This is a genomic window from Acetobacter sicerae (assembly GCF_011516765.1).
Classification (GTDB): Bacteria; Pseudomonadota; Alphaproteobacteria; order Acetobacterales; family Acetobacteraceae; genus Acetobacter; species Acetobacter sicerae.
The window spans coordinates 345,424-401,502 of the sequence record NZ_JAAABN010000001.1 but is presented as its reverse complement, the minus strand read 5'-3'; the positions used below and the strand labels follow the sequence as shown (position 1 = coordinate 401,502).

53 protein-coding genes and 1 other RNA gene (2 of these 54 cut by a window edge) are annotated in these 56,079 nt (G+C 57.7%); 31 read left to right on the top strand and 23 right to left on the bottom strand.

What is annotated here, in order from left to right:
• On the bottom strand, positions 1-822 hold the 5' portion of the coding sequence (locus tag GVI59_RS01810) for an ATP-binding protein (RefSeq protein ID WP_173572575.1). It extends 39 nt beyond the left edge of the window; the window shows 822 of its 861 coding nt (coding positions 1-822); the start codon lies at positions 820-822; its stop codon lies off the left edge, out of view.
• Positions 823-959: 137 nt separating this feature from the next.
• On the opposite strand from GVI59_RS01810, the gene yajC reads away from it, so the two are divergent.
• Positions 960-1,331 carry a preprotein translocase subunit YajC gene (gene yajC, locus GVI59_RS01805; protein ID WP_173572574.1) on the top strand — a complete coding sequence of 124 codons (372 nt, stop codon included), beginning with the start codon at positions 960-962 and terminating at the stop codon, positions 1,329-1,331.
• Between the two features lie 69 nt (positions 1,332-1,400).
• Here the strand turns inward: yajC and GVI59_RS01800 are convergent, their stop codons facing one another.
• Genes GVI59_RS01800 through GVI59_RS01790 form a run of 3 tightly spaced genes read right to left on the bottom strand, consistent with a single transcriptional unit; the run spans position 1,401 to position 3,536 of the window.
• The gene (locus GVI59_RS01800) at positions 1,401-1,727 is read right to left on the bottom strand and encodes a hypothetical protein (RefSeq protein ID WP_173572573.1); all 327 of its coding nucleotides are present in this window, start codon (positions 1,725-1,727) and stop codon (positions 1,401-1,403) included.
• Positions 1,724-3,253 carry a PepSY-associated TM helix domain-containing protein gene (locus GVI59_RS01795; RefSeq protein WP_242012866.1) on the bottom strand — a complete coding sequence of 510 codons (1,530 nt, stop codon included), beginning with the start codon at positions 3,251-3,253 and terminating at the stop codon, positions 1,724-1,726. The genes GVI59_RS01800 and GVI59_RS01795 overlap by 4 nt, the downstream gene beginning before the upstream one ends.
• 4 nt (positions 3,254-3,257) lie before the next feature.
• Positions 3,258-3,536: a hypothetical protein gene (locus GVI59_RS01790; RefSeq protein ID WP_173572572.1), complete on the bottom strand. Its 279-nt coding sequence runs from the start codon at positions 3,534-3,536 to the stop codon at positions 3,258-3,260.
• Between the two features lie 206 nt (positions 3,537-3,742).
• On the opposite strand from GVI59_RS01790, the gene GVI59_RS01785 reads away from it, so the two are divergent.
• A complete protein-coding gene (locus tag GVI59_RS01785) occupies positions 3,743-4,441 on the top strand; it encodes a YfdX family protein (RefSeq protein WP_173572571.1) in 699 nt (232 codons plus the stop codon).
• Positions 4,442-4,553: 112 nt separating this feature from the next.
• Here GVI59_RS01785 and murJ read toward each other — a convergent pair whose 3' ends face one another.
• Positions 4,554-6,116 carry a murein biosynthesis integral membrane protein MurJ gene (gene murJ, locus GVI59_RS01780; protein ID WP_173572570.1) on the bottom strand — a complete coding sequence of 521 codons (1,563 nt, stop codon included), beginning with the start codon at positions 6,114-6,116 and terminating at the stop codon, positions 4,554-4,556.
• Between the two features lie 220 nt (positions 6,117-6,336).
• Here murJ and GVI59_RS01775 point away from each other — a divergent pair, with 220 nt between their 5' ends.
• Positions 6,337-6,540 (top strand): hypothetical protein, encoded by a 204-nt coding sequence (locus tag GVI59_RS01775; RefSeq protein ID WP_173572569.1) that lies wholly within the window; start codon positions 6,337-6,339, stop codon positions 6,538-6,540.
• Between the two features lie 54 nt (positions 6,541-6,594).
• Here GVI59_RS01775 and GVI59_RS01770 read toward each other — a convergent pair whose 3' ends face one another.
• Positions 6,595-7,110, bottom strand: coding sequence for a hypothetical protein (locus GVI59_RS01770; protein WP_173572568.1), 516 nt, complete (start codon positions 7,108-7,110; stop codon positions 6,595-6,597).
• 144 nt (positions 7,111-7,254) lie between these two features.
• Between GVI59_RS01770 and GVI59_RS01765 the strand changes: the two genes are divergently transcribed.
• Together GVI59_RS01765 and GVI59_RS01760 are read left to right on the top strand one after the other, a co-directional pair.
• A complete protein-coding gene (locus tag GVI59_RS01765; RefSeq protein WP_173572567.1) occupies positions 7,255-7,638 on the top strand; it encodes a glycerol dehydrogenase in 384 nt (127 codons plus the stop codon).
• The gene (locus GVI59_RS01760; protein ID WP_173572739.1) at positions 7,638-9,836 is read left to right on the top strand and encodes a pyrroloquinoline quinone-dependent dehydrogenase; all 2,199 of its coding nucleotides are present in this window, start codon (positions 7,638-7,640) and stop codon (positions 9,834-9,836) included. Before GVI59_RS01765 ends, GVI59_RS01760 begins: the two co-directional genes overlap by 1 nt.
• Positions 9,837-10,265: 429 nt before the next feature.
• Here GVI59_RS01760 and GVI59_RS01755 read toward each other — a convergent pair whose 3' ends face one another.
• Positions 10,266-11,012 carry a phosphohydrolase gene (locus GVI59_RS01755; protein ID WP_173572566.1) on the bottom strand — a complete coding sequence of 249 codons (747 nt, stop codon included), beginning with the start codon at positions 11,010-11,012 and terminating at the stop codon, positions 10,266-10,268.
• 148 nt (positions 11,013-11,160) lie between these two features.
• Here GVI59_RS01755 and GVI59_RS01750 point away from each other — a divergent pair, with 148 nt between their 5' ends.
• Positions 11,161-14,568 (top strand): transglutaminase family protein, encoded by a 3,408-nt coding sequence (locus GVI59_RS01750; RefSeq protein ID WP_173572565.1) that lies wholly within the window; start codon positions 11,161-11,163, stop codon positions 14,566-14,568.
• A 158-nt stretch (positions 14,569-14,726) separates the two neighbouring features.
• Here GVI59_RS01750 and GVI59_RS01745 read toward each other — a convergent pair whose 3' ends face one another.
• Positions 14,727-15,527, bottom strand: a complete 801-nt coding sequence (locus GVI59_RS01745; RefSeq protein WP_173572564.1) for a hypothetical protein — start codon at positions 15,525-15,527, stop codon at positions 14,727-14,729.
• Between the two features lie 180 nt (positions 15,528-15,707).
• Here GVI59_RS01745 and GVI59_RS01740 point away from each other — a divergent pair, with 180 nt between their 5' ends.
• The 3 genes from GVI59_RS01740 to GVI59_RS01730 all read left to right on the top strand — a co-directional run bounded on the left by GVI59_RS01740 (position 15,708) and on the right by GVI59_RS01730 (position 20,436).
• Positions 15,708-16,802 (top strand): zinc-binding metallopeptidase family protein, encoded by a 1,095-nt coding sequence (locus GVI59_RS01740; protein WP_173572563.1) that lies wholly within the window; start codon positions 15,708-15,710, stop codon positions 16,800-16,802.
• Between the two features lie 92 nt (positions 16,803-16,894).
• Positions 16,895-19,516 (top strand): circularly permuted type 2 ATP-grasp protein, encoded by a 2,622-nt coding sequence (locus tag GVI59_RS01735; RefSeq protein ID WP_173572562.1) that lies wholly within the window; start codon positions 16,895-16,897, stop codon positions 19,514-19,516.
• Positions 19,513-20,436 (top strand): transglutaminase family protein, encoded by a 924-nt coding sequence (locus GVI59_RS01730; protein ID WP_173572561.1) that lies wholly within the window; start codon positions 19,513-19,515, stop codon positions 20,434-20,436. Before GVI59_RS01735 ends, GVI59_RS01730 begins: the two co-directional genes overlap by 4 nt.
• Before the next feature lie 55 nt (positions 20,437-20,491).
• On the opposite strand, the gene GVI59_RS01725 is transcribed toward GVI59_RS01730, so the two are convergent.
• Complete coding sequence (locus tag GVI59_RS01725; RefSeq protein WP_242012902.1) at positions 20,492-21,262, bottom strand: endonuclease/exonuclease/phosphatase family protein; 771 nt, start codon at positions 21,260-21,262, stop codon at positions 20,492-20,494.
• Between the two features lie 144 nt (positions 21,263-21,406).
• The gene (locus GVI59_RS01720) at positions 21,407-22,093 is read right to left on the bottom strand and encodes a carbonic anhydrase (protein WP_173572559.1); all 687 of its coding nucleotides are present in this window, start codon (positions 22,091-22,093) and stop codon (positions 21,407-21,409) included.
• Between the two features lie 406 nt (positions 22,094-22,499).
• Here GVI59_RS01720 and GVI59_RS01715 point away from each other — a divergent pair, with 406 nt between their 5' ends.
• Together GVI59_RS01715 and GVI59_RS01710 are read left to right on the top strand one after the other, a co-directional pair.
• Entirely contained in the window at positions 22,500-23,462 is a 963-nt protein-coding gene (locus GVI59_RS01715) for an NrtR DNA-binding winged helix domain-containing protein (RefSeq protein ID WP_173572558.1), read from the top strand.
• A gap of 197 nt (positions 23,463-23,659) precedes the next feature.
• Positions 23,660-25,186, top strand: a complete 1,527-nt coding sequence (locus GVI59_RS01710) for an FAD-binding protein (protein ID WP_173572557.1) — start codon at positions 23,660-23,662, stop codon at positions 25,184-25,186.
• 12 nt (positions 25,187-25,198) lie between these two features.
• On the opposite strand, the gene GVI59_RS01705 is transcribed toward GVI59_RS01710, so the two are convergent.
• Complete coding sequence (locus tag GVI59_RS01705) at positions 25,199-25,870, bottom strand: thiamine phosphate synthase (protein ID WP_173572556.1); 672 nt, start codon at positions 25,868-25,870, stop codon at positions 25,199-25,201.
• A 36-nt stretch (positions 25,871-25,906) separates the two neighbouring features.
• A complete protein-coding gene (locus GVI59_RS01700; RefSeq protein WP_173572555.1) occupies positions 25,907-26,359 on the bottom strand; it encodes a hypothetical protein in 453 nt (150 codons plus the stop codon).
• Between the two features lie 77 nt (positions 26,360-26,436).
• Here GVI59_RS01700 and GVI59_RS01695 point away from each other — a divergent pair, with 77 nt between their 5' ends.
• The 5 genes from GVI59_RS01695 to GVI59_RS01675 all read left to right on the top strand — a co-directional run bounded on the left by GVI59_RS01695 (position 26,437) and on the right by GVI59_RS01675 (position 28,819).
• Complete coding sequence (locus tag GVI59_RS01695) at positions 26,437-26,820, top strand: hypothetical protein (RefSeq protein WP_173572554.1); 384 nt, start codon at positions 26,437-26,439, stop codon at positions 26,818-26,820.
• Positions 26,821-26,823: 3 nt separating this feature from the next.
• Entirely contained in the window at positions 26,824-27,162 is a 339-nt protein-coding gene (locus GVI59_RS01690; protein WP_173572553.1) for a cell division protein ZapA, read from the top strand.
• Positions 27,163-27,171: 9 nt separating this feature from the next.
• Positions 27,172-27,328: non-coding RNA, 6S RNA (gene ssrS, locus GVI59_RS01685), on the top strand.
• Between the two features lie 16 nt (positions 27,329-27,344).
• The gene (locus GVI59_RS01680; protein ID WP_173572552.1) at positions 27,345-27,929 is read left to right on the top strand and encodes a 5-formyltetrahydrofolate cyclo-ligase; all 585 of its coding nucleotides are present in this window, start codon (positions 27,345-27,347) and stop codon (positions 27,927-27,929) included.
• A 74-nt stretch (positions 27,930-28,003) separates the two neighbouring features.
• Positions 28,004-28,819, top strand: a complete 816-nt coding sequence (locus GVI59_RS01675; protein ID WP_173572551.1) for a YmdB family metallophosphoesterase — start codon at positions 28,004-28,006, stop codon at positions 28,817-28,819.
• Between the two features lie 25 nt (positions 28,820-28,844).
• Here the strand turns inward: GVI59_RS01675 and GVI59_RS01670 are convergent, their stop codons facing one another.
• Positions 28,845-29,636, bottom strand: coding sequence for a hypothetical protein (locus GVI59_RS01670; RefSeq protein WP_173572550.1), 792 nt, complete (start codon positions 29,634-29,636; stop codon positions 28,845-28,847).
• Between the two features lie 502 nt (positions 29,637-30,138).
• Here GVI59_RS01670 and GVI59_RS01665 point away from each other — a divergent pair.
• Positions 30,139-31,407, top strand: coding sequence for an MFS transporter (locus tag GVI59_RS01665; RefSeq protein WP_173572549.1), 1,269 nt, complete (start codon positions 30,139-30,141; stop codon positions 31,405-31,407).
• A gap of 33 nt (positions 31,408-31,440) precedes the next feature.
• Here GVI59_RS01665 and GVI59_RS01660 read toward each other — a convergent pair whose 3' ends face one another.
• Positions 31,441-32,100 (bottom strand): HAD-IA family hydrolase, encoded by a 660-nt coding sequence (locus GVI59_RS01660; RefSeq protein WP_173572548.1) that lies wholly within the window; start codon positions 32,098-32,100, stop codon positions 31,441-31,443.
• Between the two features lie 114 nt (positions 32,101-32,214).
• Between GVI59_RS01660 and glmU the strand changes: the two genes are divergently transcribed.
• The 3 genes from glmU to GVI59_RS01645 all read left to right on the top strand — a co-directional run bounded on the left by glmU (position 32,215) and on the right by GVI59_RS01645 (position 36,711).
• Positions 32,215-33,570, top strand: coding sequence for a bifunctional UDP-N-acetylglucosamine diphosphorylase/glucosamine-1-phosphate N-acetyltransferase GlmU (gene glmU / locus GVI59_RS01655; protein WP_173572547.1), 1,356 nt, complete (start codon positions 32,215-32,217; stop codon positions 33,568-33,570).
• Entirely contained in the window at positions 33,570-35,396 is a 1,827-nt protein-coding gene (gene glmS / locus GVI59_RS01650; RefSeq protein WP_173572546.1) for a glutamine--fructose-6-phosphate transaminase (isomerizing), read from the top strand. The genes glmU and glmS overlap by 1 nt, the downstream gene beginning before the upstream one ends.
• Before the next feature lie 349 nt (positions 35,397-35,745).
• On the top strand, positions 35,746-36,711 hold the full coding sequence (locus tag GVI59_RS01645; RefSeq protein ID WP_232878840.1) for a DMT family transporter: 966 nt from the start codon (positions 35,746-35,748) through the stop codon (positions 36,709-36,711).
• 225 nt (positions 36,712-36,936) lie between these two features.
• On the opposite strand, the gene GVI59_RS01640 is transcribed toward GVI59_RS01645, so the two are convergent.
• Both GVI59_RS01640 and GVI59_RS01635 read right to left on the bottom strand, forming a co-directional pair.
• Positions 36,937-37,680 carry a YfdX family protein gene (locus GVI59_RS01640; protein ID WP_173572545.1) on the bottom strand — a complete coding sequence of 248 codons (744 nt, stop codon included), beginning with the start codon at positions 37,678-37,680 and terminating at the stop codon, positions 36,937-36,939.
• Between the two features lie 173 nt (positions 37,681-37,853).
• Positions 37,854-38,642 (bottom strand): inositol monophosphatase family protein, encoded by a 789-nt coding sequence (locus tag GVI59_RS01635; RefSeq protein ID WP_173572544.1) that lies wholly within the window; start codon positions 38,640-38,642, stop codon positions 37,854-37,856.
• A 191-nt stretch (positions 38,643-38,833) separates the two neighbouring features.
• On the opposite strand from GVI59_RS01635, the gene GVI59_RS01630 reads away from it, so the two are divergent.
• Positions 38,834-39,394 (top strand): VOC family protein, encoded by a 561-nt coding sequence (locus GVI59_RS01630; RefSeq protein WP_173572543.1) that lies wholly within the window; start codon positions 38,834-38,836, stop codon positions 39,392-39,394.
• On the top strand, positions 39,391-39,912 hold the full coding sequence (locus GVI59_RS01625) for a cupin domain-containing protein (RefSeq protein ID WP_173572542.1): 522 nt from the start codon (positions 39,391-39,393) through the stop codon (positions 39,910-39,912). Before GVI59_RS01630 ends, GVI59_RS01625 begins: the two co-directional genes overlap by 4 nt.
• Before the next feature lie 73 nt (positions 39,913-39,985).
• On the opposite strand, the gene GVI59_RS01620 is transcribed toward GVI59_RS01625, so the two are convergent.
• Complete coding sequence (locus tag GVI59_RS01620; protein ID WP_173572541.1) at positions 39,986-40,363, bottom strand: VOC family protein; 378 nt, start codon at positions 40,361-40,363, stop codon at positions 39,986-39,988.
• A gap of 182 nt (positions 40,364-40,545) precedes the next feature.
• Between GVI59_RS01620 and GVI59_RS01615 the strand changes: the two genes are divergently transcribed.
• The 4 genes from GVI59_RS01615 (at position 40,546) to radC (ending at position 44,225) form a co-directional block, all read left to right on the top strand.
• Positions 40,546-41,244 (top strand): HAD hydrolase-like protein, encoded by a 699-nt coding sequence (locus GVI59_RS01615; protein ID WP_173572540.1) that lies wholly within the window; start codon positions 40,546-40,548, stop codon positions 41,242-41,244.
• A gap of 172 nt (positions 41,245-41,416) precedes the next feature.
• Positions 41,417-42,514, top strand: coding sequence for a branched-chain amino acid aminotransferase (locus tag GVI59_RS01610; protein WP_173572539.1), 1,098 nt, complete (start codon positions 41,417-41,419; stop codon positions 42,512-42,514).
• 95 nt (positions 42,515-42,609) lie between these two features.
• A complete protein-coding gene (locus tag GVI59_RS01605; RefSeq protein ID WP_173572538.1) occupies positions 42,610-43,332 on the top strand; it encodes a Crp/Fnr family transcriptional regulator in 723 nt (240 codons plus the stop codon).
• A 140-nt stretch (positions 43,333-43,472) separates the two neighbouring features.
• Positions 43,473-44,225 carry a RadC family protein gene (gene radC / locus GVI59_RS01600; protein ID WP_338422047.1) on the top strand — a complete coding sequence of 251 codons (753 nt, stop codon included), beginning with the start codon at positions 43,473-43,475 and terminating at the stop codon, positions 44,223-44,225.
• 73 nt (positions 44,226-44,298) lie between these two features.
• Here radC and GVI59_RS01595 read toward each other — a convergent pair whose 3' ends face one another.
• Both GVI59_RS01595 and GVI59_RS01590 read right to left on the bottom strand, forming a co-directional pair.
• Positions 44,299-45,384: an alpha-E domain-containing protein gene (locus GVI59_RS01595; protein ID WP_173572537.1), complete on the bottom strand. Its 1,086-nt coding sequence runs from the start codon at positions 45,382-45,384 to the stop codon at positions 44,299-44,301.
• On the bottom strand, positions 45,366-46,874 hold the full coding sequence (locus GVI59_RS01590; RefSeq protein WP_242012865.1) for a circularly permuted type 2 ATP-grasp protein: 1,509 nt from the start codon (positions 46,872-46,874) through the stop codon (positions 45,366-45,368). The genes GVI59_RS01595 and GVI59_RS01590 overlap by 19 nt, the downstream gene beginning before the upstream one ends.
• 206 nt (positions 46,875-47,080) lie before the next feature.
• On the opposite strand from GVI59_RS01590, the gene GVI59_RS01585 reads away from it, so the two are divergent.
• Complete coding sequence (locus tag GVI59_RS01585) at positions 47,081-47,923, top strand: DUF1217 domain-containing protein (protein WP_173572536.1); 843 nt, start codon at positions 47,081-47,083, stop codon at positions 47,921-47,923.
• Positions 47,924-47,974: 51 nt separating this feature from the next.
• Here the strand turns inward: GVI59_RS01585 and GVI59_RS01580 are convergent, their stop codons facing one another.
• Entirely contained in the window at positions 47,975-48,760 is a 786-nt protein-coding gene (locus tag GVI59_RS01580; protein ID WP_173572535.1) for an alpha/beta fold hydrolase, read from the bottom strand.
• Positions 48,761-48,905: 145 nt separating this feature from the next.
• On the opposite strand from GVI59_RS01580, the gene GVI59_RS01575 reads away from it, so the two are divergent.
• Positions 48,906-50,375, top strand: coding sequence for a pyridoxal phosphate-dependent decarboxylase family protein (locus GVI59_RS01575; RefSeq protein WP_173572534.1), 1,470 nt, complete (start codon positions 48,906-48,908; stop codon positions 50,373-50,375).
• Here GVI59_RS01575 and cobT read toward each other — a convergent pair.
• Genes cobT through GVI59_RS01560 form a run of 3 tightly spaced genes read right to left on the bottom strand, consistent with a single transcriptional unit; the run spans position 50,367 to position 53,931 of the window.
• A complete protein-coding gene (gene cobT, locus GVI59_RS01570; protein ID WP_173572533.1) occupies positions 50,367-52,271 on the bottom strand; it encodes a cobaltochelatase subunit CobT in 1,905 nt (634 codons plus the stop codon). The genes GVI59_RS01575 and cobT overlap by 9 nt on opposite strands.
• 20 nt (positions 52,272-52,291) lie before the next feature.
• Positions 52,292-53,284: a cobaltochelatase subunit CobS gene (cobS, locus tag GVI59_RS01565; RefSeq protein WP_173572532.1), complete on the bottom strand. Its 993-nt coding sequence runs from the start codon at positions 53,282-53,284 to the stop codon at positions 52,292-52,294.
• 41 nt (positions 53,285-53,325) lie between these two features.
• Entirely contained in the window at positions 53,326-53,931 is a 606-nt protein-coding gene (locus GVI59_RS01560) for a J domain-containing protein (RefSeq protein ID WP_173572531.1), read from the bottom strand.
• An 85-nt stretch (positions 53,932-54,016) separates the two neighbouring features.
• Between GVI59_RS01560 and GVI59_RS01555 the strand changes: the two genes are divergently transcribed.
• From GVI59_RS01555 to GVI59_RS01545, 3 genes are all read left to right on the top strand, one after another.
• Complete coding sequence (locus tag GVI59_RS01555; RefSeq protein ID WP_173572530.1) at positions 54,017-54,325, top strand: BolA family protein; 309 nt, start codon at positions 54,017-54,019, stop codon at positions 54,323-54,325.
• Positions 54,322-54,882 carry a LolA family protein gene (locus GVI59_RS01550; protein ID WP_173572529.1) on the top strand — a complete coding sequence of 187 codons (561 nt, stop codon included), beginning with the start codon at positions 54,322-54,324 and terminating at the stop codon, positions 54,880-54,882. Before GVI59_RS01555 ends, GVI59_RS01550 begins: the two co-directional genes overlap by 4 nt.
• A gap of 85 nt (positions 54,883-54,967) precedes the next feature.
• A protein-coding gene (locus GVI59_RS01545; RefSeq protein WP_173572528.1) for a Tad domain-containing protein crosses the window boundary here: on the top strand, positions 54,968-56,079 show its 5' portion. 307 nt of this gene lie beyond the right edge of the window; only the first 1,112 of its 1,419 coding nucleotides appear in the window; it begins with the start codon at positions 54,968-54,970; its stop codon lies off the right edge, out of view.

Sequence of the window (56,079 nt, the reverse complement as noted above, 5' to 3'; positions counted from 1 at the left end):
CATGAACTGTGCTGCGACACGGCCGGACCGGTTGCCTCGCGTGACTGCCCATTCGTTGGCGCGTGCACAGAGATCCTCGTCCGAAATCTCCAGCTTGCGTTCTTTCGCGTAGGCTCTGACCATATCGAAATAAACGTCCTGCGCACAGACATGAAAGCCCAGCCAGAGACCAAAACGGTCCGACAGCGAGACTTTTTCTTCTGTCGCCTCGGACGGATTGATGGCTGTTGCCCGCTCGTTCTCGATCATGTCGCGAGGCATCAGATGACGACGGTTGGAGGTGGCGTAGAACAGCACATTTTCCGGCCGTCCGGCGATGCCGCCGTCGAGGACCGATTTGAGCGCCTTGTAATCCGCATCCTCGCGCTCGAAGGACAGATCGTCACAGAAAACGATGAAGCGGCGGCTGGATGTGCGGAGAAGATCCATCAGGTCGGGGAGGGTGCCAAGATCCTCACGTTCGATCTCGATAAGGATCAGGTGCTGGTCCTGGGGAAGCGTCGCATTGATCTCGGCGTGACAGGCTTTCACGAGGGAGGATTTCCCCGTGCCGCGGGAGCCCCACAGCATCGCGTTGTTGGCCGGAAGCCCCGCTGCGAAATGCGCCGTGTTGTTCAGAAGAAGCTGTTTCTGGGAATCGACTCCCTGAAGCAGCTTCAGGGCGACATGCGAGACGGTGCGCACAGGGGAAAGCCGGCCGCGCTGTGGCTGCCAGATGAAGGCGTCAGCAGCGTCGAGACCATCCAGCGAGGCCGTTGCCGGTGCAAGACGTTCCAGTGCGGAGGCGATACGTTCCAGAACGGGCATGATATCTGTTGTCATCTCGATTTCCGAAAAACAGTCCTGTTGCGGAAGATGGCGGCATAAAGCACAGTTGACGCATCGTCCCCAAAATCTATGGTCCCGGCCTATCAGTCAGCTATGGCTGACCGCAACCCGTCGGACGAAAAGTTACCATAATGAGTGATTTCCTTATTTCCCCTGCTTACGCTCAGGCTGCCGGCGGTGCCGGAGGCGGCATGAGTGGCTTGTATCAGTTGCTTCCTTATGCGCTGGTTTTTGTAATCTTCTATTTCATGATGATCCGCCCGCAGCAGCTGAAACAGAAGAAGCTGAAAGAGAGTCTGAAGAACATGCGCCGTGGCGACCGGATCGTCACAGCGGGAGGGATCATCGGTGTGGTGCGCAAGGCTACGCCGGAAATGGATGAAATCGACGTGGAAATTGCACCGAATGTTTCTGTGAAGGTTCTCCGTTCTACGATTTCAACCGTGCTGTCGAGCGTTGAGAAGCCCGCCAACGATACTGGCGCAAACGCCGGAAAAGCCTGATCTGACAAGGGGGAGAAGGTAAAACTGCTCCCCTCTCGGCCTGTCGGGGGCAATGAAAACCTGGAGCGCTCATCCCTGACCTGAAAGACGGCGTGAAGGGTGTCTGGTTTCTGCTCGCGGTGGCGCGCGCCATGCGTCCGTCACGGCAACCAGAACGCCGCCAAGCGAGGCGGACGCCACCCATCCGACAACGCCTTCTGATCCAGCCAGCAGAATGGACAGAATGAGGCCGGTCGCGGGCAGTAGCGCGCGGCCCGCCTGCATGCTCTGCTGCGCGGAGCGGGAAGGGAACCAGCTCCGACGCCTCTGCCAGCCGCTCTGCAGGCGGGCATGACAGGCGAGCGCAATGCTCCACAGAACAAGATTGAACAGCAGCGTCGCTGTCAGCATGGTCATGACACGATTTCTTTTGAGAAGGACGCTTCAGGCAGACTGGTGGTTGCATTGGTCCTGCGTCGCAGAACGACTGACAGTCGCAGCGCAATGAGACCCAGAACGACCGATGTCAGATCGACGGCGGCATAGACGGTCTGATCCTGTCCCGCGATCCATTTCCAGCGCGTGGCCAGATCAAGAACGGGAAGCAGGCAGAGGAGCAGGGACAGCAGACTGCTCTGCTCGATCCATCCCTTCATTACCCTGCGACCGAACGCCCGGCCAAGCGCATGGACAGTCAGCGCGCCCCACAGGACGAACAGTGTGGAACCCTCAACCGTGACGCGGGAGGGGAGATCAGCCGGAAGCAGCCGGTTCATCCAGAGAACGCCGGTGCAGGCCAGAGGCATGCCCAGCACGGTTCCAAGCGCAAGACCTTCCGCAATCTCCATAGGCAGGGAGTTCTTCTGTGTTGCCGTGCGACGACGCTTGATGAGGAACATCACCAGCCCTGTCGCGAACATCACGTAACCGGCGCAGCCCGAAATGAAATAGAACCAGCGGACCGGAACAGGAGCCCAGCGCGCCATATGCAGGCCGCCGAGAAACTGGGAGGTGCGGGCCGCCGGACTGTTCTTGCTGACCAGCCCGATGCGTTCGCCTGTCGTGCGATCATAATCAATATGATCCCGGCTGATGCCGATCCTGGAGTTGTCAGCCCGCACCACGGTCACTGTTTTCGGGGAAAACTGGATGAAGCCCAGCCTGTCCGCACCGAATGTTTCAGCCGCATCGGCCAGCAGAGGCGCCAGCGGCGGCAGGGGGGACGCGTGGTGATGACCATTCCGTCCCGGTCCGTCCCGGTTCGGACGCTCTATGGCGGTATTGGGGAAGAAGCGATTCGCATGGATCAGGACGCCTGTGTAGGCGATCATGAACATGAAGGGCAGGAACAGCACGGCGGCGATTACATGCGCATCAATCCAGGGGCGGGGGCTACTGGATTGCGGGCGGAAGGCCACGAGATTGGGCAGCAGGGCTTTCAGATGGATGATGACGCCAGAGCCGAGCGTAACCAGCATCCCGACGGCGAGCACCTGCACCAGAATCACGCCGAACATGCGGCCCATATAAAGAGTGTAATGGAAGGAGAAGAAAAACAGTCCGCCTGCCGTCTCTCTCAGGGGAACAGTCTGGCCGGTCTGCGGGTGAAAGTTCTCACTCCTGAAGACGTCATGATCCATATAGGTCACATGAAGCAGTGGATCGCGGTCTGAAGGCAGGCTGAGAAAGATGCGGTTTTTCTTGCCTTCCTGCTCAGTCACTGCGGCAGCGGCCCGATCAAGCGCTTCGGCGGAGGGAATGCCGGGCTGCGCGGACGGCGTCTCCGGCTGCATCCAGTGCGTGATCTCCGTGTCGAAGACCGACATGGTTCCGGTCACGAAAATACAGACCAGAAGCAGGCCTGCAATAAATCCAACCCATGCGTGAAGCCATCCCATGCGCATACGCAGGGAGGGCACGCTCTGCTTGTGCGTGGCTGTCATTGCGTCACTGAGGTCCGAAGGCAGCGAGCGGAAGCGCGATAAGCATGGTGGCGGCAATGACCGCGACGGCTGCCAGCAATCCTCCCAGGAGAGAGCGTGTCCCGAAGATGGTCAGAACCGTGGCGGGCACCACGATGACCGCTCCCACCTGAGCCACGAAAAAGGAATCCGGCCGGGGCATATGCAGCAGGTGAGGCAGGAACGTTGCGACGACCAGCCCTGCCGGATAGGCCAGAAGGGATGCAATCAGCAGGCGGGGCAGGTAGTAGGATGAGAAAGCCATGGTGGAGCCGGTTTCTGTAAATGATATTTATTCGCAATTGATAGGGGGTGTCTTCATGTCCTGTAAAGCGGATAATCTCGGGAAGCATCCCACGAAATTGTTGAAAATTGTTCCATGCCAAAATCTGTAGGCGGCATTGCATCTCTCCGCCTTTTATCTGAAGCCAGATGAGTCAATGTGTGGTGATCGTTTTCCTGGAGAAATTTATGACTATTCGCGCCTTTCTGACTTCAGCCCTCATGACTGCCGCAGTCTGTGCCCAGCCCGCTTTTGCGGCTCCTGTGACAGCCGGACAGGTTGATCAGGATTTCGGGCGTCTTTCGCAGGAGGGTCTGAGAGCTTTTGCCGATGTGGATGTGGCGCGGCGGGCGATTATCGGGAAAGATCAAAAGATCGCCACTGACGCGCTGGCTGACGCCAACCAGACACTGGCGCGGGCGTCGAAGGATAACCGCCAGTTTCTGAAGGCCGAGAACGAACTGCATCCGGCGCCTGCGGTTCCCGCCGGGCATCCGGGCAAGCTTCCTTCCTCAACGGCGGTTGCTGACCCTGTCCTGTGGCTGCCGGTCCTTGGGCAGTATGTCATTTCGTCTCAGGCGAAACAGTCTCCCGGACAGCAGCAGGCCATCGCTGAAGCCAATGACCTGATGAAGAAGGGGAACTCCGGGGCTGCGGCCGAAGGGCTTGAAAAGGCCGGTGTGGATGTTCAGTTCGTCCTCGCCATCGCGCCGCAGCAGGTTTTCACAGCAGACGTTTATCGCGCCTCTGTTCTTTTTGAGGGTGGAAAAACAGACGAAGCTGTCGCCGCGCTGACTGAGGCGCAGGAGTCGCTCCGTTTTGTCAGTGAAGACAATGTTCTGGGAACAGCGGCAAAGAAGCCGGCTTCCACTCAGCCGGCCCAGTAAAACGGGGCCTTTGTTTCCGTCCGGGAGCCAGACTTAAAGGCTCCCGGTCCGGGTAAATGCCATTGTCAGTCGGGATAGGCAGGCCATCTCGAAAGCTTGCCTTATGACGTTATCAGGCTTTCCCTCTTTTCCGATTCAGACGGCGTTTCAGGCCATCAAGGGCGCTGGCCAGATCCAGCACACCGAACAGGTGCAGGGACAGCAGATAAAGCAATCCCCCTATCGGCACTTCACAGGACAGCAGGATGGCCAGCCAGAATGTCACGTGTGACGCTGGCATTGTGAGCAGGCTGTTCAGCCCAAGCAAAGCCAGCGCCATGACGATGGACGCAAGGCTCATCAGCATAATCCGCCGAAGCATGGAAGCGTCAGGGCGAAGGGCATCCCGGCGAATGAGCAGAGCAGCAAGGACGCTGACATTCACGATCGCCGCGAGACTGCTGGCGAGGGGAGGCCCGATATGCGCGAGAGGTTTCATCAGCAGCAGGTTGAGGATCAGATTGATCGTCAGGGTAAAGAAACCGATTTTGACGGGTGTGGACGTATCGCCGCGCGCGAAGAACGCCGGAGCCAGCACTTTCGCCAGCACAAAGGCGGGCAGGCCAAGCGCATAGGCCCGGAGTGACTGGGCTGAAAGCGCTGCGTCCAGCAGGCTGAAAGAGCCGTGAGCAAACAGAACCTGCATGATGGGCGTGCCGAGAACGAGCAGTCCGGCCATGGCGGGCAGGGTGAGCATCAGCACGTAATCCATGGCCCGGTTCTGCGCCGCATGGGCGGCGTCGATGTCGTCTGAGGCCAGATGTCGGGTCAGGACCGGTAGAAGCGTCGTTCCGGCCGCGGCTCCAAGGACGCCAAGCGGCAACTGGTTCAGGCGATCGGCAAAATACATCAGCGAGACACTGCCTGCAGGAAGCAGGGTGGCGATGATCGTGTCGATGGTCAGATTGATCTGCGTGACGCCGCTGCCGATCAGGCCCGGCAGCATGCGACGCCCAAGCTGACGGATCTTGGGTGTGATGTGCGGCGGCAGTGGCGTGAGGTCAAAGCCTGCCTTGCGCGCCGCATACATCAGCAGCCCAAGCTGAACGAAGCCGGACGCCGTCACACCCCAGGCAGCCGCGTGAGCGACATCAGGAAAGAACGGCGTTGCAAAAAGAACGGCGGCGATGCCCACAACATTGAACGAGAGATAGGCCGCCGCGGCCATGCTGAAACGATGCAGCCCGTTCAGCACGCCGGACACGAGCGCCGCCGCGCAGATCAGCACCAGATAGGGGAACGTGATGCGGCTGAGGGAAACGGCCAGTTCATACTGTGAGCCGTTTTCGGCGAAACCCGGAGCGATCACCCGCAGAACGGCGGGCATGAAGATCTCTCCCAGCACACACAGGATCACCAGCCACGTCAGAAGAACGCCGAACACCCGTCGCGCCATGTTTCGGGCCGTGTCTTCTCCTTCCGTCGCCAGCTCTGCCGAAAAGAGCGGCACGAAGGCGGCGTTGAACGCGCCCTCGCCGAACAGACGCCGGAACATGTTGGGGAGGCGGAACGCCACCTGATAGGCGTCCTGCATCGGCCCGGCCCCCATGAAGGCGGCGAGAAGCTGATCGCGGACAAGGCCGAGGATGCGGCTGAGCATGGTCCAGCCGCCAACAGTGAGGAACCCTTTGAGCATGAACGCTTATAGGAGCGTCCAGCGGTTATCGGGAAGACGGCTTGTGGAGTGACGCGCAGAAAAATATGTACCGGGCGTGCGTAAAACCTACATCAGGCCGGTCTGCCCTTTTCTGCATGAGAGAGGACGTGAAGTCATGGGTTGTCCTGCCTCTGAGAGATGCTAGAGCTTGAGGCTGCTTCCTCACCAGTTGCCGGACAGGAGCGCACCCGGAGTCATCATGCGGCCGATCAGACGTTTTCCCATCAGTTCCACATCAATCGTAAGGATCGTGGCTTTTGTCGCTGGCGTATTGATGCTGGTGGCCGCGACACGGTTTGTGGCCGAACTGCCTTCCGTCATGCCCGGCAATGCTGCCGGAACGCTGGTCCTTGTCGCGCTGGGAACCATTTTCGTGCTGGCGGCCATCTGGCTCGGCGTCTGACTGCCTAGGCGTCTGCTTTTGGTGGGAAGCCGCGAGCAGACGATCGACGGGTTCTTAATGCCGGGCCTTGCGCCCGCTTTTTTCCGATGTGCCGAAATTATGTGTTTTCATGCAGGAAACAAATGAGTCGAGTGTCTGCGTGCTGCCTTCCAGAGGGATCGGGTCGCCATCGGCAGAGCCAATCCGGATCGTCAGGCTCGGCGCTTTTTTGAAAGCCTCCAGTGTGTTGCGCAGGACGTCAGCCTGAACATGTGCTGAGAGAACACCCGTTTCCGTTGAGGTCATGGGGAATGTTCTGGCGAAGGTTCCAGCGGTCAGCGTCACGGGCAGCGACTGTCCGGAAGAGGCGCTTTCGTCCGCCACCTGAATGGAAATCTCTTTTCCTGCCGCCCGAAACTGAAGCGTCGGTCCGCTGGCCTTGAGGATGCAGGCGTCCACATGCTCACCACCGTCGGAAGAGTGGTGCAGGGCTACCCACGGGCCATCCATTCTTTCCGGTGTGGTGATGGCTTCCTGTGCCTGGGCTGAAAAGCAGAACAGTAGTCCCGCAGCAATACTTGCTCGCCGCATTTCATTCTCCGCAAGAGTATTGGCTGGCTCTATCACCTGACTGCATCAGTCGGTAGTCACGATATGTCGTTTTTACAAAATGGAACGCATCGCACCGACCGGCGTTATTCCGCTTCAGCGTGTCAACGCAGTCGGAGATCTTTTATGGAAACTGTTCACCGTCCGAAAAGCGCGGCGGAGTGGGCCACATTCGCTGTGGCTGTTCTGATTGTCCTGCTTGGACTGCCTCTGCTCATCATGGGAGCGCAACTCGCGGTTCTGGGTGGGTCCTTATATTACGTGCTGTTCGGAGCGGCGATCATCACGGGTGGCATTCTGATGGCGTTCGGGCGTGTCGCCGGGGCGTTCCTCTATCTTGCCGCATGGCTTTGCACATGGCCCTGGGCTTTCTGGGAAGTCGGAATGGATGGCTGGGGACTTCTTCCCCGCCTGTTCGGACCCAGCCTTGTCGCTATTGCTGTCCTGCTCACCATTCCGGTTCTGCGTCGCACCCAGCGCGAGACATCTCTCAGAGGAAGTGCGGTATGATGCGTAAAACCACTCTGCTGGCGGCAACCATCATGTGCGGGCTGTCGTCTCTCCTTGTACCTGTGACGGCGTCATGGGCTCAGGTGCCATCCAAGAATGAAGATCCACCGGGCGAGGGGAACGGAACCAGCAAGGATGCTCTGCCCCATCCCGGAAGCTGGTATGGCGCACCGTCACCCAGCGCGCCTCAGGCGGGCGGCGTGAATGCGGGGAACATTCCCGATGGTCCTCCTGCTCCTCCCAGTGAAGTTACTCCCGCAGTAGCGCAGGAAAGCAGCAATCCGGCTCACGACGACTGGCCTGCTTATGGCCGGGACAGCAACGCCACACGCTATTCTCCGCTTGATCAGATCACGCCTGAAAATGTGGGACAACTGAAGCAGGCGTTCGTCTATCACACCGGCAGCAAGCCCGGTCCGGGGCAGGCCAACAAATGGGCCGCCGAAACCACACCGATCAAGGTCGGCGATGGGCTTTATATGTGTTCCGCCATGAACGACATGATGCGGATCGATCCTGCCACGGGCAAGGAAGTCTGGCACTTCAAGGCTGGCGTCAAATACGAGAGCATTCCCTATACGGCGGCCTGTAAAGGCGTGACGTACTACACGTCCTCGACCGTTCCTGAAGGGCAGCCCTGTCACAACCGTATTCTCGAAGGCACGCTGGACATGCGGCTGATCGAGGTCGATGCGGAGACCGGCCAGAAGTGCGAAGGCTTCGGCTATCATGGCGAAGTCAATCTCATGAAAGGCATGGGAGAGTCGGTTCCGGGGTTCGTCTCCATCACAGCCCCCGTGCCGGTTGTGAACGGCGCGGTTGTGACCAATCAGGAAGTGCTTGACGGGCAACGCCGCTGGGCGCCGTCCGGGGTGATCCGTGGTTACGACGCGGAAACGGGACGCTTCCTGTGGGCGTGGGATGTCAATCGTCCCAATGATCATGGCGAGCCGAAAGAAGGTGAGCATTACAGTCGCGGCACGCCAAATTCCTGGGCTGCGATGACCGGCGACAATGATCTTGGGCTGGTCTATGTGCCGACAGGCAACGCCGCGGCCGACTATTACAGCGCCATGCGTTCTCCCGAGGAAAACGCTGTTTCGTCTTCAATCGTCGCCATCGACGTCAGGACGGGCTCTCCTCGCTGGGTCTTCCAGACCGTGCACAAGGATGTCTGGGACTACGACATGGGCTCCCAGGCGACGATGATGGATCTGCCGACGGCTGATGGCACTGTTCCCGCACTGATCGTGCCGACAAAACGTGGTCAGACCTTCGTGCTGGATCGTCGTACCGGCAAGCCGGTTCTGCCGGTGGAAGAGCGTCCGGCTCCGACGGCGACAGATGTGCCGAACGACCCGCGTTCTCCCACTCAGCCCTGGTCGGTCGGTATGCCGCGTCTCGGTTTTCCTGATCTCAAGGAAAGCGACATGTGGGGCATGACGCCCATCGATCAGCTTTACTGCCGTATCCTGTTCCGCAAGTCGAAATATGAGGGTGAGTTCACAGCGCCTGAGATCAGCAAGCCGTGGATTGAATATCCGGGTTACAACGGCGGCAGTGACTGGGGCAGCATGGCGTATGACGCCAGAACCGGCATTCTGATCGCCAACTGGAACAATACCCCGATGCGGGACCAGCTTGTGGATCGCACCAAAGCCGATGAACTCGGCCTCCTGCCGATCGACAGCCCGCACTTTAACGCCAAGGCTGGTGGCGCCGAAGGAAACGGTGCGATGGCCGACACGCCTTATGGTATTGTCGTGACGCCGTTCTGGAACCGCTTCACCACCATGATGTGCAACAAGCCGCCGTACGGCATGATCACCGCGATCGACATGCACACCAAAAAAGTGCTGTGGCAGCATCCGCTGGGTAGCGCGCGCGCCAACGGTCCATGGGGGCTTCCAACCCATCTGCCGCTGACGATCGGCACGCCGAACAATGGTGGTCCGGTGATTACCGCCAGTGGACTGGTGTTTGTGGCCGCGACGACGGACAATCTCATCCATGCTTTCAACCTGAAAACAGGCAAGGAAGTCTGGAATGCAGTATTGCCGGGCGGCGGACAGGCGACGCCGATGACGTATGAGTACAAGGGCAGGCAGTATGTGGCGATCATGGCTGGAGGGCATCACTTCATGATGACGCCGGTTAGCGATGAGCTGGTTGTCTACGCTCTGCCTGATACGCACTGAGCAAGGAGACTGCCTCCCTTTTCCTCTGTCGCCAGACAGGGTGGAAGGGGAGGTCCCTGACGACGGTCCATTTCAGAAATGGATTTTGCAAATAGAAAACCCGCAGAGAGACTCTGCGGGTTTTCTGTTGTGATCAGATGTTGGAGCGCCTCGTTCCTATGAAGAAACGTCGCTGAAAAGAAAGAGTATCAGAAGGGCTTCTGCTGCGACTTGGCGGTGGCAGTCATCGGAATGCCGGCTTCATCCTTCGATGCCACCAGAACAGCAATCAGGCCATTCGAGACAAAACGGGCGATGCGGGTGACCATGGCACGGGCTCCTGTTTCGTTTGGGGCTTAATCCTGTGCCGAATCTAACATCGATAACCATTCTGGTAAACGAAAATCGTAATCCAGACATGAAAAAATAACATGACTGTAACAGAAGGTATCATGTCGTGTTCAGCAGGATCCCTGTTGTCGGTACAACGTCATTCCGCATGCGCCAGTTCCCGATCTGATCGTCAGAAATCACTGCCAGCTGGTCGTATTCCTTGTTGGCCCGTGACAGCCATTTCTCTCTCACTGCGGTAAAGGACAACGGTGTCATCAGCGGAATGCCGATATCGACAATGGCTGTTCTGGAATGAGTGACGGCAAGGCGAGGGGAGCCGACACTGACATCGTGCTGTGTGAGCCCCAGCTCTTCTTCGGCTTCTGCGAGAATCTGCTCAGTCAGGGAAAGGGACAGCCCGTCTCCCCGCATTTCAACAGTTCCTGCGGGTGGTGATTGCCAGAAACCCCCGAGATACAGGGACGAAGGGTTCCGCCTGCCCAGAACGATGCCGTCCGCACAGCGAAGCAGACCGCAAACGGCAAGCTGGTGTAGTGGCGTATCGCCGAAAATGGTCGGGTCCGCCATTTGCGCCAGCGCCCGGCGGTATTCCGTCCAGTATCCTTCGATACGTTCAGGCGTGATTGTCTCCATGCAGAAAATCCGCCCGTTAAAAAGCCTGGGGCGACTGGCGCAGGCATCGTCCCAGATGGCCTGAACACGTTGTTCAACATCCGGCGTCAGGACAGGTTCGGACACATTCACGATCAGACGGACATCAGGATGGAGCGTTTCGTGGCGCCAGTGTTGCAGAGTGTGAGCGAGCGTGTGGGGCGTTCCAGAACTGTCGGATGAGGCAGGCATTTCGACTCTTTGGGCAGGGATGTTCACGACAGAGTGTTGGTAAGTTCGGGAGGGATCATTAATTTTTTTTAGAATCGTAACGAAAAGGACTGTCGAAGCGACGAGAGCTGGGGTTTAATCCTTCAGGGACCGATCTGGAAAGATGACGATGACGCTGAACGTCGCGCTGACTCACAAGACAACGTATCATTATGACCGCCCCGTTATGATGGGGCCTCAGGTCATTCGCCTCAGACCGGCCGCGCATGCCAGGACAAATATTCTGTCCTATGCGCTGACCATTGAACCGAAACCTCATTTCATCAACTGGATGCAGGACCCGTCGGGCAACTGGCAGGCCCGCGTCGTGTTCCCTGAGCGTGTCACGCACTTTGATGTCACCGTCGATCTTGTCGCGGATATGGCGACCATCAATCCGTTCGACTTCTTTCTGGAGCCTGAGGCGGAAGAATGGCCGTTTACGTATGACCATGTTCTCGATCAGGAGCTCGCGCCCTACAGAAAGCTGGAACCGGCCGGCCCTCTGCTCAGGGCGCTGATCGCTGAAATTCCCAAGGAAAAACAGCGCACTGTCGATATGCTGGTGGCGCTCAATCAGGCGGTCCAGAAGCGTATCAGCTATATCGTCCGGATGGAGCCCGGCGTGTGGTCGCCGGAGAAGACGCTGGAAGAAGGCAAGGGCTCCTGCCGTGACAGCGCCTGGCTGCTTGTCCAGTTTCTCCGCAATCTGGGTTACGCCGCCCGCTTTGTTTCCGGATATCTTATCCAGCTCGTCGCGGATGAAAAGCCGCTTGAAGGACCCTCAGGCCCGACCGAGGATTTCACTGACCTGCATGCATGGGCCGAGGTGTATCTGCCCGGCGCGGGCTGGATTGGTCTGGACGCAACATCCGGCATGCTGACGGGCGAGGGGCATATTCCCCTCGCTGCGACGCCTGAACCCGGTTCAGCCGCGCCGATTTCCGGTGGCGTCGAGGTCTGCGAAACGGAATTCGGTTTCGACATGCAGGTGAAGCGTGTCGCTGAGACGCCCCGCACGACCAAACCATATGACGAGCAGACATGGGAAGCCATTCTCGCGGCAGGCGAGGTGGTCGACCGGCAGCTTGAGGCGAGTGATGTCCGCCTGACGATGGGTGGCGAGCCGACCTTTATCGCCGCCGATGACATGGACGCGCCGGAATGGAATATCGAGGCGCTTGGTCCGACCAAGCGGGCCTACGCCAACCGTCTGCTCCGGCGCCTGATGTCGATCTGGTCGCCCGGTTCGACCTATATGACCCTGTTCGGCAAGCATTATCCGGGCGAACAGCTTCCGCGATGGGCGCTGACGACGTACTGGCGGCGCGACGGAGAGCCGGTCTGGCTGAACCGTGGCCTGCTGGCGTCAGACGATGATACTGACAACGCCACTGAGCATGATGCCCGGCGTTTCGCCCAGTCTCTGGCGAGCAAATTGCAGGTCGATCCGGAACTCGTCACGCCTGCTTATGAAGATATCCATTATTATCTCTGGAAAGAGCATCGCCTGCCAGCCAACGTGCTGGCGGAAGGTTCAAAGCTGAACGATCCGCTTGAGCGGGATCGTCTGGCGCGGGTTTTTGGGCGTGGACTGTCGCGCGAATCCGGGTCAGTGCTGCCGCTGCGTGTCGTCGTGCAGGATGGCGTGCGGCGCTGGCAGTCGGGGCGCTGGTTCATGCGGGGCGATACGATCTTCCTTGTTCCCGGTGACTCGTCCATCGGGTTCCGCCTGCCATTGCAGAGCCTGCCATGGGCTGACGCAGACGATATTGATCAGGCGTTTCCAGTCGATCCGTTCGCACCGCATCCGCGTCTGCCACCCCATCCGGATTTCGCCCGCCGTTCGCCGCAGGCCTACCGGGCGACTGTGCCGGATCTCATCAGCCGGTCAGGGACGCCGCCTGAGCGTCCGATGGCGCAACTTTCCGATCTTTCGGCGCTGCCGCCCTATCCTGTGCGCAAGCCGTGGCGGATCAGCACTGAAAAGGCCCTCAGCGAGCATCTGCTGGAGATCAATCGTGAGGAACCGGATGTCGTCCGTACGGCGCTGACCGTAGAGTCCCGCGGCGGCATCCTGCATGTGTTCTTCCCACCGCTTTACGCCGTGGAGGACTGGCTTGATCTCTGCGCCGCCGTTGAGGCGACGGCTGCCGAGTTCGGGCGCAAGGTCGTGCTGGAAGGCTACGCGCCACCGCGTGATCCGCGTCTACTCTCTTTCTCGATCACGCCTGATCCGGGTGTGATCGAAGTCAACGTGCATCCTGCGTCGAGCTGGGACGAGCATGAGACCCGCAGTCGCCAGCTTTACGAGGAAGCCCGCACTGTCGGGCTGATTGCGGAAAAGTTCATGCTCGACGGACGGCACGTCGGCACGGGGGGCGGCAATCACGTGGTTATGGGCGCGGCCAATGCCGAGGATAGTCCCTTCCTGCGACGGCCCGATCTGCTCAAGTCGCTGGCCGGGTTCTGGCACAATCATCCGTCGCTGTCCTACCTGTTCAGTGGTCTGTTTATTGGCCCGAGTTCGCAGCATCCCCGTATCGACGAGGCCCGGCAGGACTCCCTTTACGAACTGGAGATAGCGTTCCGGCAGGTCAATCGGGAGGTGTTTACGCCACCCTGGCTGACGGATCGGCTGTTCCGCAATCTGTTTGCGGACATCACCGGCAATACGCACCGCACTGAATTCTGCATCGACAAGCTCTACGCGCCAGAAAGCAGTTCCGGGCGGCTCGGGCTGATGGAATATCGTGCGTTCGAAATGCCGCCTCATCACCGCATGTCGGCGGCGCAGGTGCTGCTCATGCGTGCGGCGATCGCGGCGTTCTGGGATAAACCGTATGAACGGCGTCTGGTGCGCTGGGGCACGCGTCTGCATGATGATTTCATGCTGCCGCATTATGTCAGGCAGGATTTTGGGGATGCCATCGACGAATTGCGGATGCTGGGTGCGCCTCTCGAAAAAGAATGGTTCGAGCCTCACTTCCAGTTCCGTTTCCCCGAAATCGGCTCCATCACCGAACTGGGCATGACGCTGGAACTCCGCACGGCGCTTGAGCCGTGGAACACGCTTGCGGAAGAGCCCGCAGCCGGCGGCACGGCGCGCTATGTCGACAGCTCTGTCGAGCGTGTGCAGGCTCTTGTTTCCGGCTGGGTGGATGAGCGGTACATTCTCGCCTGCAACGGGCGCGCCGTGCCGCTGACCGGCACGCAACGACAGGGTGAATATGTCGGCGGCGTGCGGTTCAAGGCGTGGAATCCGCCCAGTTCCCTGCATCCGACCATCGGGGTCGAATCGCCTCTGCTGTTCGATATCTATGACACATGGACGGGACGCAGCATTGGCGGCGTGACCTATCATGTGACCCACCCGGGTGGACGCAATTACGAGACCCGGCCCGTCAATGCCAATGAGGCAGAGGCGCGTCGTCGTATCCGTTTCTTCCCGTTTGGTCACACGCCGGGCGCAATGACGGAACCGCACGCGGAACGGTCGATGGAGCAGCCAAGAACACTTGATCTGAGACGATTCTGAAAAACCGTGACCGGCGGGACAGATTTCTAATGTCTCGCCGGTGTTTTGTGGAAAGGCTATGAAACTGCCTTTTTCAAAAAGGCAGTTTTGAAAATATCTGACCGGTTTCGTGGTGGCTGACGCAAACTTTCTTTTTATGAAGGCGGTCTGAACCGATTTTATGCGTTGGTCGAAAGGATCGAGTTGGACGTCGACGACGCATTTCCACTGTTCTTGTAAGTAGGAATCTCAAACAGTCTCAGCATGTCATTCTGACTGCTCCTGTTTTCGTTGAGGCGGGCGAGGGCCACTTCCGCCTGCGCGGTCTGTTTGGCGATTTCAGTGGCTGCGCCAGAACTGTCTGTCGTGGTGGTGCTTTCCGTGTCCGCACCCGGATGGCCGTAGGTCGATTTCAGGTAACCGGCGACATCGTTGATTATGGAAGACAGCATGGAATCATCACTGTCAGATGAGAACCAGCTTGCCATCTCGGAGGACATTGAATCCAGATTGACGGCCGTGACCGAGGTTGCCGTGTAAATATAGGCGTAATTATAATTCGTGACTTGAGCGCCCTTGATATCCTTCATGGCGACGCCGTCAAACAATGTATTACCGGTCCCAGAGACTGTTCCTGCGCTACCGGGTTCTTTTACCGTATACATAGACGAATTATCGATCTCGACAGCGACCTGTGTGTCGCTGGTTTCGGAAAGAGAAAGTGAACCGGTGTCAGTCGTGATGGCGCCACTGGCTGCCGAACTGATATCCAGAATAAAGGAAGGCTGGATCTGGCCTGTATCAAAAGCAAACTTGTCTGTGGACAGGAGAGCGGGAATGACCAATGGGCCCGTTTTGGTTGAACCGAATTCGGATCCGGTGGCGTGGCCGTTCATCATGTCGTCAACGACTGAGCTGTCCTGAAACGTCGTCGCGATTGTCGCATTCAGTGACGTATAGGCTGTTGAGGTCATGGTCATGATGGGCCGCTCCGTTTTCGATAAAAAACGATTGCGTCAAAAAATTATTCTCAGGTTAATTCATCTTCACAAACATATGATTACAGTAAAGAAATGAATGGCGGCGCAGCAACCCTATGCAACGAACCTGCCTGCTGCACGTTCACCGGGCAGATGGATGTAGAGGGAAGTCACGCTATCATGAAGCTGTTCAGTTGCCAGAGTTGTGGTCAGGTTCTCTTCTTTGAAAACACACACTGCGAAAGCTGTGGTCACAGGTTGGGTTACTGCACGGAGAGCAGCAGACTTCTGGCGCTTGAGTCTGCCGCCGACGGCAACGGCTGGCTTGCCGTGGGGGAAGGCATCGAGGCGCCGACCCGCTTTTTCTGCACCAATGCGGAATATGATGTGTGCAACTGGCTTGTTCCGGAAGGAAGCACGGACGCGCTCTGCGTGGCGTGCCGCTATAATCACGTCATCCCCGATCTGAACAAGGAAGGTAATCAGGAACTGTGGCGGCGTCTGGAGCAGGCCAAGCATCGCCTGTTCTACAGTCTTTTGCTGCTGCATCTCCCCATGCCCACCCGTGCCGAGAACCCGACGGGCGGACTGGTCTTCAATTTCCCTGATGACCCTGAAAACGGCGAAGGGAAAGTCATGACAGGCCATGACGAGGGGGTCATCACCATCGCCTTGCGCGAGGCGGATGATGTCGAGCGTGAGAAGATGCGTGTGGAAATGGGAGAGCACTATCGCACCTTGCTCGGACATTTCCGGCATGAAGTCGGACATTTCTACTGGAACATCCTCGTGCGTGACGCAGGTAACGAAGACGCCTGTCGCGCCATGTTCGGTGACCACACGCAGGATTATGGAGCCGCCCTTCAGCGGCATTACGAAAATGGGCCGCCAGCGGGATGGCCGGAGAATTACGTCAGTTCCTACGCCACGACGCATCCATGGGAAGACTTTGCCGAGACATGGGCGCATTATCTGCACGTTGTGGATACGCTTCAGACGGCAGTGGCTTTCGGCGTGGCTGTCAGTCCGGCTGTAGCGAAGGACGGCAGCCTGTCACAGAGCTTCAATTTCGATACTTATGCGGCGACCAGTTTTGATCAGCTTCTGGCGGCCTGGCCACCTCTCACGCTGGCGGTGAACGCGCTCAACCGGTCGATGGGGCAGGCGGATCTCTATCCGTTTGTCATTACATCCGCCATCGCGAAGAAACTGCATTTCGTGCATAACCTCGTACATGGACTGCCTTTAACAGCCGTTGCCGCCGTGCCACAGTAAGTCTTTGTTTTGTCTGATTTCACATAGGAAACCTGCTGCTATCTTCAATGCAGGATTGCATGGGGAGAGCGTGACACCCTAGAACCGATCGGATGAATGGCGTGATTCCAATTGATGAGATGGTGAACGGCCAGGGAGGTGTGCGCCCCCAGTGGCGTCGTCTTCTGAGTGCCATTTCTGATCTTGGGCATCCGGAGCTTCTCGCGCGCCAGCAGCAGATGGCGCTTGCTCTGGCCGATCAGACCGGCGCGCTGTCTTCCTCATCGTCGTCCGGCGCCAGAGAGGCGCTGGAAAGTCATGGCGGAAGCGGCTTTATCGGGGCGCAGTGCGATCCGATTCCCCTGCTGCTGAAGGCGGATGAGTTCAGCAGGCTGGAGGCGGGAATCATCCAGCGCGCCCGTTTGCAGGAAGCGCTTCTGCGGGACATTTATGGCGAGCGGAGCGTGCTGGCCGACCACTTGCTGCCTCCGGCGCTGGTCTGGGCCAACAAAGGTTTTCTGCGCTGCGGCGAGGTGGATGCTCTTCGGCCTGCCGAGCATTATTTCATATCATCCTATGCCGTGGATCTCGTGCGCGAACCAGACGGGCAATGGCGTGTGCTGGCCGATCGCGTGCGACAGGCCAACGGTCTGGGTCTCGCGCTGGAAAATCGCAGACAGATGACGCGGGCGATCCCCGAACTGTTTGCGGGAGAGGCGTTGCAGAGGCTCCGTTCTTTCCTTGAGCGCTGGCAGGACAGTGTTCAGAAGACAGGAATGGGTGAGACAGCCAATCCGGCGTTATTGACCCCGGGGCCTTCCAGTCCTTTCTGGAGCGAGCACGTCATTCTCGCCCGGGAACTGGGATGCACGCTGGTGGAGGCGGGTGATCTCACCGTGCGGGAAGGGGCCCTGTGGCTCAAGACTGTGCGAGGTCTGCGAAAGATAGACGCCCTCCTCCTCCGGCAGAATGCTGATTCGATTGATCCGCTTGAGCTGGAAGGGACTGGATCGGCGGGTGTGTCCGGCCTGCTTGATGCGGCGCGCAACGGGTCCGTCCGACTGATCAATGACCCGAGAGCCGGATTTGTCGAAGCGCTTGGCGTGCAGTCATTTCTGCCGGGCATTGCCTCTCGACTTTTCGGTGAAACGCTCAGTCTGGAGAATGTGGAAAGTCTCTGGCTCGGACAGCCGGATAACCGGGTTTTCCTTGAGCAACTCCTGTTTGGACGGTCGCAGCCCCATCAGGATACAATCGATTATTGGGCCATTGCGTCCGCCATTGGAGAAGATTTGCCGGCGCAGCGTCTGGCGACGCTTGATGAGAAGCAGCGTATGCTTCTCTGGGAAAAGGTCCGGACGGAGCCCTGGCGTTATATCGCCTGTCGTGAGCCGTTAGCGTCCCTCTCGCCCTGTGTTGGTGAAAGGGAAATTGTGCCACGATCCATCGTTCTGCGCATGTTTGCGATTCAGGATGAGAACGGCTGGTCAGTTCTGCCCGGTGGTATGTGCCGTGTGTTTGAGTCCGGAGAGGCCATTACAGCTGGTCCGATCGGGGAAAATCAGCCGACCAAGGATGTGTGGGTGATGGTGGACGAGAATTTCTCTCTCCAGGAAACATCATTTTCCACTCCGTATCCGCTGGCAATCAGACGGTCACAGGGCGATCTGCCCAGCCGTGCTGCCGATGATTTCTTCTGGCTGGGACGTTACCTCGAACAGATCGAAAGCGGAGCCCGTCTCCTGCGCGTTGTCATGACGCACATGTCCGGCACGGAGCCTTCGCCCAGAGAACTCGCGGATATCGCTGTCCTGATGCGGCAGATGCGTACCATGGGGCTGGTGCAGGAGGCTCCAGTTCCAGCCTATGGCTATGCCGGGATGGTGCGCGGACTGTTCGCCATTGGGGGTTCTGATGGTTTCTTTGCCCGTGTGCTGAGAAAGATCATCCGTCTTGTGCCTGAACTGGTGGATCGGTTGACGCAGGACGTTCGTGATTTCATCTCCCATCGTGGCAGCGCGATCCTCAAGATGATCGATCAGCGTCCCCGTCGGACTGATCCTGCCCGGATGCTGGATCAGCTTTCGGGGCTGACCAATGATCTGCTGCTGTATTCGGCGACCCTGTCGGGGTTTGCTGCGGAAAGCATGGTTCTGTCTGGTGGACGTCAGTTTCTTGATCTGGGACGGCGGATCGAGCGGGCCTCTTCTGTGCTTCTCATCTGTTCGGGGGTTCTTGAGCAGCCGGACGTGTATCAACGTGGGCGTATGGAAGCGGCGCTGCGTCTGATGCTGCAACTCTGTGATAGCGTGATTACCTATCGCTCCCGCTATTTCGGTGTTGTTCAGCCCGCGCCAGTGCTGGACCTGCTGCTGCTTGATGAAGACAATCCGCGTGGAGCAGCCTATCAGCTTGCCGCCCTGCGTGATTCGCTGACCGGGCTTGCTTCCGATAGCCCTTCCATGCCGGAGGGGCAGCGATCTGCGTCCTACGAACTGGCGGATACCGCGGAGAATATCCGCATAACATTGGCCGAGATGGTGGAATCGGTTGTCTCGGCCTCCAGTCAGGATACGGCTACAGCCGCGCTGCCGTCCGCTCTGAAAGATATTCAGGCAGCCGTTCTGCAGCTTTCCGAGCAGATAGGCCGAAGCTATTTCTCCGTCCTCAATTCCCCCCGGCTTGTCGGCATTGGGAACGAGACAGCCATCGATATGGATGGAGCCGTTACATGATTTATCGTGTTCGGCATACGACGTCCTATACCTATGGACACCCGGTGGATCTGGCGGCGCATATCCTGCATCTGACGCCCCGTGACTGTCCGGGGCAGGTGGTTCTGCGCACGCAACTGGAGTGTAATCCGGCCCCTGTGCGCCGTGAATCCGGCGTCGATCATTTCGGTAATCGGATCGTGTGGCTGTTCCATGAAGCGCCACACTCTCATTTTGATATTGTCGCGCTGTCCGACGTCGACGTGCATTTTCCGGAACCTCCGCCTGCTGACAGCACGCTGGCCTGGGAAGACATAGCGTTTCTGGCGGCGCAGGATGCTGATGTTTCACAGTATCTTTTCGGTGGTCCGATGGGGGCTCCTTCCCGGATGGTGGGAGAGTATGTGTCCCGGGATTTTCCACCCGGACGGCCCGTGCTGGAAGGGCTACTTGCGCTGAATGAGCGCGTGTACAAGGAATTCCGCTTCCGTTCCGGCGTCACGAACCTGCGCACGACACCGGAGGAAGTGCTTCAGCGTCGGGAAGGGGTGTGTCAGGATTTCACACACCTCATGCTGAGCGGGTTGCGCTGGCTGGGGCTGCCTGCGCGCTACATGTCAGGGTATATCCGCACGAGACCGGCTGCCGGGCAGAAGCGGCGGCTTGGTGCGGATGTTTCTCACGCGTGGGTTGGCGTCTGGCTGGGGCCGGAAACGGGATGGATTGGTCTTGATCCGACCAACGGCATTGTTGTTCGTGATGAGCATGTGATTCTCGGCTGGGGCCGGGACTATGCCGATATCAGTCCGGTTCGTGGGCTCATTCTCGGCGGCGGCGGCGATGTGTTGCGCGTGGGTGTGGATCTTGTTCCGCTTGAGGAGTGGGAACGGGATCCGGCGCTGCTGAACCTTGGAGCGTTTCCGACACGGGAAACGGCCTGAGAAGCTCTCACCCTGAGCGGATAACGGGCCGCGAGCATTTCTTTTCTGAATGTCGTTAGGGAAGCGATAGTTCGACGGAAACTGGGCAGTGGTCAGAAGTGTTTCTGGGTGTTTCTCCCGCACCCCTGAACGTCATGACCCGGAGGCTGTCGGGTACGAGCCAGTTTCTCGCCTGCCCACCCAGAAGAATATGATCAATAAAATACTCACCGTCCCAACATGGGCTCGCCTTGCCTGAGGTTGTCAGAAGGAGCGGGGAGGACTGTGAAAGGCCATGGAAAAGTGGATCGCCGGGCGTCATTCTTCTGTTGAAATCACCCATGATGGCGAAGGCTTCTCCCTCATCCTGCCGTTCAAGAATCCAGTCGGAAAGGATTTCAAACTGACGACGCAAGGTTGGACAGGCATGTTTGCGCTCGTCAGGCGGGTTGTCCCAGCATCCCGTTTTAAGATGCAGGACAAGAATGCGGAGAGAAGTTTTTCCATCAGAAACCGTTACATCCAGACCGCTGCGTAGAGGATGCGGAGCAGAGGGTGGATAGACATTCAGATCAGTGAGGTCGGGGTGACGCTCAACCGAGAGAGAATTTCTGACGGCGAGACCGACACGCTGCACGACCGGATCATCGGTCATATAGATATGGTACCGGGGCGCAGGGAAAACACGGGCGGCAATCTGCGGACCGTCAACTTCCTGAAATCCAACGATATCCGCATCGACACGACGCGCGTAACCACCCAGACGCTGAACATCTTCGGGCGAACGATGATAGATATCTTCCGGTAATGCCGGATCAGAGGCTGCACGCGGTGTGAGCCAGCTCATATTCCAGGTCGTGATACGAAGCGGCTGGCAGCGCCCTTCCTGTGGAAGCAGCGCCGCCAGCCAGATAACACCCCAGATAACGCGTGGTCCGAACCAGCGCCTTCCTGTCAGAAGGAATGATCCTGTCATCAGGGAAGCATAATCTCAGGCGGCGGTCTGGGCCTGTTCCAGATGCTCAATGGCTTCGTCGATCGAAATGGTTTTGCGGGCCTGTTCGTCCAGCACCATCACTTCACCCGTTCCGATGTCATAGAACCAGCCCTGAAGGATCAGTTTATTCTGGGCAAGCGCCGCTGCAACGGATGGATGCGTGCGCAGATGGGAGATCTGCAGCAGCACGTTCTGTTCCGAGAGGCTGCGGACAGTCGCCGGTCCGACATCCGTGCTGCTGAGAGCGCCGATGACGGCTTTTGCCGCTTCTGCATTGCGCAGCCAGGATTTGACCGTGGGCATCTTGTCCAGCTTGGAAGGATCCGGGTCCAGCAGGGCTGTCATGGCGCCGCAGTTGGAGTGACCGCAGACGATGATACTGGAGACGCCCAGAGCCTGTACTGCGTATTCAATAGCCGAAGAGACGCCGCCGAGCATTTCGCCGTAAGCAGGGACGATATTGCCGATATTACGCAGGACGAAAAGGTTGCCCGGATCCGTCTGGGTAATAAGCGTGGGGTTTACCCGGCTGTCTGCGCAGGCGATGAACAGTGTGCTGGGCGATTGCCCTTCTGCCAGCCCTTGAAAAAGATTCTGCTTTTCAGGGAAAACCTCGGTGTTGAACTTTTCAACACCGCGTAGAAGGGCAATGAGACTTTCTCTGGCGCTGGTGGCGGCCATCGTGACCCTCTCTATAATAAGGAAAAATTTGCATATCCTGGCGTCAGCGTAGCACGCCGCGCACGTATTATAAAACTCCGGAGGGCCGTTGGGTTTCTGACGACAGGAAAAGTTATTGCGGCGCAACAGCTATGACATAATGGACAGGAAAGCGTTGACAACCCGGCAATGGTTTCGCTTGTCCTGTCGCGCGTATCCCGCAATGTTTCAGAAGAATTGTACGGGATTAAAAACGGCTTTTCACGGATAGCCGGGCCCGCAAGCCGTGGAACCGGAACGAAGGGCCGGAGCTGGAGGTATGTATGGGAGCGCGTACGCTCGTCTGAAACAACGGAACGATGAGCGTCGCACGGGAGCATCGTCCAGCAAAGTGAGCCGAAGACGTGGCTGACATGATCCGCCCAACATGAAGGAGGGAACCGGGGTCATCATTGCTGCGGTGCCTGTGGCCTTGCAGGCAGGCGAACCACTTGTTCTGACGGATGGACATGGCGGGCTGCCGCATATGCAGTTTTCTGGCGCAGGGGAAGGACAGATCCGTGAGGCTCTTGAGGCGCTGATCGTGACGCGCCGTCGTGTTTTTTCCGCCTGCGCCGAGCAGTTGCCGGTCGGAATGGAACAGACTCCGGACGGACGGAAAATTCTGGAGATTCCGTATCTTGTCACAACGCAGACCGGGGGAGACGGACGCGGCTGGTCATCCTGTTACGATTTTTTACCTTGGGAGGATCAGAGAAACCATCACGGTGTCACGCTCAAAAACCGGCTGGGGGAATTCCTGCTCACACAGGTCACGCCACCGACAACGTCCGAACAGGTGGGGGCGCGTAAAAAGGTATGCGTGCTCTTTGCGCTCGAAGGCTCGCGATGGCGTCCCGAACTTGCCTCTGAACGCTGCGGGGCGCTCATTGAGTCCGGATATCTGCCTGGAGACGGGCAGGTGGATATGATGACCCTTGCAGACAGCAGATTTTACAGGTGGCTGGCGCAGGGGCTGGGGCATCTCCGTAAACCGCTCAGATCATTGTCCATGCCGGTGGAACTTATGCCTGAGCGCTTCACCATTCCGCAGTTTCAGGCGTCCATGGAAGGTGTTCTGGGGGAGACGCTGGACAAGCAGGCGTTTCGCAGGAGCGTATCGAATTGCGGACTGATTGAAGAAGCAGGCGGCGTCAGTGACGAGATATTTGGCCGTCCCGCCAGATTGTTTCGATTTAAAAACGATGTGACTGTTGCCCGCAATGCCCAGGGCATGTCGCTGGTCCTCCCGCTGGCTGAAACACTGACTGATACCGAAACAATCGAAAATCTGCTTTTTTCGCATCGCAGAAGAGCAAAAAATCAGGATGAGGCCCGCGATGAGAATTAGACCCCGTTACCATGACTGATTCAGCAGTAACTCTTTACTGACTTTTCTCTGGGAAAAGGGGGTATTGGCTCTCCAAGTTCCGGTGGAACAGTCTGGCCTGGTTGCGCGGCAGGCCTGCCCATGCAGCGCAATGGCAGAAAAGCAGAGTTGTGAACTGGGTCTGTAAGAAACCGGTGCGACACAGAAAAGGAAGTGGCATGGTTGCGGCTCATACCGTCAATCTTGAAAAACTGCGTGGACAGCCACTGATTGTCGGTGCCGGGATTGCCGGAGTTCTTGTCGCTCTGCACATGAATGATGCGCCCTGCATTCTCATTGCCGGGAGGGAACCTCAGGTCACAGATACAGGCGCGGACTGTCTGTTCTCTCTTCTGAAAGAAACGGGTTCCTCTGCGGAGAGAGCTGCGCACACGCTCAGGGTCGGAAAGGGACTGGCGCGACTTGATGTCGTACAGTGCGTCATGGGGCGAATGGATCAGGCTTTGGCCGGTCTTGCAAAGTTTGATTTCATCAGAACGCATGGATGGCCGGATTCGGAAAGCGCTCTTTATGCCATCCTGTTCGGGATTCTGGCGAAAAGACAGAATGTCACGATCATTCCTGCGACCGCGTTACGACAGCTCATTCTTGTAGAAGGTCACGTCAGGGGCGCAGTTCTCGCGACTGGTGATAAAACCGGCATTCTTGATACGGATGCCGTTATCATGGCGGGCAGTGGAGCATGCGGTCTCTTTGGAGATGATCTCGGCTCTTCGCATGGAGTGGGTTCGTGCATGGCGATCGCAGCGAGAGCTGGCGCGACACTGTGCGACATGGAATTTGTCCGGTTCGATCCTTTCGCCCTGTCCACCGAAACCACTGGCAAAAGCAGCTTCACTGTTCCGTCGGATTTATGGGAAGGACAGGTTTCTCTTCTGGATGAAAATGGCAAGCAGCTGGATGTGACAGAGAAAGATTCGGATGGTCTCGCCCGCTTTGTCCAGCAGAGCGGGGATGCAGGCCACTCGGTCTTTCTCGATCTGAGCAAGCAGATTTCCGGCCAGCCCGCGATTGCGGGTGACCATCTGGATCGCTTTCTGAAACGGTGCAGGAGTGTCGGTCTTGATCCCCGCAATGAGGCTTTACCTGTAAAGACTGCGGCTGCTTTCCATATTGGCGGGATCAGGGCCGACATCGCGGGCAGGACATCCATTTCGGGCCTGTGGGCGTGTGGTGAGTGTGCGAGTACCGGTCTGCATGGTGCATCCGCACTCCCGGCCAACCCTTTGCTGGAGATGATTGTCTGCAGTGAGATGGTTGCCGAGAGCGTGCTGAATGAAACGAAAAACACGCGGATCGACGTGTCCATGATAACGCCTGATCTCTCCGTGCCTAACGGTGTCGAGGAAATGTTGCGTCCACTTGTGAAGATGGCTCTGGGACCGGTGCGTGAAGGTGCTTCCCTGCGGCAGGCGCTGTTTCGCGTTTCCCGTCTGGCATCCTGCGACGATGCGGCGCTGGTGGCTCAGATGATGATGATTTCCGCCTATCAGAGGGAAGAAAGCCGGGGCGCTCACTTCCGTTCCGATTTCACGGCAGAAGCCAGTTCAGCTCATCATACGGAACTGTGCGAAAAATCCCTCGCAGCCATGGTGAGATCCATCGCCTACGATGTGCATGATCTCAACACGCTGGATTCAGCTGGCTCGCTGACAACGCTGGACCATCATCCAACCGCTTCCTGAGGGCAGTTTCACTCAGCCTTTAACGGTTTCAGCGAACAAGGGCAGGAATTTTTCCGGCGTCTGCCAGAGGGCGTCAAAAGAGTGGCCGTCCTGAGTGACGCCTAACGCCAGAAAATCTGCCGTCGTTGCCAATGTGTGCAGCATTTCGGGGAGGGGAAGGTCGGCCATCTCTGACGCTGGACTGTAGGCGGCGACAACAGGCAATTCCATCATTTCCCGCCACCACGTCAGAAGAGCGAGGCCTTCCGTTTCGGATTCAGCGCCAAATGGCCCGAAAGCCACGTAATCGGCACCTTTTTCACCGGCCAACATCGCCAGATCCCGGCTAAAACCGCACGCGGCGCCGAGCTGAAAATCGTCGCCCAGGATCTTTCGCGCCGCTGCAACGTCTTCCGCTTCCACATGCGCACCGTCGCATCCTGTCTGGCGCACCAGTTCAGGAAAACCATCAAGCATCAGCGCAGCGTCATGCCGGTCCATGATTTCCCGGATATCGAGAATCGTCCGCTTCATCGTTTCGGAAGAGGTTTCTGCAAGTCTCAGTCGCACAGCTGCTACAGGCAGCACCGTCAAGGCATGATCGAGCCGGTCGGCAAAAGAGGCGGCTTCCAGCAACGGAGGAGTGACAAGATATCCTTCACAGGCTTCTGTCAGTCGTCCCGTGTCGGGCTGCTTGCTGCTCATTCCAGTCTCCGAGAACGGGGTTGTCTGTGAAGAGGCTTATTCCCCGGAAGAGTGGGCGATGCCAAGAGGGAAAGACTGAATCCCGTCAGGCCGTTTAAAAAGGACGGTCGCACCGAGTGACGCCGCCAGCATCTCCACGGCCTTTCGTTGCGGGGAGGCAGGATCGAACACGATATGTTTCTGCCCCCGTGTCAGCGCCGACACGGCCCGGCCTGCCTGGCTGCCGCAATCAAGAATATCAATGAAGGGAAGGGAGGCGTGATCTGCCTCCTGAAGGCTCCTCAATTGTGCCATCATGGCCATCCACCATGGGGCTCCCATGAAACCGGCCGCTCCCGGGGGGGAAATGAGGATAATGTCGGAACATCCGCGCGCTTGAGCCGACCTGAGCGCACCGAACGCTTCCCGCAAAGTGGAAACCAGGAAAGCACAGCCAGGTTTGCTATCGTCATTTTCCTTGGAAAGATGCGGGCGGATTTGCCGGATCATGCTTGACGTTCAATCCTTTGCGGGTGATTTCTAAACAAACTTCCAAAGATGTACATAAGGCGGAGTCACGTGCGCATATGAGCGAGAACAAGCCGGACAACAATAGGCCTGTCGATCCTGTTTCACGACTTCGCTCTGCTCTGGACAGGATCGCCTTCGCACTGGAACACCGCAGGGAAGAAGCGCAGCCTTCTGTGCCCGAAGCAGTGGTCGAGGGGCCGCAGCCGGATGTCCAGGCAGCGATAGCGTCACTTGATGCGCTGATGGTCGACGTGAAAAATATACTGGGAGAGTTGGCTCCGGCCCAACCACAGGAAGAACCGGTTGAAATATCGGCAGACTTCGCGTCGCACGAGCAGTCCGGTGGCGTGCCCGATCCGGCGCCGGAAGCGCACAATCAGGATGACGGCTGGAGACACGTTTCCGACCATGATGCGTCACAGCACGGCGAAGGATACTGATTCATGCCGCAGGTAACAGTCCGCATCAACGGGTATGCCTATCAGATCGGGTGTGAGCCCGGAGAGGAGCGCCATCTTCTCGATATGGCGCAGGAGGTCAGCAAGCGGGTGGCGCGGGTCAGGGCGCTTGGCTTCAGCGGCGAGGCCAAAATCCTTGTTCTGGCGTCCCTTCTGATGGCCGACGAACTCTCGGACCTGACGGCTGAGCTGATTTCCACCGAGGCCAGCAAGGCGATTGCGGCCGGTGAAGCAGCGGCAAGAGAGAATGCGCGTCTCATGGATGAATTATCTTTATTGGCTGAGCGCGCGGAAACCATTGCGGCAGCGCTTGAGGCAGACTAGATTATGTCTGTGGGGCTGCCCGGTGCGTCAGGCAATTCATCCCCTGGGCCGATAAGCACTTCCTCGGGAGCTGGCTCTGTCGTGATCTTGGTCATGGTATTCCGGCGCCCACCTGCACTAGCAGGTCCTGGAGGTTGTAAAGTCCAACGGCCAGGGTGGCTCCACACGGTTTTTGCGACTCCATGACAGGTTCTGGAGATCTCCCCGAGACAGCCAGCGACAAGCGCGCCATTCGTCTTGCGATGAAAGCAGCGCTGCAGCAGGCTGATCCCTCCCTCTCCGCCCTGTTGTGCAACCGGCTTTACGCCCGGCTTCGCGGGCGTCCGCCTGCCCGGATTGCCTGTGTATGGCCGATGCCGGATGAGGTTGACCTGCGGCCCCTCTCTCATCGGTTACATGAAGTGGGTTGGCAGATTTTGATGCCCGAGACGCCCCCGAAAGGGTCGCCGCTGATTTTTCGGCAATGGGATCCGGACTGTTCGATGCGCGAGGGACGATTCGGAACTGTGTGTCCTGATGGTCCGGTTGATGTGCCGGATGTGATACTGGTGCCAATGCTGGCTTTTGACCGACGCGGATATCGGCTCGGTTATGGCGGCGGTTATTATGATCGCACGCTGGCGGCTTTGCCTGATGCCTGCGCCATAGGGTATGCCTTTTCCGTGCAGGAAGTGCCGCACATCCCGGTGGGGCCGTTTGATGTGCCGTTGCCTGTCATCGTTACCGAAAAAGAAGACGTCATTCCCGTGGGCAACCTTCTTTCATAGGCAGCCCACGCCGCGTTTTTTCATTCCCGACCATCAGCGTTATGGGGACCGGAGATCATTGTGAGAGTCATGTCGTGAGAATTCTGTTTCTGGGAGATATTGTGGGGCGGAGTGGCCGCGATGGGGTGACGGCACGCCTGCCGGAACTGCGTCGTCAGTTGTCTCTCGATCTGGTGATCGTCAACGCCGAGAACGCCAGTCACGGTTTTGGACTTTCTCCCGGAATTGCTCGGGATCTGATGGGTTGCGGCGTCGATGTCATCACTCTCGGCAATCACGCATGGGACCGTCGTGATCTCATCGGCGAAATCGACGGAATGCCCGCGGTGGTGAGGCCGCTGAACTTTCCTCCCGGCACACCGGGGCAGGGCAGCACGGTCGTCACGCTTGCTGACGGGCGTAAAGTGCTGGTGGTCAACGTCATGGGGCGTCTGTTCATGGACCCGCTTGATGATCCGTTTCGCCTGACTCTGGAGCTGCTTGCAAGACACCGTCTTGGCGTCACGGTGCAGGCGGCCGTCGTGGACGTGCATGCGGAAGCCAGCAGCGAGAAGTGGGCGCTCGGTCATGTGCTGGATGGCAAGGTCTCGCTGGTGGTGGGCACCCATACGCACACTCCGACCGCTGATCATCGGATTCTCAAGGCAGGGACGGCTTTTCAGAGCGATGCGGGAATGTGTGGTGACTACGACAGCGTCATTGGCATGCAGAAAGAGGCGGCGGTTGCGCGCTTTGTCCGCAAGATGCCGGGTGAGCGTCTGCAACCGGCGGAAGGAGAGGCGACAGTCTGCGGCCTGATGGTCGAGACGGATGATGTCACCGGTCTCGCTCGCAAGGTGGCGCCCTTACGACAGGGTGGAATGCTTTCGGGAGCGATGCCGGATTTCTAAGGCGATCCGCTCCCGTTTCTGCTTTCTACCTGCCTCTGGAAATGCCCATCCGCAGCGAAGGATCTCCCGTGAAGGTCGATGCGCCAGTATGGGAAAGTTTCAGTCCGGTATCGAGCCAGACCTCACCACCAATATCGCGCCAGCGTTTGCAGAAAGTGAAATCCTCACTGAGATAGGTGCCGGTTTCAGGATCGATCATGCAGTCAAAAAGAGCATAGGCATCTGTCTCTACGGCGGCTGAATTGTCCTGCCCCACCGGTGCGTCGATCCGCTTATAACGCGTTTCCGGATAAGCTTCGATCATACGCTGCACAGCCTGTCGGGATATCAGCATGAATCCGGTTCCGGCGTAACCTGCCTTGACGAGACCCGCTTCCGCACCATGGTCGGACTGATGTTCGTGGAGGGAGGTGCTTTCACCCACATAGCGCAGGGATGCCGTTTCCGTCGGCTCGCCTCTCTTGGTGAGGACATCCGTGAGTGAATCCCAGTAACGATCCTTGAGAGGATAAAGCCCGGCGACAAGGTCTTTTCCGGTAGCCACAAGGCGGGGCACGGCATCCGGAGCGAAGCCGATATCGCTATCCGCAAAAAGAATATGCGACGCATCACTCTGGGCGAAGAACTGGTGCAGCAATGTATTGCGTGAACGCGTGATCAGAGCATCATTCCCTACGAGCGAGAGGGTCAACTCAATCCCGTGATGCTGCGCCATGGCCATGCAGCCGAGGATTGACTGCATGTAAGTCTGCGTGACCAGTCCGCCGAAACAGGGAGTGGCGATGAAAACGTGAGGGGAAGTATGGGAAGCGTACACTCATCCGGCCTTGATCTGTTCGTCCCAGATTACGGGCAGGATGTTGCAGATCGTTTAATATGCCCGATAATATTTTGGTAATTTCTTTCTATTTTAAGAAACAGTTTGAATTTAGGCCCCGGAGTGGAGTGCCGCAGGCAAGCCGGTCGAGAGAAAATACCGGATGGTCATTTCATGCGGCATTACTCATGGAGATAATGAAATATCTCCGAAATAACATAAGGGTTTTATAATCAGCAGACAGTGTTCTGCAGTCTGTCCATACATTCGCGGAGAAGGCCCTCTGTTCAGTTATGTTCATCGGCAGGAAGTTCCCGCACTTTACTCCTCCCGGTAATGTCAATGGCATTCGGGCAGACAAACAGACCGCTTCATGACAAGAGAGAATTCGCCATGGAGGGTCAGACTGCATTTCAGGTCTTCTCCCTGATCCGGATGGAACAGAAATGAGTGGGGCCGCACGCTGAGAAAGGCTTTTTGACGGAACCCGCCGGAGAATTGCATGACCGGAACGGTGACCCAGACAACAGCGCCTCTTTCAGGCGTCATCAGGGAAGATGGATATGAATACGACCTGACAACCGCACGTCATGTCGTCATCGCCTCCCTTCTGGCCTGGCTGCTCGATGCCTGTGATTTCTTTATCGTCCTCTTTACACTTGATGATGTTGCAAGAAGTTTTCACGTTCCGCTGGAAAGCGTCCTGCTTGCGCCGACACTGACACTGCTGACACGTCCTGTTGGTGCGTTTGTGTGTGGCCGCGCGGCTGACCGGTATGGCCGTAAGCCCGTGATGATCACGACCATCACCGTTTATTCCCTGATCGAGGTTCTGTCCGCCTTCTCTCCCAATCTGACGGTTTTTCTGGTCCTGCGGGCCCTGTTCGGCATTGCGCTGGGCGGCGAATGGGGCGTGGGCACGTCTCTGATCATGGAAAGCGTTCCACCTTCGTGGCGGGGGACCGCGTCCGGGATTCTTCAGGCGGGATATCCGGCAGGATATCTGCTCGCTTCCCTCGTTTTTCTTCTGCTGCCCGTCATGGGTTGGCGCGGGCTGTTTATTCTGGGCGGTAGCGCGTTGATTGCCGCAGCCTATATCTGGCTGCGCGTGCCTGAAAGTCCTGAATGGCTCAGAGCCAGACAGGCGCAGGCATCCACCCGCGCGCACGCATTATGGCCGGTGATACGGGGCAATCTGGCTCTGTGTCTGTTCGCCATTACCCTGATGGCCGCATTCAATTTCATGAGCCATGGATCTCAGGATCTGTATCCGAAGATATTTCTGGGACTGGAACGCGGGCTGCCTCATCCCACCATCACGCTCATTGTCGTGCTGTATAATATTGCCGCTATTGTTGGCGGGCTGTTTTTCGGAATGCTGTCCCAAAAGATTGGCCGACAATACAGTATCGCCCTGGCGGCTCTGCTGACGTTGCCGTTCCTTCCGCTCTGGGCGCTTTCGCATTCTGTCTTCTGGCTGGCGGCAGGGGCTGTGTGCGTCCAGTTCTGTGTGCAGGGCGCGTGGGGTGTGGTGCCCGCTTATCTCAGCGAACTCTCGCCCGTGTCGGTCCGCGCCACGTTCCCCGGTCTCGCCTATCAGTGCGGTAACCTGATCGCCGCCAGCAACGCGCTGCTCCAGACCAGAATGGCGTCCCTGTTCGGAAAAGGTCTGGCTCCAGCCCTGATGCTGACGGTCGGCGGGGCGGCTCTTGTGGTCCTCACCCTCATCCTGCTGAACGCGCGTCTGCAGGTCCGTCAGACCTCGGTATGAAATGAATGTCGGAGAGAATTACAGGAGCGGGCTTCAGGAGCCGCTGAGGAGCGTATCGGCAATGGCCGGTATATCCGCAATCCTGTCTGCTTCTGCTGTCGAACCATCGGCATAGGCGGAGAGGCCATATCCCCAGCGGGCAAAAATCGATTTTGCGCCTGCTCCACGCGCTGCCAGAATGTCGTTGGCATGATCGCCAACCATGATTGAGCGGGCGGCCGTGCCTGTGGCGAGGGCGATGGTGCCCAGAAGATGCGCGGGATCGGGCTTGCGGGCAGGGAAGGAATCCCCGCCACCGACAGTGGCGAACAGATCCAGAATGCCGAATGTCCGTAGAATATCATTGGCGGCGGCAACGGGTTTGTTGGTGCAGACCGCCAGCGTCCAGCCTTCGCCAACAAGACGATGCAGCGTTTCTTCCGTGCCCGGAAACAGGCGGGATCGTTCCGTTACACGGGGCCCATAAAGTTCCATGAAGCGGTGAATCGCGGTCTGACGGTCAATGTCCTTTGCTCCCGCGTGATCAAGCGCCCGTTCGACCAGCTTGCCAACGCCGTCGCCAATCATGCTCCGGACGGCGTCCTGCGATGGGGCAGGGAGGCCATATTCAGCCAGCAACAGTCCTGCACAGTCCGACAGATCGGGGAGTGAGTCCACAAGCGTGCCGTCGAGGTCAAAAACCACCAGTCGCATCCGTCGCTTCTCCCTTCTTCACCGTGTCCGGAAAATGAGAGTAACGCGAAGTGAAACAGAAACACACCTCACGGGTTTGACAGTCTCCCGACAGTGGCTTACCGCCAGAAAGCTATGACAAAATCGTCCGTAAACCGTTCTTCCACAGCCGTTCTCCTCGCAGCCGGTCTCGGCACGCGGATGCGTTCATCACTCCCAAAGGCTCTTCAGCCGCTGGCGGGGCAGCCGATGCTGAGCCACCTGATCGCCAGCGCGGCCAGAGTGTTTGATCGCGTCGTTGTCGTCATCGGACCCGATATGGACGATCTTGCCCGCTGTGCTGCGCCCCATGCGACGGTGATCCAGCATGACCGGCTTGGCACGGCCCATGCGGCACTTCAGGCCGAAGACCTGTTCGGTGATGGCGATGTGGCGGTGCTTTATGCTGACAACCCGCTCATTACGCCCGAGACGCTCCAGCGCATGCTCGACACGCGTCGTAGTGAAGCAGAACGGACGGACCTCGCTCTGCTGGCCATGCGTCCGGTCAATCCCGGTCGTTACGGTCGTGTGATCCTTAATGATGATGGCACGGTCGAAAAAATCGTCGAATGGGCTGATGCGACGGAGACCGAACGTGCTGTTGATCTGTGCAATGCCGGTGTTTTCTGCGCCGATGCGACCCGTTTCCGTGAGTGGCTGCACAAGGTCGGCAATGCGAACAGCAAGGGCGAGTATTATCTGACCGATGTGGTCGGCATCGTGCGGGAGCAGGGTGGCGTGATCCGCGCTGTCGAAGCGCCTGAAAGCGAACTGCTCGGCGTGAATTCCCGTGTCGAACTGGCGGAGGCCGAGGCGACGGTCCAGCGTCGTCTGCGTCGTGAGGCGATGGAACGGGGTGTGACCCTGACCGCGCCCGAGACAGTGTTTTTCTCGTTCGATACGGTGCTGGAACCGGATGTGGTCGTACAACCGAACGTGGTCTTCGGGCGCGGTGTGACAGTGCGTTCCGGCGCGGAAATCCGGGCGTTCAGCCATCTCGAACAGTGCGAAGTCGGGCCGAAATCGCTGATCGGTCCCTATGCGCGGCTGAGGCCCGGCACGACGCTGGGTGTGGGCTGTCACGTCGGGAACTTCGTCGAACTCAAGGCCACGACCATGGGCGACGGCGCGAAAGCCAATCATCTCACGTATCTCGGCGACGCGAGCATCGGGGCTGCCACCAATGTCGGAGCCGGGACGATCACCTGCAATTATGATGGCGTGTTCAAGCACCGCACGACCATCGGTGCGAACGCCTTTATCGGCTCCGATTCCATCCTTGTCGCACCGGTGACGATTGGGGATGGCGCGCTGGTGGCTGCGGGAAGTGTCATCACCAGTGACGTGGAGCCGGATGCGCTGGCGGTTGCGCGTGGGGTGCAGACAAATAAAACTGGATGGGCCGCACGCTTCCGTGCAGCGCTCCGGGCAAAGAAGGAACAGGGCTGATGTGCGGTATCTGTGGCGTCGTAGGACACAGACAGGCAACGCCGATCGTCTTTGAAGGTCTGCGTCGGCTGGAATATCGGGGCTATGATTCGGCTGGCATCGCCACGCTGAACGCTGACGGCCACATCGAGCGTCGTCGTGCCGCGGGCAAGCTGGACAATCTCGGCAAGGTTCTGGAACAGGCCCCTCTGCACGGAAAGACTGCGATCGGTCATACCCGCTGGGCCACGCATGGCGCTCCAACCGAGAATAACGCGCATCCGCACGGCACGGCCCGCGTGGCCATCGTGCATAACGGTATCATCGAGAATTTCGAAACCCTGCGGACCGATCTTGAAGCCGAAGGTCAGAGTTTCGAGACGGAGACCGACAGCGAGACGATCGCCAAGCTGGTCGATTATTATCTCGGTGAAGGACAGTCTCCACGCGAGGCTGCTTTTTCAGCGCTCCGTCGTCTGGAAGGCGCTTATGCCGTCGCGATGATCTTCGCCGACCATGAAGGGTTGATGATCGGAGCCCGCCACGGCGCGCCGCTTGCCGTAGGCTTTGGCGAGGGGGAAATGTTCCTCGGTTCCGACAGTCTTGCGCTCGCGCCTCTGACGCGTCGCATCGCCTATCTTGATGATGGAGACTGCGTCGTTCTCAGCCGGGAAGGGGCAGAGTTCTTCGATCACTCCGGCGAGCGTGTCGAGCGGACCATCCAGACGACAGCCCTCATTGCCGGTGCGGTCGGCAAGGATGGCTATCGTCATTACATGGAAAAGGAACTGCACGAGCATCCGCTGGTGATCGGGCAGACCCTTCAGCGCATGATCGATCCGGCGACCCGCAAGGTGGTGCTGCCGGAGATGCCGTTTGATCTCGCCAGTGTGCCGCGTGCGGTGATCACTGCCTGTGGTTCGGCGTTTTATGCCGGTGTGGTCGGACGTTACTGGCTGGAGGAAATCGCTCGTCTTCCGGTGGATATCGATGTCGCCAGCGAGATGCGTTATCGCAATCCGCCTCTGACACCGGGCTCGCTGGGTATTCTGATCTCCCAGTCGGGTGAGACGGCGGATACACTGGCAGCTTTGCGTGGGCTAAAGAACGCTGGCCTGCCGATCCTGTCGATCCTGAACGCCGAACACAGCAGCATGGCGCGTGACAGTGACGCCGTGCTGGGAACGGTGGCTGGTCCAGAGATTTCCGTGGCCTCGACCAAGGCGTTCACCGCACAACTGACGGTGCTGGCCTGCCTGACCATCGCCATTGCGCGTGCGCGTGGCGAACTGGATGAGGCAGGTGAAGAAGAACTGGTTTCCGCTCTGCTCGATCTGCCCAGCCGGGCTGCTGAGGTGTTCACGCATGACGACGCCATTCGCAACATGGCGTCCGTGGTGGCCGAGGCGCGGGACGTGCTTTATCTCGGCAGGGGCAGCGCCTATCCGGTCGCCATGGAAGGCGCGCTGAAGCTCAAGGAAATCTCCTACATTCACGCGGAAGCCTATGCTGCCGGCGAGATGAAGCACGGGCCGATTTCGCTGATTGACCGCACGGTTCCCATTGTTGCAACCGTTCCTTCAGGTGCGCTGTTCGACAAGACACTGTCCAACCTGCAGGAAGCCAAAGCCCGTGGCGGCCGTCTGCTGGCCTTCACGGATGAGGCGGGGGCAGAACGCCTGTCCGCCATTGCCGAACAGACGATTGCGCTGCCGAAGGTGCATCCGTTCGTCACGCCCATCATCCAGACGATCGGTGTGCAGATGCTGGCCTATGAAACAGCCCTGCTCAAAGGCACGGATGTCGATCAGCCGCGTAATCTGGCGAAATCGGTTACGGTCGAATAAGGCCGACTAGCGGGGAGCGGTTCTGCTCCCCGACATAAAAGTCGCATATAAAATATAGATTTGATTTCCAAGCATGCCGGACGCGCAATGTCCTGTTGGGTAATCTGTATATTCGTTTTCCGGATAAGTAATATAAAATTTTTAAGTTAACGTTATTTGAAATAGCTGGCGGCTATTTTGCCGGAGACCTGCGTATTTCGTAGTGCAGAAAAACACGGTGTAAATTTTTTTTGTGTCTGCCGCATAATAGTGCGTGACGTTATATAGCGCGACGATTATACGCGGCTCCCTGTTTCAGATCTGCACGACAGTTTTTCTGATTTCTCCAGCATATGGCGTACGAACTTCCATGACTCCGAGAGACCTCTTCACCGGAATGACGCTCGCCTTTGGAGCCTATGCGGCGTTCTCCATCAGCGATGCGTTTTCCAAACTGCTGGCGGGATCGATGGACCCGTTTGAAGTCGCTTTCTCCGGCGGTGTGTTCGGTTTCCTGATCCTGCCGTTCATCCGGCAGAAAGGGGAATCCTATCTCGATATCGTTCGTCCGCAATTATGGATGATGTGGTTCCTCAGAGCGATCTGCGTGTTCGTGGCGACTGCCGCCAGCGTGGAAGCCTTCATGCTTCTGCCCATGCCGGAAGCGCTGTCGCTGATGTTCCTGATGCCGCTGTTCGTGACGGTCATTTCTGTCGTTTTCCTGAAGGAAAAGGTCACGTTCTGGGCCTGGCTTGCGGTCATTCTCGGCTTTGTCGGCGTGCTGATTGTGCTCCGTCCCGGTTTTCGCGCCCTGCATTTCGGGCATCTGTGCGCTCTGGTCGCTGCGTTTGCGAATGCGGGCAGCGTGATCGCCTATCGTCTTGCTGATCGTGAAAAGACCCGCCTGTCCCTGTTCGGATCGAGCCTCATTGGTCCGATTGTGGGTAACGGCATTCTGATGGGGGTGCATGCGACATGGCCAGCCTCCTTCAAGGATTGGGGCTATCTGTTCGGTTATGGGTTTCTGGCCGCTCTTGGTCAGCTGCTGATGATGATGGCGACTGCGAAAGCGCCAGCAAACCGTGTGGCGTTGCCCCAATACAGTCAGATGGTGTGGGGCGTCGTGCTCAGCTACATCGTCTTCAAGGAACCGCTGGACGGCTGGACCTTCGTCGGTATCACGGTGCTGATGTTCTCGGGTGTTCTGAACTGGATCCGTCAGCGTATCCGGTATGAGCGGATGGCCATGAGAGAGCGCAGGGAGCGCAAACAGGCAGCCAAGCGCGCCAACGAAATAGCGCGGGCGTCAGTGGTTTCTTCACCGAAGCATTTTTGAGAGAATAAAAACAGGCGTCTGTATGGTCTGCAAATACAGGCGCGTGGTTTTCTGGGTTTTGCCCTGAACCGCACAGAGAGACGCAGTCTCTTTTGAGCCCGGTTTATTCAAGTAAACGAAAGCGCGGCAGGGCGCTGTTTTGTCTGTTTCCTGCACACATACATAAACATTAAAAAAATTACTCCTGATCTTCGCAATGGATGATCAGGAGTAATCGTATCAGCCTTACTGAGCCGCTTTGGCTGCGGGCTGTGCCGCCGTCTGGCCTGCTGTCGGCGCAGCAGACGTCTGGGCGGGAGCGCCTGCAGGAGCAGCCTGAGCGTCGAGAAGGTCGTCATCGACAAACACGAGGCTGTTCAGCGCCTGTGTGACCGCATCGAGGGCGTCCTGCGGGTTGTGACCTTCAGTGAAGACCTGCGCACGGTTCACGGCGCCCTGCGTCTTGTTCAGCGGAGCCAGAGCCACGATGAAGTCGAGCTTGTCGTCAACAACCTGCATGGTCTCTGCGGCCTGAGGAGCCTTTCCAGCCTTGATCTGGCCGTTTGCTGCTGCGACAGCGGCCTTCTTCTCAGGAGCCAGAGTTTCCGTTTCCACGAATTCACCGCCGACTGGAATCCATACTTCCTGTGTGCTGGAAGGGGTGTGACCCGGTGCTGCCGGATGCTGAGGCGCGGGGGTCAGGGAAGCTTCAGCCGCGACAAACTTGTGGTCCGCTGCCGAAGCCGCCGTCAGACTTTTGTTCGCATCATAGAGGAACGGGATGGCCTGGTCCGTCTTGCCTGCGGCAAGCAGGTCATGGGCCTGTAGCAGATCCCCGAAAGCGCGCTGACCGTCAGCGGACAGATGCTTCAGGGAACGACCTGCCTTGTACTTCTCCCAGGCGACATGGGCCGATGACGCTGCGTGAGCGAATGTCGGCGCTGTCGCCAGACCGGTGGCCAGCATGAGAGAGAGTGCAATTTTCTTCATGTTTCAAACTCCTTGTCGTCATTCGAAAATGACATGGGCCGGAGGTTATCGTGCGGGCGTGCCTGCGAGAACCCTGTTTGAGACATGAAAGGTAATTGTTTTGTAGCGGTCAGTTACATGGTGACTGTTCTGTACGGACCACCGGATGGCGTTACGCCACCCGGTTTGCTGCTTCAGATCAGCGGGATCTGCACGGCTTTAGACAGCGCTTCGGCAATGCCCGGTGCGACTGCGAGAATGGTTGCGCCGCCGGTCAGACCGCCATCGCGCAGAAAAGGAGAAACCTTGGCGCCAGCCTCTGCCAGAATGGGGAGAGCGCCTGCGACATCCCAGAGATTGATGACAATCTCGATGTAGGCATCCAGTCGGCCGCAAGCCACATCGGTCAGCGCCAGAGCGCCGGAACCGCCCGAGCGGGGCATAGCGCCGGAATCCAGAATGGCGCCGATCTTTTCCATGAAAACCGGCTTCGGCACCCGATTGCTCCAGCCCATCTCAATCATGGCGCTGCGCGTGTCATTCACGGGTGACGCCTTGATGGGTTTGCCGTTGAGGAACGCGCCTTTGCCGACGAGCCCGGTATAGGTCTCCCCAAGAGCAGGGGCGCAGACGATACCGGCAACCGGACGATCATCTTCCAGAAGACCGAGCGATACACACCAGCGGTTGCGTCCGCGGGCGAAATTGGAGGTGCCGTCGATGGGATCAACAACCCAGCGCAGGCTGCCGCTGCGTGTCGCGCCTTCTTCCTCGCCCTGAAAACCGTCGTCCGGGAAAAGAGCCGCCATGCGTCTGGAGATGAATGCTTCAACCGCACCGTCTGCTTCAGTCAGCCAGTCCTGCGCGGATTTCTGCGTGCCAACCGGTCCACCCGGAGGTGGTCTCATCGAAAGGGCCAGCCGTGCGGCATCATCCACAACGGCACGGGCCGCTTCAAAACGGCGTTCAATGGCAGCAGTCATGAGCATGTTTCCCGGCGCAGGCCGGTCTCCTGTCAGTCAGGATGACGATGCGTCACCCTTTCTTGAAACGGGACCAGAAATAGGCCGGGGAGAGGGCGCACGTCGAGGGTGCTGGCCCCGGTCATGGGTTTTTATATGCAACTGACCGGCACAGGCTCCGTTGTTTTTAAAGACAGGCGAGAGGAGCAGCCATGAAAGAGACGCAGGATTATTCAGGTCTGCCGCGTGGGATTGATCATGTCGGCGTCACTGTTCCTGATATCGACGCAGCTCTTCATTTTCTGGAAAAGGCCTTCGGGGCGGTTCCGCTTTACCGCAATGTGACGCCGGATCACCCGCAGCAGGGAAACAGGGTCGAGAAGATCCTCGATCTTGTGCCCGGAACAGTCGTGAAAGAAATGTGCATGGTGGCGCTGGGGCAGGGACCCTGCATCGAACTTTTTGAAATGCACGGACCGGAACAGCATGCAGCCCTGCGCCCCTGTGATTTCGGACTTCAGCATTTCGCGGTTTATGTTGACGATATCGAAGCAGGATGTGCCCGCTTCAAGGACGCAGGCGGTGTTCTGATGACAGAACCTCAGAAGCAGCCTTCGCTGGAAGAAGGACCGGGAAATCTCTTCTGCTACGGAAAGACGCCGTGGGGCATGATCGTTGAACTGCTTGCGACGCCCAGCCGGGAACGCTTTGACGCGGTTTCGCCGGAAAAACGTTACCAGCCGCCGCGTAGGCAGTCGGAGAAGGCAGAATGATAAAGCGCAGCACAGTTTTTGCCGGACTGATCGGCATTCTCAGCATGACCGGAATGGCGCAGGCGGATGACACTCCGCCTCGTCCAACCATGTGGTACTGGCATAACTGGAGCGATCACAACGGCATCAGCCACATGACACGTTGTCCGATCCGTGACTTCGATCTGAAAACCATGTCGAAACCGGCGGGACCACAGTGGCAGAACCGTCTGAAGGAAGGCCCGGCTCAGGTGATTTTCACCGTGCAGCCTGCGCACTGGAACGGAACATGGCACCCGGACCCGAAAGTGCAGTGGATCATCCCGCTCAAAGGCTCATGGTATGTAACGGCCATGGACGGACACAAGGTCGTCATGGGACCGGGCGAGGTCTCGCTGGGTGAAGATCAACTCAGCCGTAAGGATCAGCAGGGCCATATCGGGCATGATGCTGGAAATGTGGGTGATGACCCGGTCGAACTGATGGTTATCCAGACCGATGAGACGCCAACGAGCGATCAGCCCTGTCGCTTCAAATAAGGGCCGACCGTTAATACAGACTCTTTGGCCGATACCGAAAAATGGTTCTCCGGTATCGGCTGACGCAACAGAGTTACATGGAGTGCAGGGCGCAGAGCTTGTTGCCATCGGGATCGCGCAGATAGGCGAGATACATGTCGCCAGCAGCGTTCCTGCGCACGCCCGGTGGGTCTTCGATCTGGACGCCGCCGTTTTCGCCGCCGGCTTTCCACCATGCGTCGATCTTTTCCGGCGTCTCGATCGCGAAACCGATGGTCGAGCCATTGCCTGCAGTGGCGGGTTCGCCATTGAGAGGCTTGCCGATGACGAGGCGCTGGCCGTTATGACTGTAAACGAGGCGGCCCTTTGGATTCAGGGCGCCTGGTGCTCCACCGATAGCCGTGAAGATGGCATCGTAGAATTTGCGTGATCTTTCAATGTCATTACTGCCAAGCATGATGTGGCTGAACATAGGCGATCTCCAGAGTTTCGGATCGTGCCGGCAGCCTGCAAGATCGTAAGCAGGACCTTGCGGGGCGCCATCCACGGGCCGCACGCTACAGTCAGCCTCGACATCCAGACAAGACCCCCGTCCGGAGACCAGATGGCGCACGCTGGATTGACGGCTCTCCGGAAGCGTATTCAACTGAAAGCATGACAGCGCACCCTCTTGCCGGTTCCTCGGTTCTTTTCGATCTTGATGGAACAATCATCGACTCCCGGGCAGGGATCATTGGAACAATTCAGACGGTTCTCCGTGAACTCGGCCATCAGCCGGATATGGATCAGGATCTGACATGGGTCGTCGGACCTCCGTTGCGTGACCTGATCTGCGAAGTCCTCAGGCACTACGGAGATGACCGGTGTGACGAGGCCATGGAAGCCTATCGTCGGCATTATGAAGCCGAGGGGATGTTCAGGACATCGGTGTTTCCGGGAATGAGGGAGGCGATTGCAACCATCAGGGAAGCGGGGGCCACGCTCTACATCGCAACCTCCAAGCCGAAGATGCTGGCCCGTTCCATTCTGGAGCGTGCGGGACTTCTGTCGGAATTCCGTGAGGTTTATGGCGCTCGCCCGGATGACAGCGGCGCGGAAAAGCCCGAACTGATCGCTTCCGTCCTGTCGGATCACGCGATTGAAAAGCATCACGCCATCATGCTCGGCGATCGACGGTTCGATATTTCCGGTGCGCACGCCAACGCCATCCGTGCGATCGGTATTGCGTGGGGTTATGGCGGAGAAGGCGAACTGGTCGAGGCTGGTTCGGAGGCAATCGCCGAAACGCCTTCCGAACTGCCGGGGCTTGTTTCCAGACAGCTTCAGGCTGCCCTGAAGCATGTTCATGCCTGAAGAGCGGTTCCCAAGGGATTGACCAATCGGTCACTGCGATGGAAACAGCAGTCAGAATTGCGTCACAACCGGATTGCCCAAAGCGGTAATTTACGCTCAAGTGTGGCGCAATACCGGCCCTGAGGGCCATGGAACCATAGTAAGCCCATTGAAAAGGGCAGGAGAGCAGGCCGTGAGTAGCGCCGGAGACATCAGCTTCGAAACCCTTCCGCATCCCAATCTCACGTCCCCGGAAAAGCGGGCGGAGCTCATGGCCAACCCGGCGTTCGGGCGGATCGCCACGGATCACATGGTCATGATCCGCTATAAGGATGGTGAGGGCTGGCATGATGCGAAGGTCATGCCGCGGGGTCCGCTCACGCTCGATCCATCCGCTGCGGTTCTGCATTATGCTCAGGAAATCTTTGAAGGCATGAAGGCCTTCCGCACCGAGGATGACGGCATCGCCATTTTCCGTCCGGACGCCAACGCCCGCCGCTTCCGCTCGTCAGCGGAACGCATGGCCATGCCGCAGCTGCCGGACGCCCTGTTCATGCGCGCTGTCGATGAACTGGTGAAGGCCGACCGTGACTGGGTGCCGTCGGGCGAGAACGCCAGCCTGTATATCCGTCCCTTCATGTTCGCCAATGACGCGTTTCTTGGGGTCAAGCCGGCATCGGAGTATCTGTTTCTGGTGATCGCGGCTCCTGTGGGCGCGTATTTCAGCGCCGGCGCTGTGACTGTGTGGGTTTCCGAGACCTACACGCGTGCGGCTCCCGGCGGCACAGGTGCTGCGAAGTGCGGTGGAAACTATGCCGCCTCGCTGCTGGCGCAGGCGGAAGCCAAGGCTGAAGGGTGCGATCAGGTTGTGTTCCTTGACGCCGTCGAGCATCGCTACATTGAAGAGATGGGCGGCATGAACATCTTCTTCGTGTTTGATGACGGGTCCATCAGCACACCGGCCCTGACGGGGACAATCCTGCCCGGCATCACCCGTGATTCGATCCTGACGATTGCCCGTGAGAAGGGCATGACGGTGCGTGAGGAAGCCTATTCCATCGATCAGTGGCTTGCGGATGCGAAGTCCGGCCGTCTGACCGAGACATTCGCCTGCGGTACAGCCGCGGCTGTTTCTCCGATTGGCGCGGTGCGCACCAGAAATGGCGGTGAGGTCAAGATTTCCGGCGGAAATGGCCCCGGTCCGGTGACCAGCGCCCTGCGGGAAGCGCTGATCGGGACGCAGCGTGGCCGTGTGGAAGACACACATAACTGGGTGCATCGCGTCTGCTGAACCCATTCTGCGGACATATCTGACCATTCTCATGGAGCCGACACTTCCCAGGTGTCGGCTTTTGCGTTTCAGTCTCTTCAGTCTGACAGGTTTCGATGAAGATCCTTGCCGCCGTTTTGCCGAAAGTCCGTATCTGTGCCGTAGGACACTGGCCTGCGGATCGCATTGATAAGGATGGCTTTCTGATTCTGGACAATGTCGTTCAGAAGGAACTGGCTGAAATCGCCTCACTGGTTTCCTATGAGTGCAAGGAACAGATTTTCGCTCAGGAAACGCCTGCGCAATATATCTATATTCCGCACTCAGGCGCAGTCCGTGTCGCCCACCAGCTTGCGGATGGAAGAAATCAGATCGTTGCTTTCTATATGCCGGGTGAGCCGTTCGGTCTGGGAGAGAACGGCGTTTATCTGAACTCGGCCTGTGCGCTGACTGATTGCCTGCTTATTCGTGTGCCGCGTGCTGAGCTGGATGCGCTCTGCGCTCACGAACCTCGGCTACAACAGGATTGCCTTGTGGGGGCCATGGCGCAGTTGCGGCTCTCCCAGAGGCATCTGCTGATTGTTACGCATCAGAGAGTGCTGAAGCGGGTTGCTGATTTTCTGCTTGAATGCAGTCGGCAGCAGGAAGTTTTTGATCCTGCGCGAAGTGTTCTCAGCCTGATTATGGATCGTTCGGACATCGCGGATTATCTCGGCACGTCTGTCGAAACGGTCAGCCGTACGCTGGGGAAACTGGAGGAAGATGGTCTGGTGAAACGGCTTGATTCCCGTAGCCTCTGGCTTGATTTGCCCCGTCTCAATGACCTTCTCAATAATTAGTGTATTTTTATAAAATAGATCTGTTTAAATATAAGTCTAAATTTTAGAATTTGTTTATATAAAAAAACAAAATAGATGGTATTCACTTAAATAACATACCTGTAGACTTTCGATACTTTCTATTTGTATCGAGGTCTCTCGTGAATGATGGGTTTTCGGACGGTGCGACATTCCGTAACCTGAATGTTCGCGATGCGCGACTGTCGCCCGATCCAACCAGAGCGCTCCTCAATAGCGAACTGTCGGATCCGGAAGAGCAGGGGCTTGTTACCGATCATCCTGTTCTGGACGATATTGACGCCCTGTCGGCTCTGGTGCGTCTGGCCATGCCGAAACATGAGGAACCGAAGCTGCTGGCGGGAATGCTTCTCGCCCGGTTCGGGTCACTTGCGGGCACTCTGACTGCGTCAGCCCAGGCTTTACGTTCTGTCATCGGGATCGGGCCTTACATGCTTGCGGCTGTAACCGTGTTTCGTGAAGCCGCAGTCAGGCTCCAGCGGTCCCAACTCGCCGACAGTGAAATTCTTTCTGACCGGAAAAAGCTTTATGCCTATCTGTCAGCCGTTCTGGCGCGTGAAGTCATAGAGCAGTTTCACATTCTCTTTCTGGATGAGGCCGGACTGTTGATCGCCGATGAAGCGCAGGCGAGGGGAACGGTCAATCACACACCGGTCTATCCAAGGGAGGTCGTACGCCGGGCGATTGAGCTGAAAGCGACCGCGCTGGTTCTCGTCCATAACCACCCAAGCGGTGATCCGTCGCCCTCTGCTGAGGATTTGGCGATGACCAAACAGGTGGCGGCCGCCGCCAGCGTGCTGGGCATTACGGTGCGGGACCACGTGATTGTCGGAAACGGTAAATGGCTGAGCTTCGCGGAATCGAAACTGCTATAGCTCTATCCCTGAAAGATGATGGCCGGGACCAACTCCCGGCCATCATGCAGAGATCAAAAGGAAACCAGTCAGTTCAGGTCTGACTTTGCGTCTGTGTCTGTGATGAAAAGGCGGGGAAAGGTTCAAGCGGAGGCATCGGTGAGAGAGTTTTCGCCACGACCGGTTCCGTTGGCCAGAAAGCCTGGGCAATTTCATTCTGAACCTGTTGAAGTTCGCTCTGAATCCAGTCGCAGAACTCATGCAGTCCGCTGACAATGATCTGGGTCGCTGTCTGACTTTCCAGCACTGCGGACAGGTGTTCCACACGTTCCAGAATGTTGGATGAGGCGAGGAGACGATAATCCCGGCGAAGCTGTGTCAGGCTATTGTGGAGCAGTCTGAGGTTGGTCGTGAGCGAACGCGGGAAAGCGGCGCTCTTCAGCAGAAAACCGATGATGCTGGAAGGGCGGATGTCACCCGCCATGACCCGTCTGTAAGCATGGTAACCGGCCGCCGAGCGCAGAAGGGCTGACCACTGGCTGATATCGACTTCCGATCCCACGCCAGCCTCTGAAGGCAGGAGCGTGTGGTATTTGATGTCGATCAGGCGTGTGATCTGATCGGCACGTTCAAGAAACCGCCCTATATTATAGAAAACCGAGACCTGATCCCGATAGAGCGTTCCCTCGGTGATACCGGTGTGGGTCTGGCACTCTTCCTTGATTTTCGTGCACAGCGTGGAAATCTCACCCGGTCGGATGTCATTGATTTTCAGATCACGGATAAAGTTGGTGAAGACGTTGAGTTGCGCCCACATTTCCACGGAGATGATCGGACGCAGGGAACGGGCGTTTTCCCGGGCGGCATGAGCCAGAGCGGCGATTGAAGTCGGGTTGTCCCTTTCAATGACATAAAAGGAGATAACCTGTTCTGCCGAGTATTTTCGATGCGCCTTGAAAAACCTTTCCTCATCCGCGTTGATCTGAATGATGGCTTTCCATCCGTCTGTCGCGCCGGAACGGACAAAGGTCTCGGTGATATCGATGATACGCGCCAGATTTTCGATGCGCTCCATATAGCGGGCCAGCCACATGGAGCATTCCGCATACCGCGACAGAAGCGGCTGGGGCGGGAAGGTTGCGATCGGATCGACAGTAATGGTCATGATGCCAGCACCCATGTGTCCTTGGAACCACCGCCCTGGGACGAGTTGACGACGAGCGAGCCACGTTTCAGCGCCACACGGGACAGGCCGCCGGGAAGTACCCATGTGTCCCTGCCGGTGACGGCGAAGGGGCGCAGATCGACATGACGGTTTTCGAGACCGGTTTCGCAGAGCGTCGGGCAGACGGACAGTTGTACGACCGGCTGACTGATGTAGTTGGCGGGATCATCCTTCAGCTTGCGGCTGAAATCGGAGAGTTCCTCTTTCGTGGCATGCGGACCAATCAGAAGACCGTAACCACCTGATTCACCAACGGGTTTGACAACCAGCTTGTCGAGATTGGCCAACGTGTAGGCCAGTCCTTCCGGTTCGGCGCAGATATGCGTTTCCACATTGGAAAGGATCGGTTCTTCGGACAGGTAATACTGAATGATTCTCGGCATATAGGCATAGACGGCCTTGTCATCCGCCACACCTGTGCCGATCGCATTGGCGATGGTCACATTCCCTTTGCGATAGGCCTGCACCAGTCCGGGCACGCCCAGCATGCTGGACGGATCAAAGGCTTCCGGATCAAGAAAATCATCATTGAGACGACGGTAGATGGAATGGACAGGCCGCAGGCCCGCCGTTGTACGCATGTAAACACGGTCGTTTTCTGTGACGAGATCGCGCCCTTCCACAAGGGGAACACCCATCTCGCGAGCGAGGAAGACATGTTCGAAATAGGCTGAGTTGTAGATGCCTGGCGACAGCAGGACGACCTGAGGATTGTCCACGCCTTCAGGAGCGACCTCTGAGAGCGCATTTTGGAGGCGCATGCCGTATTCATCCACGGGCATGAGATCGATGCCTGACGCGATATCCGGCATGACACGCAGCGTCGTATGACGGTTTTCGATCACATACGATACACCGGAAGGCGTCCGTCCATTATCTTCCAGAACGAGGAAACGGCCCGTCTCGTCGCGCACGAGGTCGGTGCCGTCGATGTGGATGTAAGTGCCGCCGGGAACGTCCAGACCCATCATGGCGTGACAGAAATTGGAATTTCCGACGACCAGTTCGCGAGGGATAATGCCGTCCTTGAGCACGTTCTGATCGTGGTAGATGTCCCACAGAAACATGTTCAGGGCTTTGACGCGCTGCTTTACGCCGGCTTCCACATGACGCCATTCGGGCTGGGTCAGGATGCGGGGGACAAGATCGAATGGCAGGATGCGATCGATGGCGTCCTTGTCCGAATATACGGTGAAAGTGATGCCGAGGTTGTAGAGTTCCTGTTCGGCCTGCGCCGCACGGGCGCGGAGATCATCCAAAGGCAGGGCGTTCAGGCGTTGCCGGAGCAGATCTATCCGGGGATCGAGCGGCGTTCCGGTGTTGGTGAGTTCACAGAAAAAATGCCCGTTTTGATAAGTGGAGAACAGGCCTTCAGACGGCGTGGTCGCGGACTGTCCGCTGGCAGTCGGGGAAGGCCCGGCCTGTTCGTGCGTATAGTTGCCCATTCGTGCTCCTGACCGCTTATCTCCTGGAAAACGTAGCCCGTCCGGAGAAGTTCGTTACAGAAGAGCAAGAAAATTTCGTGTCGCCAAGCTTAAAATGAAGCCCGGATGTCTGTTTTGCGAATATGAGCTTAACTGGTTGTTAGTAATGGTGCGGCACCCTGCGGGCAGACGCAAACGCCGGAAAAGCCGGCTGATGGAGGTCTGTCATGTCTGTTATCACCGGTCTGTCACCTGTCGCCCTGTATGAGCATGATCTCAAGGATGAGGCAAAATCAGCTTCCGACTATGCCAAGACAGATGCGACGGTGACAAACTATACGTCGTCCTTTGAGAAAGACGCCGTAACAATCACCTCCGCTTCCGCCTTGATGAAAAACTACAAGGCGCTTTCTGTCGTTCTTGGCGCCTATGGGCTTGGATCGATTCAGAACTCTACAGCGCTGGTGAAAGACCTTCTCACGCAGGATCCGACGGATCCCAAGTCTGTGTCGGCCAAATCAGGCAATGCGGCTTGGACAGCCTTTGCAAAAGCCTTTTCAGCATTCGATACAAGCGGATCTTCAGCTTCGACAACATCGCCTTTCGCTGATCAGTCGACTGTTGATTCGATCGTCACGAAATATGAAGAGAAATCCTATGAAACCGCACTGGAAGCGCAGCAGAGCACGTCCGGTGTTGGTAACGCCCTTTATTTCACGAGAACAATGACAACCGGCATGACGGTCGACCAGATCATGTCTGATGCTACCCTTCTGAAAGTTGTTGAAACCGTCAGCGGATATAATCCCACTCAGTTCGGTGTTCTGGACTACGATGAACAGAAGCGGCTGATTACAAAAACATATAAAGCGTCTGATTTTTCATCTGAAGCGAATATTCAGAAATACGCAGAGCGTTATCTGGCCATCCTTCAGTTCAATCCGCAGACGGTCACCAAGCCGACTACAATGCTGTCACTTTATGGTTCGGATGGATCAACGGATCCTACTCTCAGTCTGTTCGGCATTACCTCCAGCGGCACTTCTCTTGTTTCCTCCCTGTTCGGTTAAGAGACGCTGAGGTTTGAAATTGTTCGAGCTACAGTAAACTGCCTGCTCGATTCATAGTGTGCTGGCCAGAAAATCCTGAACGGCCGCAAGTGTTTCTTGCGGCGCTTCTTCCGGAAGAAAATGTTCGCCCGAAAGCGCCTGGCCGGTCACTTTGCCGGTCGAGACCTCCTGCCAGGGCACAACAGGATTATACCATCCTCCAATACGCCCTTTTTCACCCCAAAGAACAAGAACGGGACAGTGGAGATCGGGGCGCGAAGCTGGCCATGAAAAGGGCGTGCTACTTCGCCATACCGGCGCGGAGAGATAGTCTTTTACAGCCTCTGGAGAGAAGAAACTGTCTCCTGAGACAGGGTCATCCAGCCACTCAGCAGGGACCTGGACTGCATTGGCCTCCGGCTTGGGGTGCAGTTGCCCAAACCAGCAACTTTCATATTGTGTCAGGGAAAACGCCATATCATCCCGACCGGTGTGATCCGGGCCGGGCAGGGCCTCAAGCAGAATCAGAGCCTTCACGCGAGAGGGTTCCAATCCAGCGACCTCGCACGCGACCCGCGCGCCATAATCCTGTCCAGCCAGAATGAGGCTTTCATGGCCGAAACTGTCGGCCAGACCGAGCAGATCGTCAGCCTGCTGGGCGAGAGTGCGCTCAGGATGCAGATCCGGACACAGCACCGTGTAATGGGCAGCAAGGGCTGGAGCGATCTTATGCCACATGGCGTGCGTTTCTGGCCGACCATGCAGGAGCACGAGGAGCGTGCCACTGCCGCCAAGGCAACAACGGTAAGAAACGCCGTTCACAGTCCTGGTTGTGAGAGCAAAACCGTCGAACAGCATGATTGGCCTCGCTCCAGATTGTGGGCATCAGTCACTGACAGGTATCAGACTGGCCTGCATTGGTTTTCTTCAACTCGGTTCTGTATGAAAGCGTAGTGATCGCCTAAGTTTCCTGCCAGCCCATTTCTTGAGAAAGCCTGTGCCCATGGTGGATGATACCGACCCGTTCCTTTCTCTTGACCCGCAGGGAGCAGACTGGGACAGGCTCCGCGCCACAGGCCATCATATGCTCGACATGATGTTCGATAATCTAAGGGATATCAGGGAACATCCTGTCTGGCAGCCGTTGCCCGACGACATGCGATCCGGCTTTCGTCACGCGTCAGTGCCCGAACATGGAATGGACGCTGCGACCTTTGGGGAAGCGTTCAGGGAGACGGTCCTGCCTTACAGCGTAGGAAACCGGCATCCGGGCTTCATGGGGTGGGTGCATGGCGGCGGGACGCCGGTTGGTATGCTGGCGGAAATGCTCGCGGCTGGATTGAACGCCAATCTGGGCGGTCGGGATCATGCGCCGGTAGAAGTCGAGCGCATGGTCATTCGCTGGGCTGCGACCCTGATGGGGTTTCCTGAGACGGCTTCAGGCCTGTTTGTCACAGGCTCTTCAATGGCGAATTTTATTGCCGTCATCGTCGCCAGTCGCGCTGCCAAAGATGGCCTGTCCCTGAGGAAAAATGGTGTTGGGGGGCGGTCTCTGGTGGGATATGCCGCCCGGAGCGCCCACGGATGCGTCAGCCGGGCGTTTGATCTTGCCGGCCTTGGTTCCGATGCGCTCCGTCTGGTTCCTCTGGACAAGACTTTCCGCATGGATACAGCGGCTCTGCAGGCCATGATCGCCGCAGACAGGGAAGCAGGCCTTGAGCCGTTTCTTGTGGTCGGAACTGCGGGAACGGTTGATGTGGGCGCGATCGACCCCTTGGATACCATTGCCGGAATCGCTGCCGAAGCGGGCCTGTGGTTCCATGTGGACGGCGCTTTCGGTGCGATGGCGGCGCTCTCGCCACGTTTCAAGGAAGCGTTGTCAGGGCTTGAGAAGGCCGACAGCCTTGCGTTCGATTTTCACAAATGGGCGCAGGTGCCCTATGACGCCGGCTGTGCGATCGTGCGAGATCCTGCAAAGCATGCCGCGGCTTTTGCGCAGACCCTGTCCTATCTCTCGCGGGAAGACCGCGGGTTAGCCGCGGGGGCTCCGTGGTTTTGCGATCTTGGTCCGGATCTGTCGCGGGGCTTCAGGGCGCTGAAAGTCTGGGCGACGTTATCCGTCTATGGCACGCACCGGCTTGGGAAGATGGTGGATCAGTGCTGCGCCGTCGCCCGCCATCTTGCGGAGCGCGTGGCCTCCGAACCGAAGCTCGAACTCATGGCGCCTGTAACGCTGGATATCGTCTGCTTCCGGCTTCGTGATCCTGCCCTGACGGAAGAGCAGCTCGACCATCTGAATGGCGAGGTCGTGAAGGATGTTCAGGAGTCCGGGCTGGCAGCTCCCTCGACGACACGCATCGACGGGCATCTGGTGATCCGGGCCGCCATCGTCAATCACAGAACAATGGCGGCGGATGTCGACCGGATGGTGGATGCTGTTCTCAGCTTTGCCGCAAAGCGCCGCTCAGGCTGAACGGCCCGAGCGGCGTGTGCCCTCGTCAAACAGTTCGGACAGCTTTTTCATCATCGTGCCACCAAGCTCTTCGGCGTCGGTGATGGTGACGGCGCGCCGGTAATAACGCGTCACGTCATGCCCGATGCCGATGGCGACCAGTTCGACCTCGCTGCGGCTTTCGATGGCCGTAATGACCTCACGCAGATGGTCTTCCAGATAGGAACTAGGATTGGCCGACAGGGTGCTGTCGTCCACGGGCGCGCCGTCCGAAATCACCATCAGGATACGGCGCTGTTCCGGACGGCTGCGCAGGCGACGGGACGCCCAGAGAAGCGCCTCGCCGTCAATGTTTTCCTTGAGCAGGCCTTCCCGGAGCATCAGTCCGAGATTGCGCCGTGCCCGTCGCAGCGGGGTGTCCGCCGCCTTGTAGATGATGTGACGCAGATCGTTCAGCCGTCCGGGGTTTTTGGGCTTGCCGTCGCCTGTCCATTTCTCACGGCTCTGGCCACCTTTCCATGCACGCGTGGTGAAGCCGAGGATCTCCACTTTCACACCACAACGCTCAAGAGTGCGGGCGAGGATGTCGCCGCACATGGCCGCCACGGAAATCGGTCGTCCGCGCATGGAACCGGAGTTGTCGATCAGAAGCGTGACGGCGGTATCGCGGAATTCCGTTTCGCTTTCCTGCTTGTAGGACAGGGAGAGGGTGGGGTTGACGACGATCCGCGAGAGACGCCCGGCATCAAGGATGCCTTCTTCCAGATCGAAGTTCCATGAGCGTGTCTGCTGGGCGAGGAGCTTGCGTTGCAGGCGGTTGGCCAGTCGTGAAATGACGCCGGTCAGTGCCGCCAGCTGCACGTCCAGTTGCTGGCGCAGGCGTGTCAGTTCGTCTTCGTCACACAGATCCTCTGCCGCAACTTCTTCATCAAACTGGGTGGTGTAGGCATGGTAACCGGAAGCGGTGTCACCGGGGGTGGCAGGTCGTCCTTCATTGGGGCCGGAAGGTTCACCAGTTCCGTCGGTGTCGCCAGCTTCGGTATCGGCAGCTTCATCCGGATCACCGGTTTCGCCGCTTCCATCCATCAGCTGTGGTTCAGCGCCCGCCTGCTCTTCTTCCATTTCATCGGTCGGCGGCTGCTCTTCCGGTGAGGCAGGCGGCTCGTCCGCGCCGTCTTCATCCTCTCCGGTCGCATCATCCTCTCCGTCTTCGTCGTTTTCCGGCTGCTCGTTATCGAGTTCAACGAGGGAACACGCGGCCATCAGCTTCTGCGACGCCCTGGAATAGGCGGCCTGATCGTCCTGCACGGCGTTGAGCGCTTCAAGCGCTTTCACGGCGTCGGGCGAAAGCGTGCGGCTCCAGTCGTCAAGCAAAGGACGGACAATTTCCGGCACAGGCCGTCCACTGAGCTTGGCGCGAGCAAGTAGGCCAAGCGCAAAAGCCGTAGGAAGCTGCTCCTTGCTGGACATGTGCGACACGCCGATGTCACGACATTCCTGCTCCAGCTTCTGGTCCAGATTGGCCGCCACACCGAGCATGTGACGTGAGCCGACTGATTCAACACGCGCCAGTTCCAGCGCGTCGTAAGCAGCACGCGCGGCCCCGTCATCCGGCTGATGAGACCGATGAAACTCCGCGTCGTGATGCCTGATTTTCAGGGCTTCAGAGTCAGCAGCCCCACGGATGCGGGTGGCTTCCTCATCCGTCGCATGACGCGAAGGCTGGGGCAGGCGGATCGGTCCTTCCTGATCCAGAGGACTAGGCGGCATGTTCCCTGAGTGGAAGGTGACGTTGGTGTCAGGCCGTCCGCCCATGGCGCGAATAGCCCCGACCGTCGCACGCCGGAACGCCTCGGCCTTGTCAGCCGCATCATTCACTGTGGGAGGAGTCTGGGAAGAACGGGGACGTTCGGCCATGTCCTGTCTTTTTCCTGTCGTCAGTTCTTGCGCTTGCCCATGGGATCGGCGTTGAAGCAGCGCTGATAGTATTCAGCCACCATGCTGCGTTCGGCTTCATCGCACTTGTTCAGGAACGTCACGCGGAAAGCGAAGGCCAGATCACCAAAAATGCGCAGGTTTTCAGCCCAGGCGATGACCGTGCGGGGCGACATGACAGTGGAAATGTCACCTGCCATGAAGCCGGATCGCGTCAGGCCAGCCAGAGCGACCATGTTGTCGATGGTCTGGCGCATCTTCTTGTCGTCGGCGGCGATACCCAGCTTGGAGGTGACGATCGCCACTTCCTGTTCGTGCGGCAGATAGTTCAGGGAGGTGACGATGTTCCAGCGGTCCATCTGTCCCTGATTGATCTGCTGCGTGCCGTGATACAGGCCGGTCGTATCACCGAGGCCGACCGTGTTGGCGGTGGCGAACAGGCGGAAGAACGGGTTGGGGCGGATGACGCGGTTCTGGTCAAGCAGGGTGAGGTTGCCGTCCACTTCCAGCACGCGCTGGATGACAAACATCACGTCCGGACGCCCTGCATCGTATTCGTCGAACACAAGGGCGCATGGGTGCTGAAGGCACCATGGCAGCAGACCTTCACGGAATTCCGTCACCTGCTGGCCGTCTTTCAGGACGATGGCGTCCTTGCCGATCAGGTCGATACGCGACACATGGCTGTCGAGGTTGATACGGACGCACGGCCAGTTCAGGCGCGCGGCGATCTGTTCGACGTGTGAGGATTTACCGGTGCCGTGGAAGCCCTGCACCATCACGCGGCGGTTGAACGCGAACCCCGCCAGAATCGCGAGCGTCGTGTCGTGATCGAACCGGTAGCTGGTGTCGATTTCGGGCACATGCTCGGTGCGGATCGAGAAGGCGGGAACCTTGATGTCGCTGTCAATTCCGAAAACCTCACGCGCCGAGACCTCAAGGTCGGGAACCGAGATCGCAGATGTTGGTATCAGGTCAGCAGACTCAGCGCTCATGATGCATCCGTTCGTTAATGTTCAGAGTGACCCTGCCACGATCAGGCAGATTTTTCGAGGTCACTCTCAATGTTGGAGGTGAAATGCGTGCGAAGGGTTGAGTAAGCCACATTGATGACTTTCAGGCGCTCTTCGGCATGTGGATCACCATGATTGGTGTCCGGATGGTGCTTCTTGGCAAGAGCCTTGTAGCGCGTTTTGACCTCGTCGAGAGAGACGGGCCAACGCAGCCCCATCGTAGCAAGCGGTTCGCGCAGGGGTTCCGGCGTTTTAGGTTCGCGGGACTGACGGTAGCGGCGGGCGCGATCGGCACGGGAGGCGTTGAGGATATCGAGGGGATCGAGCACATCCTCCTCGTTGAAGCCTTTCTGGCCGATATGCCCAATTTTCCATGAGGGACGATCCCAGGACATGTCAGCCCGCAGATGAGCTTCAATCTGCGCCGAACTCATGCCTTTGTAATAGTCCCACCGAGCGTTGTACTCGCGAACGTGCTGAAGACAGAACCAGAAATATTCGTTCAGACTATCGCGGGATCTGGGCGCACGATAGCCGGCCTCCTGCTCGCAGCCGGGGGCGTCGCAACATTGCCTCGGGGCATCCGGATCGGGATCAAATGCCCGATGACGTGTGTTTCGTCTGCTCATGCAGCCTGTTATGTGTGCCACGATGGTCCGGATGCAAGAGGCTTGTTGACGGAGAGTGACATGCAGAAGGCGGGAGATTAAGGCGATGGCTGGTATTGCAACGGGTCCACGGGCTCAGCGCGTGATGGAACTTCTGCAGGAGAAGCTCGCTCCGGTTCGTATGGAGATCATCGATGAGAGCGACAGGCATGCGCACCACATTGCGCGTCCACGCGGGCCGCAGGAGGGCTCATCGGAAACTCATTTTCGCCTGACGGTTGTGAGCGACGCCTTTTCTGGTCTTTCGCGCGTTGCCCGGTCGCGCCTTGTTCACAAATATCTCGATTCTGAGTTTGCTGACGGTCTGCACGCGCTGGCCCTGACATTGAACACGCCGGCTGAGGTGGCGGCATGATGCGGACGCTCTCCCGCAGAAGTGCGCTGCTGTCCGGACTGGCGCTGGCGGCCTGTTCCCAGACACCAAGCCTCACCCTGACGCCTCAGGATCAGCAGGATGTCGCTCGTGTGGAGGACTACCTGAATGGTCTGACCACCCTGCAAAGCTGGTTCGTGCAAACCTGGCCTGACGGAAGCCGTGGCTCAGGGACGCTCAATTATGAACCCGGACGGCTGAGGCTGGATTACACCAATCCGAGGGGCATGACGCTTACAGCGGGCGACGGTCACCTTGTGCTCAATAACCCCCAGACAGGCGCCGTGACACGCATGGGTCTTTCACACACACCTCTGGGACTGCTGCTTGCGCGTCCGGTCCATATGCAGGGGGCAGTCACAGTGACGGCTGTGAGGCGTGGGCCTGCAACACTTCAGGTGTCTATCGCCAGAACAGGCCGGCTGTCAGATGGTCTGCTGACATTACGTTTCAGGGATGATGGAGCAAAACTGGCATTGTCTGGTCTGGTTATTGTGGATGACCGGCAGCATGTGATCACTCTGGACTTTTCCGAATAATATTTGAAAAATATGAACTTAATTAATTCGTTGTTTATAATTAAATTTATATTTTGGCAGGCTGTTTGTTTCACGGAATGCAGTCTTGTTCAGAAAAAAACTCTTTCGCCAATTTATTTCAAACCAGACTGGCGGCGTTATTATTTTTACCGCGTTTGGTTCTCTGATTATCTTAACCGCAGTTGCTGCTGCGGTCGACTATTCTCAGATGGTCGCTATCAAGGCAAGGTTGCAGACTTTTTCTGACTCTGCTGCTTTGTCGGCTACGAAAAGCGCAAGTAATTACATGTTCAGTCATTTGAATGACAGTAGCGCACAAACGACGGCTCAGCAGATTGCCGAGACCACAGCCCTACAGTCTGTTATGCAGAACGTTCAGGCTGCCGGCATTTCGCCTGTTCCAGCCGTTACAGTTCAGTATATTCCTGCATCCTCTGTTTCAGGAGCGGTCTCGGTTTCTCTTTCTTATACGCCCAGACTGTTGATTTCAAATATACTTAACTATTCAAGTGGGCCAATAACAGTCAAATCCACAGCGGCGATGGATGAAGGGGAGTCTTATTTTCAGATTGTTTTTGTAGTGGATATCTCCAATTCCATGGCAATTGGAGGAGATCCTGCAGCTATATCCACTTTGGAGAATGGAAGCAGTCAATGCGTATTTGCCTGCCATGACCCGAAGGGTTACGGGGTCTCTACCGAGTCCTGTTACGCTACTGGCGCACGTAAATCATCTTCAAGAAAATGGCCTTGCGATATGCGTGCCTACGCAAAGCAGCAGGGCATAAATCTAAAAATAGACTACGTTAATCAAGCCCTTGAAGAATTTATGGAAAATATGTCTGAATATTCTTCAAAATATCCTGACAAAATTACAGTTTCGATCAATACGATCGGCACAAATTTCAATCAGCTCCTTAATTCAACATCAGACATGACGGCAGCAATGAATGCTGCATCATCTATCGATATTGAAAATGCTACCCAATGGTCGAATGCGAATAACAGTGGGTCCGCACCTTATGACTTTAAGGATTACAACTATGGATATACAAATACATCTGATTATCTGAATAAATCCCTTTCTCTTATTGCAAATATAGGGGACGGGTCATCGTCATCAAAACGAAAGACATATGTTGTTTTTCTTTCTGATGGTGCTCAGGATGTGTGGGATGGGTATACCAACATATATGA

Coding starts and splice junctions, on each gene's coding strand:
- yajC (WP_173572574.1), top strand. CDS start 960: ATGAGTGATTTCCTTATTTCCCCTGCTTACGCTCAGGCTGCCGGCGGT.
- GVI59_RS01800 (WP_173572573.1), bottom strand. CDS start 1,727: ATGACCATGCTGACAGCGACGCTGCTGTTCAATCTTGTTCTGTGGAGC.
- GVI59_RS01795 (WP_242012866.1), bottom strand. CDS start 3,253: ATGACAGCCACGCACAAGCAGAGCGTGCCCTCCCTGCGTATGCGCATG.
- GVI59_RS01790 (WP_173572572.1), bottom strand. CDS start 3,536: ATGGCTTTCTCATCCTACTACCTGCCCCGCCTGCTGATTGCATCCCTT.
- GVI59_RS01785 (WP_173572571.1), top strand. CDS start 3,743: ATGACTATTCGCGCCTTTCTGACTTCAGCCCTCATGACTGCCGCAGTC.
- murJ (WP_173572570.1), bottom strand. CDS start 6,116: ATGCTCAAAGGGTTCCTCACTGTTGGCGGCTGGACCATGCTCAGCCGC.
- GVI59_RS01775 (WP_173572569.1), top strand. CDS start 6,337: ATGCGGCCGATCAGACGTTTTCCCATCAGTTCCACATCAATCGTAAGG.
- GVI59_RS01770 (WP_173572568.1), bottom strand. CDS start 7,110: ATGCGGCGAGCAAGTATTGCTGCGGGACTACTGTTCTGCTTTTCAGCC.
- GVI59_RS01765 (WP_173572567.1), top strand. CDS start 7,255: ATGGAAACTGTTCACCGTCCGAAAAGCGCGGCGGAGTGGGCCACATTC.
- GVI59_RS01760 (WP_173572739.1), top strand. CDS start 7,638: ATGCGTAAAACCACTCTGCTGGCGGCAACCATCATGTGCGGGCTGTCG.
- GVI59_RS01755 (WP_173572566.1), bottom strand. CDS start 11,012: ATGCCTGCCTCATCCGACAGTTCTGGAACGCCCCACACGCTCGCTCAC.
- GVI59_RS01750 (WP_173572565.1), top strand. CDS start 11,161: ATGACGCTGAACGTCGCGCTGACTCACAAGACAACGTATCATTATGAC.
- GVI59_RS01745 (WP_173572564.1), bottom strand. CDS start 15,527: ATGACCATGACCTCAACAGCCTATACGTCACTGAATGCGACAATCGCG.
- GVI59_RS01740 (WP_173572563.1), top strand. CDS start 15,708: ATGAAGCTGTTCAGTTGCCAGAGTTGTGGTCAGGTTCTCTTCTTTGAA.
- GVI59_RS01735 (WP_173572562.1), top strand. CDS start 16,895: ATGAATGGCGTGATTCCAATTGATGAGATGGTGAACGGCCAGGGAGGT.
- GVI59_RS01730 (WP_173572561.1), top strand. CDS start 19,513: ATGATTTATCGTGTTCGGCATACGACGTCCTATACCTATGGACACCCG.
- GVI59_RS01725 (WP_242012902.1), bottom strand. CDS start 21,262: ATGAGCTGGCTCACACCGCGTGCAGCCTCTGATCCGGCATTACCGGAA.
- GVI59_RS01720 (WP_173572559.1), bottom strand. CDS start 22,093: ATGGCCGCCACCAGCGCCAGAGAAAGTCTCATTGCCCTTCTACGCGGT.
- GVI59_RS01715 (WP_173572558.1), top strand. CDS start 22,500: ATGAAGGAGGGAACCGGGGTCATCATTGCTGCGGTGCCTGTGGCCTTG.
- GVI59_RS01710 (WP_173572557.1), top strand. CDS start 23,660: ATGGTTGCGGCTCATACCGTCAATCTTGAAAAACTGCGTGGACAGCCA.
- GVI59_RS01705 (WP_173572556.1), bottom strand. CDS start 25,870: ATGAGCAGCAAGCAGCCCGACACGGGACGACTGACAGAAGCCTGTGAA.
- GVI59_RS01700 (WP_173572555.1), bottom strand. CDS start 26,359: ATGATCCGGCAAATCCGCCCGCATCTTTCCAAGGAAAATGACGATAGC.
- GVI59_RS01695 (WP_173572554.1), top strand. CDS start 26,437: ATGAGCGAGAACAAGCCGGACAACAATAGGCCTGTCGATCCTGTTTCA.
- GVI59_RS01690 (WP_173572553.1), top strand. CDS start 26,824: ATGCCGCAGGTAACAGTCCGCATCAACGGGTATGCCTATCAGATCGGG.
- GVI59_RS01680 (WP_173572552.1), top strand. CDS start 27,345: ATGACAGGTTCTGGAGATCTCCCCGAGACAGCCAGCGACAAGCGCGCC.
- GVI59_RS01665 (WP_173572549.1), top strand. CDS start 30,139: ATGACCGGAACGGTGACCCAGACAACAGCGCCTCTTTCAGGCGTCATC.
- GVI59_RS01660 (WP_173572548.1), bottom strand. CDS start 32,100: ATGCGACTGGTGGTTTTTGACCTCGACGGCACGCTTGTGGACTCACTC.
- glmU (WP_173572547.1), top strand. CDS start 32,215: ATGACAAAATCGTCCGTAAACCGTTCTTCCACAGCCGTTCTCCTCGCA.
- glmS (WP_173572546.1), top strand. CDS start 33,570: ATGTGCGGTATCTGTGGCGTCGTAGGACACAGACAGGCAACGCCGATC.
- GVI59_RS01645 (WP_232878840.1), top strand. CDS start 35,746: ATGACTCCGAGAGACCTCTTCACCGGAATGACGCTCGCCTTTGGAGCC.
- GVI59_RS01640 (WP_173572545.1), bottom strand. CDS start 37,680: ATGAAGAAAATTGCACTCTCTCTCATGCTGGCCACCGGTCTGGCGACA.
- GVI59_RS01635 (WP_173572544.1), bottom strand. CDS start 38,642: ATGACTGCTGCCATTGAACGCCGTTTTGAAGCGGCCCGTGCCGTTGTG.
- GVI59_RS01630 (WP_173572543.1), top strand. CDS start 38,834: ATGAAAGAGACGCAGGATTATTCAGGTCTGCCGCGTGGGATTGATCAT.
- GVI59_RS01625 (WP_173572542.1), top strand. CDS start 39,391: ATGATAAAGCGCAGCACAGTTTTTGCCGGACTGATCGGCATTCTCAGC.
- GVI59_RS01620 (WP_173572541.1), bottom strand. CDS start 40,363: ATGTTCAGCCACATCATGCTTGGCAGTAATGACATTGAAAGATCACGC.
- GVI59_RS01615 (WP_173572540.1), top strand. CDS start 40,546: ATGACAGCGCACCCTCTTGCCGGTTCCTCGGTTCTTTTCGATCTTGAT.
- GVI59_RS01605 (WP_173572538.1), top strand. CDS start 42,610: ATGAAGATCCTTGCCGCCGTTTTGCCGAAAGTCCGTATCTGTGCCGTA.
- GVI59_RS01595 (WP_173572537.1), bottom strand. CDS start 45,384: ATGGGTGCTGGCATCATGACCATTACTGTCGATCCGATCGCAACCTTC.
- GVI59_RS01590 (WP_242012865.1), bottom strand. CDS start 46,874: ATGGGCAACTATACGCACGAACAGGCCGGGCCTTCCCCGACTGCCAGC.
- GVI59_RS01585 (WP_173572536.1), top strand. CDS start 47,081: ATGTCTGTTATCACCGGTCTGTCACCTGTCGCCCTGTATGAGCATGAT.
- GVI59_RS01580 (WP_173572535.1), bottom strand. CDS start 48,760: ATGCTGTTCGACGGTTTTGCTCTCACAACCAGGACTGTGAACGGCGTT.
- GVI59_RS01575 (WP_173572534.1), top strand. CDS start 48,906: ATGGTGGATGATACCGACCCGTTCCTTTCTCTTGACCCGCAGGGAGCA.
- cobT (WP_173572533.1), bottom strand. CDS start 52,271: ATGGCCGAACGTCCCCGTTCTTCCCAGACTCCTCCCACAGTGAATGAT.
- cobS (WP_173572532.1), bottom strand. CDS start 53,284: ATGAGCGCTGAGTCTGCTGACCTGATACCAACATCTGCGATCTCGGTT.
- GVI59_RS01560 (WP_173572531.1), bottom strand. CDS start 53,931: ATGAGCAGACGAAACACACGTCATCGGGCATTTGATCCCGATCCGGAT.
- GVI59_RS01555 (WP_173572530.1), top strand. CDS start 54,017: ATGGCTGGTATTGCAACGGGTCCACGGGCTCAGCGCGTGATGGAACTT.
- GVI59_RS01550 (WP_173572529.1), top strand. CDS start 54,322: ATGATGCGGACGCTCTCCCGCAGAAGTGCGCTGCTGTCCGGACTGGCG.